At 67.5% G+C, this 54,640-nt stretch carries 55 protein-coding genes and 1 pseudogene (2 of these 56 cut by a window edge); 32 read left to right on the top strand and 24 right to left on the bottom strand.

Going from position 1 to position 54,640, the window contains the following annotated elements:
* The 12 genes in view from AC2YHA_RS10230 to AC2YHA_RS10175 are tightly spaced (at most 2 nt apart) and all read right to left on the bottom strand, a layout consistent with a single transcriptional unit that may run on beyond the window.
* Positions 1 to 119 carry the beginning of a hypothetical protein gene (locus AC2YHA_RS10230; RefSeq protein WP_487401412.1) on the bottom strand. Its footprint begins 436 nt before the window's first position, so only the first 119 of its 555 coding nucleotides appear in the window; it begins with the start codon at positions 117 to 119; its stop codon lies off the left edge, out of view.
* Positions 116 to 568 (bottom strand): hypothetical protein, encoded by a 453-nt coding sequence (locus tag AC2YHA_RS10225; RefSeq protein ID WP_487401411.1) that lies wholly within the window; start codon positions 566 to 568, stop codon positions 116 to 118. The genes AC2YHA_RS10230 and AC2YHA_RS10225 overlap by 4 nt, the downstream gene beginning before the upstream one ends.
* Positions 558 to 1,886, bottom strand: coding sequence for a FliI/YscN family ATPase (locus tag AC2YHA_RS10220; protein ID WP_487401410.1), 1,329 nt, complete (start codon positions 1,884 to 1,886; stop codon positions 558 to 560). Before AC2YHA_RS10220 ends, AC2YHA_RS10225 begins: the two co-directional genes overlap by 11 nt.
* On the bottom strand, positions 1,883 to 2,476 hold the full coding sequence (locus AC2YHA_RS10215) for a FliH/SctL family protein (protein WP_487401409.1): 594 nt from the start codon (positions 2,474 to 2,476) through the stop codon (positions 1,883 to 1,885). Before AC2YHA_RS10215 ends, AC2YHA_RS10220 begins: the two co-directional genes overlap by 4 nt.
* The gene (locus tag AC2YHA_RS10210) at positions 2,473 to 2,949 is read right to left on the bottom strand and encodes a hypothetical protein (protein ID WP_487401408.1); all 477 of its coding nucleotides are present in this window, start codon (positions 2,947 to 2,949) and stop codon (positions 2,473 to 2,475) included. Before AC2YHA_RS10210 ends, AC2YHA_RS10215 begins: the two co-directional genes overlap by 4 nt.
* Positions 2,946 to 3,695: a type III secretion system inner membrane ring lipoprotein SctJ gene (gene sctJ / locus AC2YHA_RS10205; protein ID WP_487401407.1), complete on the bottom strand. Its 750-nt coding sequence runs from the start codon at positions 3,693 to 3,695 to the stop codon at positions 2,946 to 2,948. The genes AC2YHA_RS10210 and sctJ overlap by 4 nt, the downstream gene beginning before the upstream one ends.
* Positions 3,692 to 4,108: a hypothetical protein gene (locus AC2YHA_RS10200; protein ID WP_487401406.1), complete on the bottom strand. Its 417-nt coding sequence runs from the start codon at positions 4,106 to 4,108 to the stop codon at positions 3,692 to 3,694. Before AC2YHA_RS10200 ends, sctJ begins: the two co-directional genes overlap by 4 nt.
* 2 nt (positions 4,109 to 4,110) lie before the next feature.
* Positions 4,111 to 4,422 carry a hypothetical protein gene (locus AC2YHA_RS10195; protein ID WP_487401405.1) on the bottom strand — a complete coding sequence of 104 codons (312 nt, stop codon included), beginning with the start codon at positions 4,420 to 4,422 and terminating at the stop codon, positions 4,111 to 4,113.
* Complete coding sequence (locus AC2YHA_RS10190) at positions 4,419 to 5,639, bottom strand: hypothetical protein (protein WP_487401404.1); 1,221 nt, start codon at positions 5,637 to 5,639, stop codon at positions 4,419 to 4,421. The genes AC2YHA_RS10195 and AC2YHA_RS10190 overlap by 4 nt, the downstream gene beginning before the upstream one ends.
* Positions 5,636 to 7,480 (bottom strand): type III secretion system outer membrane ring subunit SctC, encoded by a 1,845-nt coding sequence (gene sctC, locus AC2YHA_RS10185; protein WP_487401403.1) that lies wholly within the window; start codon positions 7,478 to 7,480, stop codon positions 5,636 to 5,638. Before sctC ends, AC2YHA_RS10190 begins: the two co-directional genes overlap by 4 nt.
* Positions 7,477 to 9,441, bottom strand: a complete 1,965-nt coding sequence (locus AC2YHA_RS10180) for an FHIPEP family type III secretion protein (protein ID WP_487401402.1) — start codon at positions 9,439 to 9,441, stop codon at positions 7,477 to 7,479. The genes sctC and AC2YHA_RS10180 overlap by 4 nt, the downstream gene beginning before the upstream one ends.
* Before the next feature lie 2 nt (positions 9,442 to 9,443).
* Entirely contained in the window at positions 9,444 to 10,292 is an 849-nt protein-coding gene (locus AC2YHA_RS10175) for a lytic transglycosylase domain-containing protein (protein WP_487401401.1), read from the bottom strand.
* 549 nt (positions 10,293 to 10,841) lie between these two features.
* Between AC2YHA_RS10175 and AC2YHA_RS10170 the strand changes: the two genes are divergently transcribed.
* From AC2YHA_RS10170 to AC2YHA_RS10115, 12 genes are all read left to right on the top strand, one after another.
* Positions 10,842 to 12,005 (top strand): EscU/YscU/HrcU family type III secretion system export apparatus switch protein, encoded by a 1,164-nt coding sequence (locus tag AC2YHA_RS10170; protein ID WP_487401400.1) that lies wholly within the window; start codon positions 10,842 to 10,844, stop codon positions 12,003 to 12,005.
* A gap of 38 nt (positions 12,006 to 12,043) precedes the next feature.
* Positions 12,044 to 12,355: a flagellar biosynthetic protein FliO gene (fliO, locus tag AC2YHA_RS10165; protein ID WP_487401399.1), complete on the top strand. Its 312-nt coding sequence runs from the start codon at positions 12,044 to 12,046 to the stop codon at positions 12,353 to 12,355.
* Positions 12,355 to 13,287: a FliM/FliN family flagellar motor switch protein gene (locus tag AC2YHA_RS10160; protein WP_487401398.1), complete on the top strand. Its 933-nt coding sequence runs from the start codon at positions 12,355 to 12,357 to the stop codon at positions 13,285 to 13,287. Before fliO ends, AC2YHA_RS10160 begins: the two co-directional genes overlap by 1 nt.
* Entirely contained in the window at positions 13,284 to 13,982 is a 699-nt protein-coding gene (sctR, locus tag AC2YHA_RS10155) for a type III secretion system export apparatus subunit SctR (RefSeq protein WP_487401397.1), read from the top strand. Before AC2YHA_RS10160 ends, sctR begins: the two co-directional genes overlap by 4 nt.
* A gap of 135 nt (positions 13,983 to 14,117) precedes the next feature.
* Positions 14,118 to 14,384: a type III secretion system export apparatus subunit SctS gene (sctS, locus tag AC2YHA_RS10150; RefSeq protein ID WP_233785517.1), complete on the top strand. Its 267-nt coding sequence runs from the start codon at positions 14,118 to 14,120 to the stop codon at positions 14,382 to 14,384.
* Positions 14,381 to 15,208 carry a type III secretion system export apparatus subunit SctT gene (sctT, locus tag AC2YHA_RS10145; RefSeq protein WP_233785518.1) on the top strand — a complete coding sequence of 276 codons (828 nt, stop codon included), beginning with the start codon at positions 14,381 to 14,383 and terminating at the stop codon, positions 15,206 to 15,208. The genes sctS and sctT overlap by 4 nt, the downstream gene beginning before the upstream one ends.
* Before the next feature lie 53 nt (positions 15,209 to 15,261).
* A complete protein-coding gene (locus AC2YHA_RS10140; protein WP_233785519.1) occupies positions 15,262 to 15,603 on the top strand; it encodes a helix-turn-helix domain-containing protein in 342 nt (113 codons plus the stop codon).
* A 156-nt stretch (positions 15,604 to 15,759) separates the two neighbouring features.
* A complete protein-coding gene (locus tag AC2YHA_RS10135; protein ID WP_233785520.1) occupies positions 15,760 to 16,398 on the top strand; it encodes a hypothetical protein in 639 nt (212 codons plus the stop codon).
* A 105-nt stretch (positions 16,399 to 16,503) separates the two neighbouring features.
* On the top strand, positions 16,504 to 17,385 hold the full coding sequence (locus AC2YHA_RS10130) for a DUF6683 family protein (RefSeq protein ID WP_233785521.1): 882 nt from the start codon (positions 16,504 to 16,506) through the stop codon (positions 17,383 to 17,385).
* Complete coding sequence (locus AC2YHA_RS10125; RefSeq protein WP_487401396.1) at positions 17,386 to 17,604, top strand: hypothetical protein; 219 nt, start codon at positions 17,386 to 17,388, stop codon at positions 17,602 to 17,604. It abuts the gene before it with no gap.
* A gap of 199 nt (positions 17,605 to 17,803) precedes the next feature.
* Positions 17,804 to 19,255, top strand: a complete 1,452-nt coding sequence (locus tag AC2YHA_RS10120; protein ID WP_487401395.1) for a hypothetical protein — start codon at positions 17,804 to 17,806, stop codon at positions 19,253 to 19,255.
* A 92-nt stretch (positions 19,256 to 19,347) separates the two neighbouring features.
* On the top strand, positions 19,348 to 19,749 hold the full coding sequence (locus AC2YHA_RS10115; RefSeq protein WP_487401394.1) for a hypothetical protein: 402 nt from the start codon (positions 19,348 to 19,350) through the stop codon (positions 19,747 to 19,749).
* A 404-nt stretch (positions 19,750 to 20,153) separates the two neighbouring features.
* Here the strand turns inward: AC2YHA_RS10115 and AC2YHA_RS10110 are convergent, their stop codons facing one another.
* Both AC2YHA_RS10110 and groL read right to left on the bottom strand, forming a co-directional pair.
* Complete coding sequence (locus AC2YHA_RS10110) at positions 20,154 to 20,363, bottom strand: hypothetical protein (protein ID WP_233785525.1); 210 nt, start codon at positions 20,361 to 20,363, stop codon at positions 20,154 to 20,156.
* Between the two features lie 35 nt (positions 20,364 to 20,398).
* On the bottom strand, positions 20,399 to 22,024 hold the full coding sequence (groL, locus tag AC2YHA_RS10105; RefSeq protein WP_487401393.1) for a chaperonin GroEL: 1,626 nt from the start codon (positions 22,022 to 22,024) through the stop codon (positions 20,399 to 20,401).
* 343 nt (positions 22,025 to 22,367) lie between these two features.
* Here groL and AC2YHA_RS10100 point away from each other — a divergent pair, with 343 nt between their 5' ends.
* The 3 genes from AC2YHA_RS10100 (at position 22,368) to AC2YHA_RS10090 (ending at position 24,587) form a co-directional block, all read left to right on the top strand.
* Positions 22,368 to 22,751, top strand: coding sequence for a YegP family protein (locus AC2YHA_RS10100; RefSeq protein ID WP_487401392.1), 384 nt, complete (start codon positions 22,368 to 22,370; stop codon positions 22,749 to 22,751).
* 556 nt (positions 22,752 to 23,307) lie between these two features.
* Positions 23,308 to 23,475 (top strand): hypothetical protein, encoded by a 168-nt coding sequence (locus AC2YHA_RS10095; protein ID WP_487401391.1) that lies wholly within the window; start codon positions 23,308 to 23,310, stop codon positions 23,473 to 23,475.
* A gap of 8 nt (positions 23,476 to 23,483) precedes the next feature.
* On the top strand, positions 23,484 to 24,587 hold the full coding sequence (locus AC2YHA_RS10090) for a calcium:cation antiporter (protein WP_487401390.1): 1,104 nt from the start codon (positions 23,484 to 23,486) through the stop codon (positions 24,585 to 24,587).
* Between the two features lie 159 nt (positions 24,588 to 24,746).
* Here the strand turns inward: AC2YHA_RS10090 and AC2YHA_RS10085 are convergent, their stop codons facing one another.
* Positions 24,747 to 25,637, bottom strand: a complete 891-nt coding sequence (locus AC2YHA_RS10085) for a LysR family transcriptional regulator (RefSeq protein ID WP_487401389.1) — start codon at positions 25,635 to 25,637, stop codon at positions 24,747 to 24,749.
* A 185-nt stretch (positions 25,638 to 25,822) separates the two neighbouring features.
* Between AC2YHA_RS10085 and AC2YHA_RS10080 the strand changes: the two genes are divergently transcribed.
* The 4 genes from AC2YHA_RS10080 to AC2YHA_RS10065 all read left to right on the top strand — a co-directional run bounded on the left by AC2YHA_RS10080 (position 25,823) and on the right by AC2YHA_RS10065 (position 29,117).
* Positions 25,823 to 26,557: an SDR family NAD(P)-dependent oxidoreductase gene (locus tag AC2YHA_RS10080; RefSeq protein ID WP_487401388.1), complete on the top strand. Its 735-nt coding sequence runs from the start codon at positions 25,823 to 25,825 to the stop codon at positions 26,555 to 26,557.
* Positions 26,558 to 26,580: 23 nt separating this feature from the next.
* On the top strand, positions 26,581 to 27,024 hold the full coding sequence (locus AC2YHA_RS10075; protein WP_487401387.1) for an NADPH-dependent F420 reductase: 444 nt from the start codon (positions 26,581 to 26,583) through the stop codon (positions 27,022 to 27,024).
* Complete coding sequence (locus AC2YHA_RS10070) at positions 26,984 to 27,181, top strand: hypothetical protein (protein ID WP_487401742.1); 198 nt, start codon at positions 26,984 to 26,986, stop codon at positions 27,179 to 27,181. Before AC2YHA_RS10075 ends, AC2YHA_RS10070 begins: the two co-directional genes overlap by 41 nt.
* Positions 27,182 to 27,521: 340 nt before the next feature.
* On the top strand, positions 27,522 to 29,117 hold the full coding sequence (locus AC2YHA_RS10065) for an ABC-F family ATP-binding cassette domain-containing protein (protein WP_487401386.1): 1,596 nt from the start codon (positions 27,522 to 27,524) through the stop codon (positions 29,115 to 29,117).
* On the opposite strand, the gene AC2YHA_RS10060 is transcribed toward AC2YHA_RS10065, so the two are convergent.
* The 3 genes from AC2YHA_RS10060 to AC2YHA_RS10050 all read right to left on the bottom strand — a co-directional run bounded on the left by AC2YHA_RS10060 (position 29,114) and on the right by AC2YHA_RS10050 (position 33,931).
* Positions 29,114 to 31,855, bottom strand: a complete 2,742-nt coding sequence (locus AC2YHA_RS10060; RefSeq protein ID WP_487401385.1) for an ATP-binding protein — start codon at positions 31,853 to 31,855, stop codon at positions 29,114 to 29,116. The genes AC2YHA_RS10065 and AC2YHA_RS10060 overlap by 4 nt on opposite strands.
* A 92-nt stretch (positions 31,856 to 31,947) precedes the next feature.
* Complete coding sequence (locus tag AC2YHA_RS10055; protein WP_487401384.1) at positions 31,948 to 32,793, bottom strand: oxidoreductase; 846 nt, start codon at positions 32,791 to 32,793, stop codon at positions 31,948 to 31,950.
* Positions 32,794 to 32,821: 28 nt separating this feature from the next.
* Positions 32,822 to 33,931, bottom strand: coding sequence for a redoxin domain-containing protein (locus AC2YHA_RS10050; RefSeq protein WP_487401383.1), 1,110 nt, complete (start codon positions 33,929 to 33,931; stop codon positions 32,822 to 32,824).
* Positions 33,932 to 34,127: 196 nt separating this feature from the next.
* On the opposite strand from AC2YHA_RS10050, the gene AC2YHA_RS10045 reads away from it, so the two are divergent.
* The 3 genes from AC2YHA_RS10045 to AC2YHA_RS10035 are packed head-to-tail and all read left to right on the top strand — an operon-like array spanning position 34,128 to position 36,637.
* On the top strand, positions 34,128 to 35,435 hold the full coding sequence (locus tag AC2YHA_RS10045) for an epoxide hydrolase family protein (protein WP_487401382.1): 1,308 nt from the start codon (positions 34,128 to 34,130) through the stop codon (positions 35,433 to 35,435).
* Positions 35,422 to 35,835, top strand: coding sequence for an organic hydroperoxide resistance protein (locus tag AC2YHA_RS10040; RefSeq protein ID WP_487401381.1), 414 nt, complete (start codon positions 35,422 to 35,424; stop codon positions 35,833 to 35,835). The genes AC2YHA_RS10045 and AC2YHA_RS10040 overlap by 14 nt, the downstream gene beginning before the upstream one ends.
* Positions 35,836 to 35,860: 25 nt before the next feature.
* A complete protein-coding gene (locus tag AC2YHA_RS10035) occupies positions 35,861 to 36,637 on the top strand; it encodes an alpha/beta fold hydrolase (protein WP_487401380.1) in 777 nt (258 codons plus the stop codon).
* Positions 36,638 to 36,691: 54 nt separating this feature from the next.
* Here AC2YHA_RS10035 and AC2YHA_RS10030 read toward each other — a convergent pair whose 3' ends face one another.
* Positions 36,692 to 37,225, bottom strand: a complete 534-nt coding sequence (locus AC2YHA_RS10030) for a cytochrome P460 family protein (protein ID WP_487401379.1) — start codon at positions 37,223 to 37,225, stop codon at positions 36,692 to 36,694.
* A 21-nt stretch (positions 37,226 to 37,246) separates the two neighbouring features.
* Entirely contained in the window at positions 37,247 to 38,284 is a 1,038-nt protein-coding gene (locus AC2YHA_RS10025; protein ID WP_487401378.1) for an alpha/beta fold hydrolase, read from the bottom strand.
* Between the two features lie 181 nt (positions 38,285 to 38,465).
* On the opposite strand from AC2YHA_RS10025, the pseudogene AC2YHA_RS10020 reads away from it, so the two are divergent.
* Positions 38,466 to 38,911 (top strand): annotated as a pseudogene (locus tag AC2YHA_RS10020) (DUF1348 family protein).
* Here AC2YHA_RS10020 and AC2YHA_RS10015 read toward each other — a convergent pair.
* A complete protein-coding gene (locus AC2YHA_RS10015) occupies positions 38,908 to 40,143 on the bottom strand; it encodes an MFS transporter (RefSeq protein ID WP_487401377.1) in 1,236 nt (411 codons plus the stop codon). The pseudogene AC2YHA_RS10020 and the gene AC2YHA_RS10015 overlap by 4 nt on opposite strands.
* Before the next feature lie 79 nt (positions 40,144 to 40,222).
* Between AC2YHA_RS10015 and AC2YHA_RS10010 the strand changes: the two genes are divergently transcribed.
* A complete protein-coding gene (locus AC2YHA_RS10010) occupies positions 40,223 to 40,789 on the top strand; it encodes a TetR/AcrR family transcriptional regulator (RefSeq protein ID WP_233785543.1) in 567 nt (188 codons plus the stop codon).
* Between the two features lie 48 nt (positions 40,790 to 40,837).
* On the top strand, positions 40,838 to 41,806 hold the full coding sequence (locus tag AC2YHA_RS10005; protein ID WP_487401376.1) for a quinone oxidoreductase family protein: 969 nt from the start codon (positions 40,838 to 40,840) through the stop codon (positions 41,804 to 41,806).
* A 213-nt stretch (positions 41,807 to 42,019) separates the two neighbouring features.
* Here AC2YHA_RS10005 and AC2YHA_RS10000 read toward each other — a convergent pair whose 3' ends face one another.
* Together AC2YHA_RS10000 and AC2YHA_RS09995 are read right to left on the bottom strand one after the other, a co-directional pair.
* Positions 42,020 to 43,963 carry a beta-L-arabinofuranosidase domain-containing protein gene (locus AC2YHA_RS10000; protein WP_487401375.1) on the bottom strand — a complete coding sequence of 648 codons (1,944 nt, stop codon included), beginning with the start codon at positions 43,961 to 43,963 and terminating at the stop codon, positions 42,020 to 42,022.
* A 245-nt stretch (positions 43,964 to 44,208) separates the two neighbouring features.
* Positions 44,209 to 45,078, bottom strand: coding sequence for a hypothetical protein (locus AC2YHA_RS09995; RefSeq protein ID WP_487401374.1), 870 nt, complete (start codon positions 45,076 to 45,078; stop codon positions 44,209 to 44,211).
* Positions 45,079 to 45,191: 113 nt separating this feature from the next.
* Between AC2YHA_RS09995 and AC2YHA_RS09990 the strand changes: the two genes are divergently transcribed.
* Both AC2YHA_RS09990 and AC2YHA_RS09985 read left to right on the top strand, forming a co-directional pair.
* Positions 45,192 to 45,542 (top strand): DUF2200 domain-containing protein, encoded by a 351-nt coding sequence (locus AC2YHA_RS09990; protein ID WP_487401373.1) that lies wholly within the window; start codon positions 45,192 to 45,194, stop codon positions 45,540 to 45,542.
* A gap of 458 nt (positions 45,543 to 46,000) precedes the next feature.
* Positions 46,001 to 46,294 (top strand): hypothetical protein, encoded by a 294-nt coding sequence (locus tag AC2YHA_RS09985; protein ID WP_487401372.1) that lies wholly within the window; start codon positions 46,001 to 46,003, stop codon positions 46,292 to 46,294.
* A 292-nt stretch (positions 46,295 to 46,586) separates the two neighbouring features.
* Here AC2YHA_RS09985 and AC2YHA_RS09980 read toward each other — a convergent pair whose 3' ends face one another.
* Positions 46,587 to 47,234, bottom strand: a complete 648-nt coding sequence (locus AC2YHA_RS09980; RefSeq protein ID WP_233785549.1) for a helix-turn-helix domain-containing protein — start codon at positions 47,232 to 47,234, stop codon at positions 46,587 to 46,589.
* A gap of 169 nt (positions 47,235 to 47,403) precedes the next feature.
* Between AC2YHA_RS09980 and AC2YHA_RS09975 the strand changes: the two genes are divergently transcribed.
* The 5 genes from AC2YHA_RS09975 to AC2YHA_RS09955 all read left to right on the top strand — a co-directional run.
* Entirely contained in the window at positions 47,404 to 49,386 is a 1,983-nt protein-coding gene (locus AC2YHA_RS09975) for a serine hydrolase domain-containing protein (RefSeq protein ID WP_487401371.1), read from the top strand.
* Between the two features lie 3 nt (positions 49,387 to 49,389).
* Positions 49,390 to 50,397: a dipeptide epimerase gene (locus tag AC2YHA_RS09970; RefSeq protein ID WP_487401370.1), complete on the top strand. Its 1,008-nt coding sequence runs from the start codon at positions 49,390 to 49,392 to the stop codon at positions 50,395 to 50,397.
* A gap of 174 nt (positions 50,398 to 50,571) precedes the next feature.
* Complete coding sequence (locus AC2YHA_RS09965) at positions 50,572 to 52,761, top strand: TonB-dependent receptor (RefSeq protein ID WP_487401369.1); 2,190 nt, start codon at positions 50,572 to 50,574, stop codon at positions 52,759 to 52,761.
* A gap of 17 nt (positions 52,762 to 52,778) precedes the next feature.
* A complete protein-coding gene (locus AC2YHA_RS09960) occupies positions 52,779 to 53,825 on the top strand; it encodes an N-acetyltransferase DgcN family protein (RefSeq protein WP_487401368.1) in 1,047 nt (348 codons plus the stop codon).
* Positions 53,822 to 54,640 carry the 5' portion of a YkvI family membrane protein gene (locus AC2YHA_RS09955; protein WP_487401367.1) on the top strand. 315 nt of this gene lie beyond the right edge of the window, so the window shows 819 of its 1,134 coding nt (coding positions 1-819); the start codon lies at positions 53,822 to 53,824; the stop codon falls past the right edge of the window. The genes AC2YHA_RS09960 and AC2YHA_RS09955 overlap by 4 nt, the downstream gene beginning before the upstream one ends.

Genomic DNA, 54,640 nt, shown 5'->3' with positions numbered 1-54,640 from the left:
AGCGCGTCGGCGAAGGCGCGCTTCTGGGCCGGCATCGGCTCGGGCGCATCGGATCGCGTGCTCGGCACGGCACGCGGCGTGAAGGCGGCGGGCTTGGGAGCGGAGGGGGCCTGGGTCATCGCATGCTCATCCGGGGCATCATCACGGCATCGGCTTCGGCGCGATCCTCCGCGCGGCGGCGGTCGGCGCGGACCAGTGCCCGGCGATGGGTGGCGATCGCGTCGCTGCGGATCTGATGGCGGCCGACGGCGCGCACCGCTTCGGCGTGGGTCTGGTCGGCGACCGTACGCCGCGCCCGGGCATCTGCGAGCGCCGCGGCGGCGCCGGCAAGCCGCTCGATACAGCGATCGAGCCACAGCCGCGTCTGCCCGCACGCAGGCGTGGCGGCGAAGGCGCGGCGGGCTTCCGCTAGCGTTTCCCCGGCGGCGAGGTGCGCGGCCTGAGCGTCGTTAAGCTTGAGCGCTGCTTCCTCAGCCGCGGCACGCGCCTCAGTGGCGGCGCGGGTGAGGCGGAGCTCACGCACCTGCGCGACCCGCACCAGCTTGGCTCCGCCGGGGTCAGCGGCCATGGTCGATCTCCTCGAAGTTGCGCAGCCGCACCACCGTCTCGCCGAGCGCCGCATGATCGTCGCGGCGCTGGCGGAGGAAGGCGTCGATCGCCTTGCGCTCGGCGAGCGCGCGGTCGGCGAGCCGGTCGCGGCCGGACTCGTACTCACCCATCTGGACGAGTAGCTCGATCTCATCGAGCTTGGCCAGCATCGCGCGCAGCCCCTCGGCCGCGCGCTGCTGGGCGGGCGAAGCGAGCCTGGTGAACAGGCGAGACAGGCTGCCGAGCACATCGATCGCCGGATAATGGCCGCGCGCGGCGAGCTTGCGGGAGAGGACGATGTGGCCGTCGAGCAGCGAGCGCACCTCCTCGCCGATCGGATCGCCGTCCTCGTCCTCGAGCAGCACGGTATAGAGCGCGGTGATCGCCCCCGCTGCGCCGGCGCCAGTGCGCTCGAACAATCGCGGCAGCTCGGCGAACACCGATGGCGGGAAGCCGCGCCGCACCGCCGGTTCGCCCGCCGCGAGGCCGATCTCGCGCAGCGCGCGGGCGAAGCGGGTGACGCTGTCCATGAGGAGCAGCACATGCTTGCCCTCGTCGCGTAGCCCCTCCGCGATCGCGGTGGCGACATGGGCGGCGCGCACGCGCTCCATCGCCGGCCGGTCGGACGTGGCGACGATCACCACCGACCGCGCCAGCCCTTCCTCACCGAGCGTCTCCTCGACGAACTCGCGCACCTCGCGGCCGCGCTCGCCGATCATCGCGATGACGATCGCATCGGCCTTCGCCTGGCGCGCGAGGTTGGCGAGCAGCGTCGACTTGCCGACGCCGGCACTGGCGAAGATGCCGACGCGCTGGCCGATGCCGATGGTCAGCAGCCCGTCGATCGCGCGGATGCCCGTCTCCATCGCCTGGTCGACGGGATGACGTGTCATCGGGTTGGGAGCCGGGGCGCGGATCGGGCGATGGGTCGAGCGCTTGACCGGTCCCAGCGCGTCGAGCGGCTGCAGGCGCGCGTCGAGCACGCGGCCGAACATGTCGGCGCCATGGGGCGTGCGATCGTCGCCGCTGCGCAGGATCACGTCGCTGGCGAGCGACAGGCCGCGCAGGTCTCCGAGCGGCGTCAGGATCGCGTCGCCGTCGGCGAGGCCGATCACCTCGGCCCACAGCGTGAAACCGCTCTCGGGATCGACGATCTCGCAGCTCTCGCCGATCCGCGCGCGCACGCCGGTGACGCGCAACGTGGTGCCGAGCGCGCCGACGATGCGGCCGTGCTGCTCGAACATCGGCGCGGCATCGAGCGCGCGGACGAGCGAGAGCGTATCGGCGCCGGCCTTCATGGCTCGGTCACCCCCCAGCGCTTGGCGAGCGCGTCGAGCTGGACCGACAGGCTGGCGATCACCTGACCGGTGCTGGTCCGCATGTGGCAGTCGGTGGGCCCGAGCGCGGGATCGGCGGCGACGGTGACGTGCTCGAGTTCGGGCAGGCGGGCGGCGAGCGTGTCGGCCATCGTCGGCGCGACGGCGATCGCGACCGGGCCCTCGCCGGGCAGCCGCTCGAGCGTGCGCTCGACCATGCGGGTGACCAGGGTCTCGTCGTCGAGCTCGCCGATCACGGCACGCACGGCGGCATGGGCGGCTTCGGCGACGTCGGCGCGGCGCGCCTCGGTGTGCCGCTCTACCGCCGCGGCGAAGCCGGCGATCTGTTCGGCGAGCTGCTCCTCGACGGCCGCCCTGGCTTCGGCGAGACCCTCGGCATGACCGGTCGCGCGCGCGTGCTCGGCATCGGCGGCGGCGCGGTCGTGGATCGCGGAGGCCGTCTGGAGCAGCGCGACCGCATCGGTGAAGTCGCTCCGCTCCGCCCGCTTGATCACCGCGCAGTCGCTGCCGAGCAGCGCGCGGTCATCGGCATGGACGAGGTGGAAGGTCATGCCAGCGCTGCCACGATCGTGCTCGCGCGCATCGCGAGATTACGGGCCTGCGCGTCGTCGCGCGCGCCGGGGAAGCGGCCGGCGAAGGGGCCCGGCAGACCGGCATGGAGCAGGCCGCGACCTTCCGCGACGAGCTGGTCGGGGGCGGGCAGGGGCGCCTCGTCGAGCGGCGGCGACAGAGGCGTCTCGCAGGCGGCGTCCAGCAGATCCTCGCCCACTGTCGCGGCGAGCATCGCCAGCCGCGGACCCGAAAGCTCGGTATCGATTGCGCGGCGATGGCGCAGCAATGCGGCGAGGCAGGCGATCCGCTCCTGCCGCTCGGGCGGCTCGGTCAGCCAGTCGGGGACCTTGGCGAGGTCGGCGAAGCTCGGTCCCTCCGCGCCCGAGAGACGCCGGGCGAACCGCGCGCCGCGGCTGTCGCTCGCGGCCTCGGCGAGTGCGGCGTAGCGGCGGCGGCGTTCGGCGCCGTTCACGGTCGCACCGTATCCGGCAGCCCGCCCTTGGCCTTGGGCCGCCGCATCCGCCACAGCGCCCGTCCGGCGAAGACCAGCAGCAGCGTCGCCACGATCCCGGCGAGCACGCGGATCAGCGTCGTGACCGAGATCACGTCGTCGTTCTGCGGCACCATCGGCAGCGTCTGCGCCGGCACCATCACCACCGAAACGCGGTCATAGGTCAGCCCGTCGATCGAATTGGTGACGAGCGACTTGATCGCCCCGGTCTGGCTGCGCAGGTCGAAGCCCGTGCGGTACTTGACGAACACCGACGCCGCCGAGGGCTTGGCCTCGCGCGACAGCGGGTCGGCCTCGGGCATGGTCAGGTGGACGCGGGCCTGGACGACACCGTCGATGTCGCTGATCGTACGGCTCAGCTCCTGCGACAGGCCGTAGATCAGCCGGGCGCGCTCCTCGAGCGGGGTCGAGGTGAACCCCTCCTTCTTGAACACGGAGCCCAGCGAATCATACTGCTCGTGCGGCAGGCCATGGGCACGCAGCGTCTCGACCGCGCGGGCGAAGTCAGCCTGGTCGACGGCGACGCTCCAATTGTCCTTCTCGCCATGGACCTTGCTCGCCGCGATGCCCGCCTGGTTCAGCACCGCGATCATCTCGTTGGCCGCCGGCTCGGTCAGCTTGCCATAGACCTCCTGCTTGCTGCACCCGCCGAGCACGGCGAGCCCGAGCAGCAGGGGGGCGGCGGCCAGGCGCAGCGTGCGGCTCATTGCTGCTTGAACAATTGCTGCACGCCGTCCGAGCTGCGGTTGGCGATGTTGGAGGTGAGCTGCGCCTGGAACATGAATTCCTGGCACTTCATGGTGAGCTGGACGATCTCGCCCGGCGTCAGCTGCCCGCCGCTCGCCTCGGCCGCCTGGGCATAATCGGAGACCGAGCGCGCCTGGACGTTCACCTGGTCGAGCGCGGCGAACATCCCCTTGAGCGGTCCCGGAAGCGATCCGACCGGCACCGTGCCCTCGACGCCGCCGAGTTTCTCGATCGCCTGCTGGAACCGCGCCTCGGCCTGCGGGCTGATCGCCGCACCACCGCCGCCCGGCGGCAGCAGCTCCATCGCGCGCTGGCCCTCGGCCCCGCCGCCGGCCAGCGCGGAAGCGGCGGCGGCGATTGCTTCGACGCTCATGATCAGCTCTTCCGCGCCATCGTCTCGAGCGCCTTGGAGACGCTGTCGAGCGAGGTGTGCGAGCTGTTGGCCATGAAGCTCATCCGCATCGATTCGGTGGTGAGCGCGGTGATGTCCGACGGCTTGTCGCCGCCCTGCGAGACGACGTCGGCCTGGTTGGTGATCACGTCGGCCTGGGTATCGAGCGCCTTGCCCCAGGCGTTGGCGAACGCCTCGAACCAGTTGCTCTGGCCGCCCTCGTGGATCTCGTTCGAGTTCATCAGGCCCATCGAGGCCATGGAGCGCATCATCGCGCTGTTGATCGGGTTCGTCATGATTGCGTCCCTCGCTTGGCTGTGCCGCCCGTCTCAGATGCCACTCCCGGGGCGGGCGGCGTCCCGTTCCCCAGGATGAGTTCCTCGACCCGCCCGTCGCGCTCGAAGCTGACGCGGCCGTTGCCGATGGCGATGATCTTGTGCCCGGTCGGCACCTGCGCCCCGGCGAACCAGCGCGTGCCGTCGGCGGTTGTGATGTAGCCGGGCGACCCGTCGACGAAGGTCGCGAGGCCATATTCGGAGCCCGAGAAGAAATATTGCAGGTCGCGGTCGCCGCGCGCGTTGTCGGTGGTGAAGGCGACGCGGGTGACGCCGGGCACGTCGGCCTGGATCAGCTTGGCGAGCTCGGTCTGGCGGTCGCCGGGCAGATACTCGGCGGTGACGAGCAGGCTGTTGCCGCGCATCGGCCTGGCCTCGCCGTCGATGCCCTGCGTGCGGAGCAGGTCGGTGGCGGAGGCGGCGAGCGCCTGCATCGAATCGACGTCGATCGTGGCCGCGCCGATCCGCTCGGCGACCACCATGCGCAGCCGGGCGAGTTCGGCGTCGTCCTTGACGATGCCGGTGATGATCGGGCCGCTCGGGCTGTCGCTGACCTTGAGCGCGCTGAAGCCGGATGCGGCGAGCACCGCGCGGTCGGCATCGGGATTGTGGAACTGGCCGCCGATCCAGCGGATGGTCGGTCCGGCCAATGCCACGAGCAGCAGCAGGGCCGCGGCGACGGCCGCATAGACCGGCCAGCGCCGCTCGATCGAAAGCGCGTCGCGCATCGGGTAGAAGCGGGTCGCGACCCGCTCGGTCAGCGCGGCGCGCTGCGACTCGAGCGGCACGGCTGCCTCGCCCGCCGGCGCGATCGTCGTCGACAGGCGGGCGGTCTCTTCCCACCGCTCCGAGGCAGGATCGCCGATCGCCACGGCGAAGCCACCGAGCGTCATCGGCACATAGGCCGGCAGCGCCGTCTCCTCGCCGGCAGCGACCGGCCGGCCCAACAGGCCGACCTGACCCGCGATCACCCGCACCGTCGCCACCTCGTCGCCGAGGTGCAGCTCCAGCGACAGCCCGCGCGTCGATGGGTCGCGCAGCACGATGTCGTGGTCGAAGCCGTGCCCGACCCGCACGAACTTGCCCGGATGCAGACGGTGCTCGGCGCCTTCGAGGCGCCCGTTCAGCACCCGCAGCACCACCGCGGCGAGCTTCAGCGGGGCGAACGGCGCATTCACCTTTTGGCCCTCCGCTTGCCCTTGCTCAGCGCCTGGAGCTGCTCGAGCGGGATCGGCTGGGTCTCGGCGGTGGGCTGGAAGGCGGCGCCGTTCGCGGCGACCGTCTGGCGCTGCGACAGGATGCGCGGCGTGATCAGGAACAGCCGCTCGATATGCTGCGTGCCCTTGCTGCGCTTGCGGAACGCCTGGCCGACGATCGGGATGTCGCCGACGCCCGGCACCTTCGACTTGTAGTCGTAGTTGGTCTCGACGGTCATGCCGCCGATCAGCAGGCTCTCGCCCTGCTTGACCACCGCGCTGGTGTTGATGCTCGACTGCTTCACCGCGGGGATGCCGTCGACGATCATCCCGCTCGGCGAGCCGTCGAGGATCTCGATCGCCAGCCGCGTGCGCAGCTCGCCGCCGTCGTAGAGGATCGACGGGTTGATCCGCATCACCATGCCGGCGGTCACCGGGAACAGATCGACCTGCCGGTCGCCGGCGACGCGGACGTAATATTGCACCTGGTTGTTGAACACCGCGGGGATGTTGTTGAGCGTCGACAGCCGCGGCCGCGAGACCACGCTCAGCACGCCGGCCTTCTCCAGCGCGGTGATGCGCACCGCGAACAGATCGAGCCCGCCCGTGAGGTAGGTCGCGCCGAAGTTGGGCGCCGAGAAATTGTCGGTGGGGTTCGACTGCTTGCCCCCGAACAACGCCGCGAAACCGCCGGTGCGAAGGCCGAAGTCGAGCCCCAGGTCCTTGAGCCGGTTGGTGTCGAGCTCGAGGATCGTCGCCTCGATCTCGACGCCGCGCGGCTCGACGTCGAGCGCCTTCACGATGTCCTCGTAGACGGTCATCGATTCGGGGCGGTCGCGGACCAGCACGGCGTTGTTGGTCGGATCGACCTCGACGCGGGGGCCGTTGACGTCGCGCGGCTCCGCCTTCTCGATGACGACGGTGTCGAAGCCGGGCGTGCCCTGCTGGTCGAAGCTGCGCTGCGATTCGTCGGGCGGCACCGCGTTGAGCCCGCGCCCGCCGAGCCGCGGCATCGACTGGCGCTGGATGTCGAAGTTGCCGCTGGTCGAGACGGTGTTCGAAGGACGCCCGTCCCCCATCATCCCGCGCAGGATCGAGGCGACGCCGGGAATGACGACGGTGCGGTCGTAGCTCTTCTGGATCGTGTCATCGGCGCGGGCATAGCGCAGGTAGAAGATGCGCACCTCATAGGGCGAACGCGCGGTGGCGGCCGTCAGCACCCGCGAGCGCAGCGGCACCGCGGAGACCGTGCCCATCGGCGCAGGGCCGTTCAGCAGCGGCGACACGATTCCCGCGCTCGGGGCGGTGGCGGACGCGGGGATCATCGCCGGCTTGGCGCCCGATCCCGCCAGTTGCGCGACCCGGTCGAGGAAGGCGGGGACGCCGGTCGCGCTCACCGCGTTGGTGCTCGCCGCGACCGAGTTCGCCCCGTCGACGATCCGCATCCGCTGCGCGTCCTGCACCACTGCCGCCGGATCGGCGGCGGCGAAGCTCTTCGACTGGATCTCACCGCCGGTGTACACGCGGACGACCGCGCCGTCGTAATAGGCGACCAGGTTGAATGCGCGGGACAGCTGCGCCCAGATCGTCCTGGGCGTGCCGACGAACACGCCGTTGATCTTGCCGTTGATCGCCGAGCTGGTCTTCACCCTGAGGCCCGCCTGGCCGAACAGGTCGGCGATGGCGGCATCGACGCGCTGGTTGCGCGCGGTGAGGGTGACGGTCTTCTCGGGGAAGGGAGGCGTGTCGGCCAGCGCCGGCGTCGACGACGCCAGCACGGCCGAGGCCAGAAGCAGCAGGGACCGCCGCGGGATTCGCATCATTCGGCAAACTCTCTTTGCGCCTGGTCGGCCAGGCTCTCTGGTGCGGAATTGAGCTCCCCGACGATGTCGAGCGGCACCGCGGGATTGAGCTCGTTGAAGGAGATGACGGGCACGTCGAACAGGTCCCCGGCGATCAGCAGCCGCAGCGGCCGCCGGAGGTCCTGCGCGGTCAGGATCGCGCGTGCCCCGCTCGCCTCGACCTGCTCGGCGAGCAGGGCGTTGAGCGCCCGCATCTGGTGCGGGTTGATCGCGAGGCGCATCTGCCCGTCGACGGGCGTCAACGTGTGGCGGATGATCTCCTCGAGATTGCTGCCGACGATCAGCACGCGCAGCCGCCCCGCCACGCACAGCGGCGCGATCAGGTGGCGGCGCATCGCGATGCGCACGCGCTCGGCCATCGGGATCGCCTCGCGCTCGTACTGGCCGACCTCGCCGATCGCCTCGACGGCGTCGCGGAAGTTGCGGAGCGGCACCTTCTCCTCGACGAGCAGGCGCAGCACCTCGCCGATGCGCCCGGTCGGCACCGCGCGCACCGCTTCCTTGACCACTTCGGGATGGCTCTCGCCGAGCCGGTTGAGCTGGTCGGTGACTTCCTGGAGGCCGAGGAACAGTCCGAGGTTGCGTTCCAGCAGCCGCTCGACCTGGCCGGCGACGCGCGGCGCGAACTCGTCGTCCTCGACCACGCCGCCGCCGAGCGGCGCGTCGTGCGCGACCAGCGCCCAGCCGCCGGCCGGCATCGCCGGACCGGTGTCGGCGACGATGCGCAGGTCCGGAACGGCGACGCCGCTGCGCTCCTGCAGCGCGGCGATACCGGTGCGGACGCGGTCCGCCAGCGCGGCGAACACTGGCGAATCGGCGGGCGCGCCGATCGTGAGCCGCAGCGGATCGAGTCGCGGCAGCGCCTGTGCCGCAATCATCGTCTCGCCAGTGATCGCCGCGGGCGTGCCGCTCTCCATCCCGAGTCGCGCGCGCACCCAGCGGCCCGAGGTCGGATGCGACAGCGTACCCCCGATCAGCAGCGCGGCGGCGAGCGCGAAGAACACCAGCGTCGGGAAGCCCGGCACGAGCCCGAGCAGGATCGACAGCGCGCCCGCGATCAGCAGCACGTGCGGCTTGCCCGAGATCTGCCGCGCGATGGCGGGGCCGAGGTCGCGGTCGCGATCCTCGTCGGTGGTGCGCGTGACCAGCAGGCCCGCCGCCATCGCCGAGAACAGCGCCGGCACCTGCGCGACCAGCCCGTCGCCGATCGTCAGGATCGAGAAGGTCGCCGCCGCCTCCGACACCGACAGCCCGTGGTAGAGCATCCCGACCGCGAGCCCGCCGAGCAGGTTGACCAGCACGATCACGATCGAGGCGATGGCATCGCCCTTCACGAACTTCATCGCACCGTCGAGGCTGCCGTGGAGCTTGCTCTCCAGCTCGAGCGTGCGCCGCTTCTCGCGCGCCTCGTCCTTGCTGAGGATACCGGACCTGAGGTCGCTGTCGATCGACAGCTGCTTGCCCGGCATCGCGTCGAGGCTGAAGCGCGCCGCCACCTCGGCGACGCGCTCGGCGCCCTTGGAGATGACGATGAACTGGACGACGGTGATGATCAGGAACACCACCAGCCCGACCACGAGGTTGCCGCCCGCCACCATCTCGCCGAAGCGTTGGATGATCGAGCCGCCGTCCATCGTCGTCAGGATCATGCGCGTGGTCGAGATGCTGATCGCCAGCCGGAACAGCGTCGACAGCAGCAGCACGGTCGGGAAGGTCGAGAAATCGAGCGGCTTGGTGATGTAGACCGAGCTCAGCAGCAGCAGGATGCCGACGGTCATGTTGATGGCGATGAAGATGTCGAGCGCCAGCGGCGGCATCGGCAGGATCATCAGCATGACGACCGTCACCAGCGCGCCGACCAGCAGCACGTCGGCGGTGCGAATCGGCAGGCGCAATCGGCGGAAGGGCAGTGCGCTGGCCATCGTCAGCGGTTCGCGACGCCCTGCTCGGAGACGAGCTGGTTGTAGTTGGCCATGACCGCGCGGACGTAGTTCTGCGTCTCGGGATAGGGCGGCACCTGATTGCCGTATTTGCGCACCGCGCCCTCGCCGGCGTTGTAGGCGGCGAGCGTCAGGTTGAAGTCACCGTAGCGCTGGTGGAGCCGCCGCAGCAGCCGCGCGCCGCCGTCGACATTGCTCTCCGCATCGGCGACCGAGCGCACGCCGAGCTCGCGCGCGGTGCCCGGCATGAGCTGCATCAGCCCGCGCGCGCCGACCGGGCTGGTCGCATTGGCGCGGTAACGGGATTCCTGGGCGATCACCGCGTGCAGCAGCAGCGGATCGACGCGGTGGCGCTGCGCGACGCGGCCGATCATCGCGTCATAGGGCGTGGTGTAGCTCGCCGGCCGCATCGACAGGATCGACTCGGCGTCGAGCGGTCCCACATTGACCAGCGGCGCTGCGGCGGCGAGGTCGACCGGCTCCTGCCGTTTCGGCCTGATGTGCGCGACTCGGACGCCGCTCGGCGGAGTCGGCGTTGCCGCGGGTACGACCGCGCGGCGGATCGCCGGCCGGTCGGGCGCGATCTCCAGATTGGCGGGCGGGACATAGTCGGCCGGCGACGCCGGCGCGGTGACGATCTGCTGCGGACCGCACTGGACGAGCGACTGCACCCCGGCGAGCGAGCCGGCATCGGCAATGCGCAGCGTCGCCGTCAGCGGACAGGGCGGCGGAGGCGGGGGCTTATCCCTGGAACTGGCAATCGAAGGAAGAAGACCAGCACCGAAACCCAGAACGAGAATCGTCGCCGATCGTATGTCGAAACCAAGCCTCATCTGCATCGCTCCGCAGTCTCCGACTATGATCGGAGAAGCCACAACGATGCCCCACTGCCGCCGGTGCTCGGTTTCGACGGCAGTAACTAGTCTGCGGGGGAATTTTTTCAGTTTCAAGTCATCGCGTGCAAATTTGATCATTCTCAATGAGATACGACGAATCGAGGCAGATGCACGACGAAATGCGTGAGTCGTGTGGAACCTTTTTGCGACGATCGAGCGTTCCGCAGCCGAAATGAAGGGCGGTATACTATAAGAATCGCGCGGATTCCTGCGGGATTCTGTCCATTGTCATAAGAGTTACATGAGTATACGCCAGGTCGGTCCTACAAACGTGATTGACTTGGTGGAGTTTATTGCTGAATCGTTTCATCATGTGAGTCGCTGTTCCGCCCCACGAACGGCGTTTCACCGACATCGACAGTAACGCGCCGTGTATTGGTGCGCGATGTCTCGGCCTTGCTCGGGCTGATGAAGTTGAGGAGTCGATGAGATCGGCGGTGCGAAGCACCGATCGATCGATGGCGGCTGCTGGAGACAAAAGAGCGCATGGCCCAGAAGAACGACGGCGCCGACAAGAATGAGATGCCGACGCCCAAGAGGCTTCGGGACGCGCGCAAGAAAGGCGACGTCGCCAAGTCGAAGGACCTGAGCGCCGGCCTGCTGACGCTGGCGTGGCTGGTGCTGTTCGTGCTCGCCTCGGGCTATGTCGCGGGCGAGCTGGCGCGGCTCGCCACCGATACGCTCGCCGTCGCCACCACCGTGCCGTTCGACCAGGCCGCGACGATCGTCGGACGCGACGCGCTGGCCACCTTGGTCCGCGTGTCGCTGATCACGCTGGCGCCGGTCGCCTTCTTCGCGACGGTCGCCGAGTTCCTTCAGGTCGGCCCGATCATGACCACCGACAAGATGAAGTTCGGCCTGGAGAAGCTGAATCCGATGGAGGGCCTGAAGCGGATGTTCGGCAAGGACGGGCTGTTCGAGCTCGTCAAGACGCTGGTCAAGGTCGGCCTGATCTGCGCGATCTTCTACCTGGTGTTCCGCAGCGCCCTGGCGGGATCGGGGCAGCTCATCCGCCTGGCGAGCGCGTCGCCCGTCGATGCGACGGGGCCGGCCGCGGCGATGGCGGTGCTGGGCCAGAGCTACAGCCTCACCGTCCAGATGTTCGCGATGGTGGTGGCGGTGTTCCTGTTCGTCGCGGTCGGCGACCGAATCTACGCCAAGGCCAAGTTCATCAAGCAGATGAAGATGAGCCGCCGCGACATCAAGCAGGAGCACAAGGAGGACGAGGGCGATCCGCAGGTCAAGTCGATGCGCCGCGAGATGCACCAGGAATGGGCGAACCAGAATGCGATCGGCGCGACGCGCGGATCGGCGGCGCTGCTGGTCAACCCGACCCACATCGCGATCGCGCTCGACTATGACGTGGAGAGCTGCCCGGTGCCGGTGATCGCCGCCAAGGGCGCGGGTGCGCTCGCCGCGGCAATGCGCACCGAGGCGGAGTCCGCAGGCGTCCCCATCATCCGCAACGTCGCCACCGCCCGTCAGCTCTGGGCGCGCGGCGAGATCGGCGAGATCGTGCCGCAGGACATGTTCGACGCGATCGCCGCGATCATCCTGTGGGCCGGCAAGGCGAGAAGCGGCGAGGCGCCGATGTGGCAGGACATGGATTCCGCCCAGCCGCGCCGCCCGGCGCTCGTCCCCGCGGCCTGACACGCCATTCCCCTGAACGAAAGGATCAGCATAGCGACATGGGTATCGGAGCCGTGGTCTCGTCGATCCTGGCGATCGTCATCGCGCTGGCGGTGGTGCTCGGCATGGCCTGGGGCGTCATCTGGCTGCTCAAGAAGCTGCAGGACCGCCAGCTCGGCGTCACCAATGGTGGCGAGGGCGAGCCGCCGATCCGCTTCCTGCGCTCGATGCCGCTCGGCCAGCGTGAGCGGGTGGTGTTGATCGAGGCGCGCGGCGAGACGATGCTGGTCGGCGTCACCACGGGATCGATCACGGTGCTGGCACGCTGGCCCGAGGCCGGCCTGCCGCCGCGGGTGCGGGCGGAGCCGTGATGGCGAGCGCCGCGCTCGATGCGCTGACGGAGCTTCCGGCGGTCGATCCCGATGCGGCCGCGCTCGGCCAGGCGCTCTGCACGCTGATCGGAAGCGTGGGGCTCGATGCGGCTGTCGTCCACCAGCCGCAGGCGGCGCCATGGTTCGTCACGGCGGACGGGCTTCGCTTCACGCTGCTGCGGCACGACGGGCGCCACGTGCTCCTCGACGAGGGGCGCGTCGGCGATGCGGTCGCACTGCTCGACCAGGCCGAGCCGGTGCTGATGGCGCTCGAGGCCGCGCTGGAACTCCCGCTCGAACCCGAGGCGCTCGTGTCCGATCAGCCGGAGCCCGCCGTACTGATCTCGTTCGCGCAAGACCGGACGACCGGGCTCGTCGCCGTGCCGCTCGATCACCCGGGGCGGGCAGGCTGGGACGAAAGGGCGCGCGCGATCGCCCTGCCGCCGGAAGCCGTGCCGGTGGTGCTGCGGTGCCTGATCGACGGTCCACGGCTGTCGGTCGCCGAGGCGGGCGATCTCGCCGGCGGCGACATGGTGCTGGTGGACGCCCGCCCTCGCGGGCGGATCGAACCCGGCGACGCGCGCGCGATCGCCGGCCAGCTCGATCTCGCCTCGGGCCAGTTCGCGGTTCAAGTCCAGGGAGGATCGATGTCCGAATCCGATTCGCCGGCGGCCGATTTCGCGGTGCCGCTCAGCGTCCGGCTGCCCGATCGCATGACCAGCGCCGCGGCGCTCGCGGCGCTGAGGCCCGGCACGACCTTGCCGCTGGGGCCGTTCACCGACGGCCTCACGGTCGAGCTGCTCGTGGCCGATCGCCTGCTCGCCAGGGGCGAGCTGGTCCGGCTCGGCGACCGCTTCGCCGTGCTGATCGAGGAGCGGGCCGATCTGGCCGACGTCGAGCCCGCCGCGCCGGAGACGGAGGCCGACGCGTGAACCTCGCCGCCTTCACGCCGGGTTCGGCGCTCGTCACCGTCGTCCTGATCGCGCTGGCGCCGTTCTTCGCGGTGATGGTGACCAGCTTCACCAAGATCGCCGTAGTGCTGAGCCTGGTCCGCAACGCGCTCGGCCTGCAGCAGGTGCCGCCCAACATCGTGCTCAACGGGCTGGCGCTGATCCTGTCCGTGTTCGTCATGTATCCGACGCTCGACAGGATGTACGCGGCCGCCAACGTCGAGAGCCCCGCCTCTGCGCCGACCATGCCCGGCGAGCCGAGCGCGCAGGAGAATCCGCTCCAGAGCACCAACGACATCTTCGCCACCGCCGATCGCGCCAAGGAGCCGCTGCGCGAGTTTCTGATGAAGCACAGCGATCCGCGCGAGCGCGTCTTCTTCCTGCGCACCCAGCAGCGGATCGGCGACCCGGCCCAGGCGCAGGCGCTCAAGGAAAGCGACTTCGTGATCGTGATCCCGGCGTTCGTGGTCAAGGAGCTGAAGCTCGCCTTCCAGATCGGCTTCCTGATCTTCCTGCCGTTCCTGGTGATCGACATGGTGATCTCCAACATCCTGCTCGCGATGGGCATGATGATGCTGTCGCCGGTCACCATCTCGCTGCCGTTCAAGATTCTGCTGTTCGTGCTGGTCGACGGCTGGGTGAAGCTCAGCCACGGTTTGGTGCTGTCCTATGCGTAGGGTCGGATTCGGCCAGTTTGTATCTGTTCCCCGGCGAAGGCCGGGGTCCAGTATCGAACGGCTCGCAACTGGGCCCCGGCCTTCGCCGGGGAACAGCTGCTTCGAGCCAGATGGATCGAACTCTAGGCGCGCCCCGTGAGCGACGATCTCGTCCGTCTGACCACCGAGGCGCTATGGCTGGTGCTGCTGCTGTCGGCGCCGCCGATCATCGCAGCGTCGGTGGTTGGCCTGCTCGTCGCGATCGTCCAGGCGGCGACGCAGCTCCAGGAGCAGACGCTGCAGTACACGCTCAAGTTCTTCGCGATCGTGATCAGCATCCTGGTGACGGCCGGCCTGATGGCGGGGACGCTCTACGGCTATGCCGATGCGATCTTCTCCGGCCTGGCGGGGGTAGGGCGATGATCGAGGCCGTCCCGCCCGGCGTCGGCGTGCCGCTGCTCAAGTCGATCCCGTGGCTCGACCAGTTGCTGACGGTCGGCGTCGCCTCGACCCGCTTCGCCTTCGCCTTCGTGCTGGTTCCGGTGTTCTCGCGTGAGGTGATGCCGGCGACCGTCCGCAACAGCATCATCGTCACCTTCGGCCTGGTCGCGCTCGCGCTCCGGCCGGATTTCGCGCCGGCGAACCTCAGCGCCATGGGATGGGCGACGATGCTGCTCAAGGAGGCGGCGGCGGGCGGCATCATCGGCCTGTTCTTCGGCACGGTGATGTGGGCGATGGCCGCGGCCGGCGAGATCATCGACACCAAGGTCGGCGCCACCATCGGCCAGCTCGTCGATCCGCTGAGCGGCAACACCACCTCGCTCACCGGCATCCTGCTCAGCCGCTTCGCCGAGGTCGTGTTCGTGAGCGCGGGCGGCCTCATGCTGCTGGTCGGTACGGTGATGGGCAGCTACCTGATCTGGCCGCTCGGCCCCGGCGGCATCACGCTCGACCTGCGCGCCGTCGAGTATTTCGAGGGCGAGTTCGGCCGCCTCTTCACGCTCGCCTTCCTGTTCGCCGCGCCGACGCTCACCGTGCTGTACGTGATCGATGCGGGGCTGGGTTTCCTCAATCGCTTCGCACAGTCGTTCAACGTCTTCTCGCTGTCGCTGCCGATCAAGGCGGTGGCGGCGTGCTTCGTGGTGATCCTGACGCTGCCGCTGCTGGCCGAGGCGATCTACGCCGATCTCTCCAGCCGTCCGGAGATCGCCGCCGGCGTGCTCCAACGCGTGGGGGCGGGGCGGTGAACCCGAGCCATGCACCGCGTCCCACACCCGGCCCGGCCATGCTCGGCGAAGGCGTGACCGACACCGCCGAGCTCGAACGCCTCGTCAGTCTGCTGCGCGAGTCCGAGGCGCGGCGTGAGGCCCATGCCCGCGAGATCCAGATCGGCGAGTTCACCGTTTCCGGCGCGCGCGTCCCCGTCCACCACGTCGCCGCCCTCCAGACGCTGACCCGCAACGAGGCGGCAGTGCTGCGCTTCCTCGGCTGGGGCCGCGCCAACGGCGATATCGCGACCCTGCTCAACATGACCGAGAACACGGTGCGCACCCACATGAACAACGCGATCCGCAAGCTCGAGCTCGACGGCGTCCGCGAGCTCAACAGCCTGGCGGGCCTGCTCTTCCTGCCGCTCGAATGAGCCGGAAACTAAACGAATCGATTAGGCGATCTAAACGATCTGCTGAGCGCGAACGCCCGCCAAATCGGCCATCTTCCACACCGTAGCGGCGATTAGTCGCGACCGGCCAGCTCCCCCGCACGGAGCGCGAATTTCGGGAAGGGAAAGGAAACGGTCATGGCAGGCATCGGCGGACTCTTCGGTTCAGCGTTCAATCCGGTCAACATCATGCAGCTTGCCGCCGGACCGGTTGGCTGGGCGTCGCTGGCGGCTCGGGTTATCATGCAGGCGGTGGGTCAGCAGGTCATCCAGAGCCTCGGCCAAAAGCTCGGGCTGCCCCAAGGCGTCATCGACATGGCGAAGACCGCATTCGGCGCGGCATCCGGCGGTTCGCCGCTCAGCATTGGCGATGCGGCGACCCAGATCGGTGGCAGCTTCGGCCTGTCGGCGGCAGAACAGGGTGCTTTCGCCCGTGACCTTGGCCAGCAGGCAGAGGACATTGCCCAGAAGCTCTTCACCGCCTCGCGTGAAGGTAGCGATCGTGCCAAGACCGAGGGCTCGCGTAACGGTAAGGTCGGCAGCGGCAATTGGCTGCGTGCGATTGCCGAGGCGATGGCGGCGTCAATGGATAGCAAGATCGAGGAAATGCAGTCGCTGGCGAAGACCTATGACGGTCAGTCGAAGGACAACAAATCGACCAAGACGATGACCGATCTTCAGGTGGCGACGCAGGAATTCAGCTATATCATGCAGTCGACCACCAACATGATCAAGACGATCGGCGAAGGTCTGTCGACCATGGCGCGCAAGGGCTAGGGAAGTCGGCGGTTCATCGCAATTGGCCGGGCGAAGCATCGACTTCGCCCGGCGTTTTGCTTATCGAGCTCCCCGGGGGGAAGGAGACGTGCAATGTCGTTTAGGATGATCGCGCCCATCTGCTTTGCCTCGCTCGTCGTCCCCGGTGCTGCTCATGCCCAAATGATCAGCCCTATGCTTTACGAAGGCCCGCGGATCAGCCTTCAGAATCATGCCGATCGAGCCCGTTCGACGTCGCCGTCCCGCAACATGTCGCGACCCGGACCTTCCGCGCTTCGGCCTCCCGTCGCAGTGCAGCCTGCCAGCTTCCGCTACAAGCCATCGCGGGAACGTCGCACGGCCAACTATGCGCGCTTTGTCGCCAAGAGCCGTGCCAATGATCCCCAAGGCGCGGACAATCTCGCCAGGCTGTTTGCGTCAACCGACGTGGTTGAGGGGATGAGCCGCCCGCTATCCTCTCTCGGCTTGCGGATCGACGACGTCGCCGATGCCTATGCGGTGTGGTGGATCAATGCTTGGCAGGCGGGTCGTCACATCGATATCGACGTGAACCGTCGCATGGCGGCCGCGGTCAGCGCCCAGGCGGCCGCCGGGTTCGCGTCGTCCGGGATGCTGAGCACCGCGAGCGATGCCACCAAACAGGAGATGGCCGAATCGTTGCTGGTTCAGGCTGCCCTGATTTCCGACGCCATGAAGCAGAGCGAGCGTAATCCCGACCTTGCGCGCAAGGTGGCCGTAGCCGTGTCCCAGGGCGCGCGCAGGATGAACGTCGACCTGGCTGCGATGACGCTGACCGATGACGGCTTCGTGCCCGCGAACGAAACCGGCGAAGTCACGTCCAAGCCTGGAACCCGGCCGACCGAGCTTGCCCGGACCGCGCCGGTCGAAAGCGGTGGCAAGCCGTCCTATGCGCTGATCGCCGCTGCGGGCGGAGCAGGACTCGGCGGCATGATCCTGTTCGGGCGTAGGATGAGCCGCAAGGGATAGTTGGCGCTGCGGCCAGCGACCGGCTGGCCAGCAGCAGTCCGGCTCCTTCTCGCGAGCGCACGCGATCGCGACCGCGTATTCGACATCGGCATGGCGCGTAACGCCGCTGGTCGGATCGTTCCACAGCATGCGTTCAGCCGGCAGGCGGCGATCGAGATAGCCGGTACGCAAGCGCATCTCGATATCGCCTGGCATTCGATCGCCAGGTCCTTCGGGTGAGGCTGATCACGCAGTGAGCCCTTTGCCACCGCGCCCTTCTGCATGTCGCAAGGGACACAGATGTAGCGAAGGTTTCCGCAGCACGCGCTCAACGATTCGATGAGATTCGCTAATCGAATCGCGGAGCGAAACCGACCGTAAACCATGCTCTTGAGACCCGTCGCCGGATCACTCCGGCCCGCTGCCAGGAGAAGATCGCATGGTTACGCCAGTTCAGCAGGGTGCCGTCGATTACATCAAGGGAAAGCTCGACGATTCCGGCTGGTTCAATACCGTCACGCATGACGAGATGAACGACGTCAAGGCGAAGCTGCAGAGCCTCTCGGCGACCGATGCCGACGCGGTGATCGACGAGCTGGGGCGGCAGGGGCAGCTCGACAAGCTGGCGGATCAGGCGGTGGACGGCAGCTGGTTCGGCAACGGCGGCTATTCGGCCGACGAGCGGCGCGACCTGTTCAATGATCTTGCCGGCAAGCTCGACGGGCAAAGCCTTGCCGCGGTGAGCAACGCCTTCGCCAAGACCGATGACGGTGCCGACGGCTTTCATCGCGTGACCGAGTTGGCCGATGCGGTGGCGACGCACGCGTCCAACTACCAGAAGACGCAATATGTCGAGGCGATGAAGAGCCGGGTCGCCGAGGGGAAGAACTGGACCGAGAGTCATGTTCTCAGCACCTCGAGCCACGAGAGCGATCCCGAAGCCGTCGCGGTGGGCAAGGTCCTCTCCAGCCTCAAGGGCAGCGCCTATGCCGCGGACGCCTTCAAGGCGCTCAATCCCGAGCAGCTGCGCGCGGTAATGAAGTCGTCGATCGATGAGACGATGACGGGAGGAATAGGTGCCCCCAGCGTCGAATGGCACCCGGAGGGTTTCGGCAAGCTGATGGACGCGGCTGCCTCCATCCCCGATGCCGACCTCAAGGCGCGAATCTTCGACGCCGGTGCCGACACGCTGCGCGACGTGCGCAACACCAGCGGCTTTGCCGGACGACCGGTGATCGTCGGCAAGGACGACACGATCAAGGCGATGGCCGACGGCCTTACCAAGATCATCGACAGCGACACCACCGGCGTGATGCGGGAGCTCACCTATAATGAGGAGACGGCGGACGGTTCCGACATGGCGACCTATTCCCGCGCGCTCATGGAGGGCAAGCAGGAGAAGAAGCTGGGCGAGATCATGGCCAAGCTGCAGTTCGGCAACGGCCTCAACGAGAATCCGGCCGCGCGGCTCGACCAGGTGACGCAGGTGCCGGTCGCCGCCGGATCGTCGCAGGAACGGCGCGAGAATGCGGGCGCGCTCGGCTATTTCGTGGGCGCGGCCTATGCCGGCGCGCAATCCTGGTCGACCGACGTCAAGAAGCAGCAGGAGATGATGACATCGGTGCTCGATTCGGCGCTCACCCTGGTCGACAAGGCGAAGGTCGGCGGCCCCGCCGCGAATGCGGTCGGCACCACCGCCAGCGTCGCCAAGGAATGGACGCACTATGCCGTGCGCTGGGCGGTCGAGGACAAGGGTCTCGCGCCGGCGCAGCGGCTCGAGAGGGCGGCGCTACCGATCAATCCGCAGACGCGGGAGCTCGGCGTCGGCGACAACATCATGGACGCTTTCAACACCGCGCTCACCAGGGTACAGCGCAACGCGCAACCATGAGGCGACTGCAACGCTTGGCCACCGGAATCCGGAGCGCCGCTATGGTCCTTGTCATGGCGGCGCCTGCCGCTTGTGGAGATGGCCGATCGGAGATGCAGGTTCCCGATCCGCCGCCGATGCTCACGCGTCCCGACGAATATGCCTTCGGTGACAAGATCGCTGTCGCCGACGAGGTCGCGGTCCGCCATGTCGACGAGCTGCTTCGCCAACGCTACGGCCGGCCCGAGGTGAAGCGCTACACCGCGCCCGGCAATGCGGATTTCGACGCGCTCAAGGCCTACTACGACACCAGGGCCGGTGCAGCCGGGTGGAAGCCGATCCCGGGCCTTGGCCGCAGCCTGTTCCCCGGTGAATACGCCCTTGGCTACGAACGGGGCGGCTCCGCCTTCGCGGTGGTCTGGCTCACGCCCCGCCCAGGATCGCCGCTCGTTCCCGTCAACGTGATCCGCTTCGGTGTGGTCGACAAGGCGGAGCGCGAGGAGATCGGCCAGTAGGCTGTTCCTTTGACCAATCGAGCAGGGAGGCGCATGATGCGGCTATCGGTGTCCTCCGTACGAGCACGACGCCGCCCGACAGCGATTAAGAGAGCTGCCGCTCAAGAACGGGAGCCCCGCTGTGATCATGAGGTACAATCGCTCATATTTCGAACGTCGCCGCGATGAGTGTCTGGCGTGTGCCGAAGCCGCCAGAGGTGGTCATGTCGCTCGCATTCATCGCGCTTTCGCCGACCGTTACGCTGAAATTCTGAGGGAATGCGACGAAGTGCTTGCACTGAGACCCGCATGATCGCTGGTAAAATTGTCGTGGCGATCGGGAATTCGGCACACCGCGCGGCGCACGCCGCCACTAGTTACCGCAGCTTACCGCGGCGGTGACCGGATGGAGCGGGACAGCCTCGCTATTTGGTGGCGATCTCGTTCGCTTCCGCGCGATATTCCTCGCGCACAAACGCCTTCGCCGCCGTCTGTGTCCTGAACGCGTCGCCCAGCACCTCGCTCGACACGAGCGGATAGCCCTGCGAGTTGAACCGCGTGGTGCGCACGGTCACCCGGTACACGCCTTCGTCGTCCTTGGTGATGAGATAGGGGCGGACGGGCACTCTCGACATCGCGATACTCCTGAGATGGAACGGGTAAGCGTGGATCAGAAGCCGCCGCTCGGAGCCATCGTCGGCGAGGCCGGCGAGCTTTCCGAGACATCGACGATGGCGGCTTCGGTGGTGAGGAGCAGGCCCGCGACCGACGCGGCGTCCTGCAGCGCCGAGCGGACCACCAGCGTCGGATCGATCACGCCGGCTTCGACGAGGTTCTCATAGCGTTCGGTCTGGGCGTTGAAGCCGACGTCACGGTCGTTGCCGGCGATCAGCCGGGCAGCGACGACGCCGCCGTCGTGGCCGGCATTCTCCGCGATCTGGCGGAGCGGTGCGGACAGTGACTTGCGGACGATGTCGATGCCGCGCGTCTGGTCGTCGTTCGCACCTTTCCTGCCGTCGAGCGCGCGCGATGCATAGAGCAGCGCCGTCCCGCCGCCGGGGACGATGCCTTCCTCGACCGCCGCGCGCGTCGCGTGCAGCGCGTCGTCGAGGCGATCCTTGCGCTCGCGCATCTCGACCTCGGTCGACGCGCCGACCCGGATGATCGCGACCCCGCCCGCGAGCCTGGCCAGCCGATCCTGGAGCTTCTCCCGATCATATTCGCTCGTGCTGAGCTCGATCTGCTGCTTGAGCATCGCGACCCGGCCGGCGACCGCGGCGCGATCGCCCGCGCCGTCGATGATCGTCGTATCGTCCCGACCGATCGTCACGCGCCGGGCGCGGCCGAGCATGTCGAGCGTGACACCTTCCAGCCGGATGCCGAGATCGGGCGAGACCAGCACGCTGTCGGTGAGGATCGCGATATCCTCGAGCATCGCCCGGCGGCGATCGCCGAACCCGGGCGCCTTGACCGCGGCGACCTGGAGGCTGCCGCGCAGCTTGTTGACCACGAGCGTCGCGAGCGCCTCGCCCTCGACCTCCTCGGCGATGATCAGCAGCGGCCGGCCCGACTGCGCCACCGCTTCCAGCACCGGCAGCAGCGCGCGCAGGTCCGAGAGCTTCTTCTCGTGAACGAGGATGTGAGGGTCCCGCAGGTCGACCGTCATCTTTCCGGCATCGGTGACGAAATAGGGGCTGAGATAGCCGCGGTCGAACTCCATGCCCTCGACGATCTCGAGCTCGAACGCCGTGCCTCGCGCATCCTCGATCGAGATCACGCCTTCCTTGCCGACCTTGTCCATCGCCGCGGCGATCATCCGGCCGATCTCCTCGTCGCCGTTGGCCGAGATGATGCCGACCTGGGCGATCTCGTCGTTGTTCGACACTGCGCGCGACCGTGCCTTCAATTCCTCGATGACCTGGGTGACGGCGATATCGATGCCGCGCTTGAGCTCCATCGGGCCGACGCCGGCCGCAACCGACTTCATCCCCTCGCGGACGATCGCCTGGGCGAGCACGGTGGCGGTGGTGGTGCCGTCGCCGGCGTGATCCTGCGTCTTCGAGGCGACGGCGCGGAGCATTTGGGCGCCGAGGTTCTCGAACCGGTTCCTGAGCTCGATCTCCTTGGCGACGGTGACGCCGTCCTTGGTGATGTGCGGCGCGCCATAGCCCTTGTCGAGCACCACGTTGCGCCCCTTCGGCCCCAGCGTGACCCGCACCGTATCGGCGAGCATATCGACGCCGCGCGCGATGCTGTCGCGCGCATCGTGCGAAAATTTGATGTCCTTGGCTGCCATGGATGTCGGCCGTTCCGGTTGCTGGGCCGCGACGAACGTGTCGCTCTCACAACCGGAAGCCAGCGCCGCCAATATGCGAACTGGCGCGCAGGGATCGCGCGCCGATAGCTGGCATGTGGGCGTCCCAGCTGCTCCTGGCAAGTGGCTATCGCTTGCCTTTAGCTAGAGAGTGCGGGATCGTCCTGATCGTTCGCCGATGTGGCCGCCACTCCGATGCCGTGGAGCATGGAATGGCCAAACGCCCCGCATGCACCTATATCCGTCACATCGTCGCTGATCCTTCCGCGAGCGCGCGACGGCTGAGAGAAACGGATTGCTCCCGCTTGCCGACGGGAGAAGTCATGTGCCCATCCGCCCCGCATTCAGCGAATTCGAACAACCACGCCCCGACGTCAGAGACCTACCCCCGACTATTACCGACGCCCTTCCGCGGCTCGCGCTCCCTCACGTCACGTCGCCCGCCGACCCGGCCGAAAAGCCGCCCGCCTCCGCGCCGGATCAGGAACCCTATTTCGAGATCTATCGTGCCGAACGCGTAAGCCTCACCTCCATCCTGTTCTCGGGTGGCGATTGGCGCTGGCGCTTCTGCGCGCCATCCGGAGCGCCGATTGCCGCAGGCAAAGGCTATGCCAGCGAGAGCCACTGCGCAGCGGCGGTCACAGCGCTCCGGAGCGGCGCCGGCGGCGCCACGGTGCGGACCGGGGCGGCGTACAAACCAGGCGATTGAGGCTGGTCGCGGACCGGATCGACGCGTAAGGCTGAACCGCTGCTCCAATCCGGGTCAGAGCGTTGGCCGATTGGCTCGAACGCGAAGGAGGAGCAATCCGATGGCCAAGGGTCAGCGCAGGGGTAACCGGGAAGTCCGCAAGCCAAAGAAAGCGGAACCGCCCAAGCAGAATGCATCGAATCCTTCTTTGAAGGGAAGTCCGGTGCCTGTCCCAACGAAGCGGGTCTGAGGCGACGAAGGTTACGGCGCGCCACTGCCGTTGCCTCACCGCTGCGTGTGAAAGCGGCTATCGTCGCTGCGGCGGACATCGAGGCTTGTGAACACGCCTAGCTGATCGCCGTGGCGCGGAACATTTCGCGGATTCCTCCGCTGGAGGGATTACGCCGGCGTCTCGGAGATCTGTTGGAAATGACGGTGCAGGTGACCGTCACCTACGGCGGCTGGCTCGCGGCTGGATGGTCTGGAAGTGAACACGCAGCTTGAGGCGTGCATGGCCTTCCTTTCCTGCAACCGTGCAGCAACCGCGGGCGGTGGGAGATACGAAATGGAGCCCAGATTGATCGTAGCCTATATGCTGATGCTGCTCATGGCGGTGCTGTTCGCCGCGTTCGTCGGCTATCGCATCTACCACTCGCATGCGCGCAGCTACGCGCGGCGACTTCGGCGCGAAGCCCGCGCCGCCGAGCAGGCGACATTGAAAAGGAGCGAGGCGCCGCGGGTCTGAGGGGACCGATGAAGCGCTCGACCGCCCGGTTGACGGTCGCTTGGGCGACGGTCGCGGTCATGCTGATCGCCGCTCCGGTTCGGCTGGTCGGCGCGCATTGGGTGATCACCGCCCTACTGTTCGCCTGGCTGCTCGGCGTCATCCTCTGGGCGGCATTCGGCGTGGTGCACGAGGCGGAAGAGGTGGCGGAGCGCCTGGGCGAGCCGCTCGGCACGCTCGTCCTCACCTTGTCGATCGTCATCATCGAGGTCGCGCTGATCGGCGCGGTGATGCTGAGCGCCAAGCAGGTACCGACGCTTGGCCGCGATACAATGTTCGCGGTGCTGATGATCGTTCTCAACGGCGTCGTCGGCCTGTGCCTCCTGGTCGGCGGGCTTCGCTTCCATCAGCAGAGCTACAACCTGCAGGGGGCAAACGCCTATCTGGCGGTCATCATCCCGCTCAGCGTCATCGCGCTGGTGCTGCCGAACTTCACGACCTCGAGCGCAACCGGGATGCTCTCGCTGCCGCAGGCGCTGTTCTTCTCCATTTTCACGATCGCGCTGTACGGGAGCTTCCTCTGGCTCCAGGCCGGCAGGCATCGCGGCTTCTTCGTGCCTGTCGGCCAACAGGTCATCGATGAAGCCGCGACGCCGCTACCCCATGCCCGGCGCGCACCCGGTTCGACCACAATCCGGGTGGGAGTTCTGCTGGCCAACATCCTGCCGATCATCATCCTTTCCAAGGACCTGGCGAAGCTGCTCGACCATGGCATCGCGGTGCTCGGCGCCCCAACCGCGCTTGGCGGCATCCTCATCGCGCTCATCGTGTTCACGCCGGAGGGCATCTCCGCGCTGCGTGCCGTTGCGGCCAACCAGCTCACCCGCGCGATCAATCTCTGCCTTGGCGCGGCGACCTCCACGCTGGGCCTGACGGTACCCGCCGTGCTGTTCATCGGACTGGCGACCGGGCAGCCGGTGGTCCTCGGCGTATCGGCGGCGAACATGGTGCTGCTCGCCGTGACGCTGATGCTGAACAGCCTGACCTTCACCGGCACGCGGACAACCATGCTGGAAGGGGCCGTGCACCTGTCGCTGTTCTTCGTTTTCCTGGTGCTCGTATTCAGTCCATGATGATTGATCTGACAAGCGACAGGTTCGACCAGACTTACCCCGAAAAGTCACCGTTCGTTCAGCGATAATGTAACGGTTGCCACTGGAGACTCTCGTCTGACCGCTTTGCACCCAAGCCGCGGTCAGAAGCGGACAATCATCGCGAGTCTGCGCTGCATCTCAAGACGCGGACATGCCCGCGAGAAGGGCCAGGTAATCAGCCAGCCTGCGGGACATGAATTCCGTGAATAGCCGCACGCGCTTCGTCTTGCGCGTCTCTCTCTGCGTGAGAAGCCAGATGGTCCCGTATTGATGCAGCGCCGTGCCAGGCAGTCTCACAAGTTGCGGATCGGCATCCCCGATGAAGCACGGCAGGGTCGTGATCCCCAACCCCTGCCGGACTGCGGCAAGCTGCCCCTCCCCATCGGTGACCCTAAACAAAACCTCGGCAGTTCGAATGTCACCTGCGCTGGCCCAGCTCGGGATGCCGTGCATGCTGATCACGATCCACCGAAGGGGATCAGGTGCGCCTTCGCGCCATGCGGTTAGACGATCGCGGGAAATGTAGACGCCGCCGAAAATATCCGGCCCCTTGAGGCCGTGGAGATTGGGCGGAAGCGTCTGGCGATCGTAGACGACGCGGATCGCGACATCGGCCTCCCGGTTGGTGAGATTGGCCAGTTCGCCGGACGACAGGATCTCCATCTCGATATCCGGATGCCGACGCGCGAATGCGGCGAAGTCCGGCATGAGCAGATGTGCGGCGAGGTTCGGAGCCAGAGCGACCCTCAGGCGTCCGCGCACCGTTTGGTCACGCCCGAACACCCGCGTCTCCAACAGATGGGATGATGCTTCCATCTGGTTGGCCAGGTCGAGGACTTCTTCGCCGGCAGCCGTAAGCCGGTAGCCTGAGGGCAGCTTATCGAACATCCGCGCCTCAAGCTGCCCCTCGAGCTGGGCAACGCGTCGCAACACGGTCGAATGATTCACGCCAAGCCGCGCCGCGGCGGCACGCACCGAGCCGCCGCGCGCGACAGCAAGAAAATAACGGACGTCGTCCCAATCGATCATGGTGCATTCTTGCGCCATGCATAGCGCCTTTCCAACGACGATCTTCGTCTCCCGCGCTTACGCGGTGGATCGATTTCGCACCAGGGATATGCGGGTTTTCACACTCAACCACCGGCGCTTGCGGACCCATCTCGGGTTCTCGGGGCCTGCCCCGCACGATCGAATATCGGATTTGAGGAACAGTCATGGGAAAGCTCGATGGTAAGGTTGCAGTCATTACGGGCGGTGCGACCGGTATCGGCCTCGCCGCGGCGAAGCGGTTCGTCGCGGAAGGAGCCTTCGTCTATCTCTTCGGCCGGCGGCAGGACGCGCTCGATACCGCCCTTGCCAGCCTCGGCGCCAACGCTCGCGCAATAAAGGGTTCGGTCTCCGACGAGGCTGATCTCGACCGGCTCTACGCCGCGGTGAAGGCCGAGCGCGGAACTCTCGACATCGTCTTCGCCAATGCCGGGGCTGGAAGTCCGCTTCCGCTTGGCGCGATCACCGCCGAGCATATCGACGAAACTTTCGACACCAATGTGAAGGGCACGATCTTCACGGTGCAGAAGGCGCTGCCGCTCATGGGTTCGGGCGGCTCGATCATCCTCACCGGTTCGAGCGCCGGCACAACCGGGGCGCCCGGTTTCACTGCCTACAGCGCGAGCAAGGCGGCGGTGCGCAATCTCGCCCGGACCTGGGCCGAGGACCTGAAGGGAACCGGCATCCGGGTGAACGTGCTCTCGCCCGGGGCGACGGCGACCGAGCTCGCGAAGGAAGCACTGGGAGAGGAAGGTCAGGCGGTTTTCGCGTCGATGACCCCGCTCCAGCGCATGGCCGACCCGGCCGAGATCGGTGCCGTGGCCGCCTTCCTCGCATCCTCGGACAGCAGCTTCATGACGGCGAGCGAAGTCGCGGTCGACGGCGGCCTGGCGCAACTCTGATATCAACTCGAAGGAGAGCAGACATGACCTACGCGATCATCGGTTTCGGCGAAGTGGGCCACGCGCTGGCCCAGGCGTTTGCCCGCAAGGGCATCGAAGTAGCCGTCGCCACCACGCGCGATCCGGAAAGCTTTGCGGCCGATGCGATGGCAATCGGCCCCGGAGTCATTCCCACGACGCTCGCCGAGGCGGCCAAGGCGGACGTCATCTTCCTGGCGGTGCGATACCAGTCGCACCCGGATGTCGCGAAGGCGCTGCCCAGCTGGGAGGGCAAGATCATCGTCGATGTGACCAACGCCTATGGCGTGGCTGACGAGGAGCTCGGCGGGCAGCCTTCCGCCAAGGTCGTCGCCGATGCCTTCGCGGGCGCGAAGCTGGTCAAGGGCTTCAACCATCTGGTCGCCCCTGTCCTGGCAGGACCCGGCCGTGCATGGCGGCCGGCGAGTCATATTCCTGTCAAGCGATAACGACGGCGCGGCTGCCGAGATCGCCGGGCTGGCGGACAAGCTTGGCTTCGCACCCATCAAACTCGGCGGGCTTTCCGAAGGCGGACTGCTTGTGCAGGGCCATGGGAATGCCTGGGGTCGGCTTATCTTCAAGGATCTGGTCAAGTTCGACAGCTGATTTTGAATCGAAGGCAAATGGAGTGCGAGCGCCATTCGCCTAAATGTCAGGAGTTGGGTTGGAAGCGGGCAGGCGACTTCGCGCCCCAGGTCGTTCGGCCCGCTCCTGGGCGTCCCTCAAAGCGGCTATGCGTTGAGGAAGGTCAGGCTTCCGCTACTGGCGGTTGGCTGCCGTTGCCCCCAACCGTTAGCGGATCTGTATAGTAAGGAATTCGGCTTCGCGCTTGTTGGACAGGCTCTCGCCACCTATCTTTCGCCCGCAGCCAAGGGAGTGCGCAGCGACATGGATTTCGCCCTGATAGCAGAATCTTCAAATACCGCCGTCAGGAAAGCCACGATCCATGTCCTCCATTACCCTCGCCGACATTTCGTGGTCCGCGCCTGACGGGCAACCCGTCCTTTCGGACGTTTTGCTCACCTTCCAGCAGGAACGCACCGGAATCGTCGGCCGGAACGGAGTCGGCAAGAGCACGCTCCTCAAGCTCGTTTCGGGCGATCTGACCGCGAGCCGCGGCCGCGTCGTGGTGGACGGCACGGTCGGCATGCTGCGGCAGATGGTGCAGATATCGCCGAACGAGACTGTCGCCGATCTCATGGGCGCGTCCGCTGGTCTCGCGCTGTTGCGCAAGGCGGAAGCCGGGACGGCCTCGATCGACGAGTTCGCCGAGGCCGACTGGATGCTGGAGGCGCGCGCGGCCGAAGCGCTGGCCAAGGTCGGGTTGGACGCGGAACTCGACGCGCGTCTCGTCAGCCTTTCCGGCGGGCAGAGAACACGCGCGGCGCTCGCCGGCATATTGTTTCGGGAGCCCGATTTTCTCCTGCTCGACGAGCCCACCAATGATCTCGATCGCAATGGTCGCAGGGCGGTTCGCGAGCTACTCGAGGGCTGGCGCGCGGGCGCGCTGGTGGTGAGCCATGATCGCGAGCTGCTCGAGTGTCTCGACGCGATCGTCGAGCTGACCTCGCTCGGCGCGACGCGCTATGGCGGGAACTGGAGCGCTTATCAGGCGCGCAAGGCCGTCGAGCAGGAAGCCGTCGAACGCGATCTCGCCTCGACCGAGCGTCGCGCCGCCGAGGTCGCGCGCAAGGCCCAGCAGGCAGTCGAGCGGCAGCAGCGGCGCGATGCCGCCGGCAATCGCCGGGCCGCACGCGGCGACCTGCCGCGCATCTCGATCGGGGGGCGCCGCGATCGCGCCGAGAAGAGCGGCGGGGAAGGGGCGCGCCTCGCGGATCGGATGCGCGCCGACGCCGACCAGTCGCTCGCCGCGGCACGCGCTCGCGTCGAGCGGACGACCACTATGCGGTTGGAGCTCGCCTCGAGCAACCTAGCGGCAGGGACGCGCGTCCTCGACATGGAGCATGTCTGCTTCGGTTTTGCACCGGATCGCCCCTTGCTCAACGACGCGTCGCTGCATCTGGCGGGGCCTGAGCGCGTGGCGATCTGCGGGCCCAACGGATCGGGCAAATCCACACTGCTCAGAGTGATCACGGGCGATCTGGCACCGTGGGAGGGACAGGCGACGATGCACGTGCCGTTCGCTTATTTCGACCAGCGGGTCAGCATCCTCCGGCCCGAGGCTACGATCGCGGAGAATTTCCGCCGTCTCAATCCTGGCTTGACCGAGAACGACTGCAGGGCCGCGCTGGCGCGGTTCCAGTTCAGGGCGGATGCCGCGGACCGCCGCGTCGAGACGCTCAGCGGCGGACAGGTGCTGCGCGCCGGGCTTGCCTGCGTGCTGGGCGGCGCGACGCCGCCACCGCTGCTCCTGCTCGACGAGCCCACCAATCACCTCGACATGGAATCGATCGCAGCCGTCGAGGCCGGGCTGAAGGCCTTCGACGGCGCCCTCCTGGTCGTCAGCCATGACGAGGCGTTCCTCGAGGCGATCGAGATTTCGCGTCGCATCGAGATCAACGCGCTCGGCGGCGGAGGCTAGCGCAATGCGGCGAGATCCGCGGCCGCCTTCAGCTCCCACGCGCGGGCACCTTGTTCCCGGCTGAGGGTGAGCGCCTGGTCGAGCAGGGTGCTCGCATCTTCTGCCGACGGGGTGAATCGCACGATCCGGGCCTTGAGGCGAAGCAGCTCGGGTACCGCGAACCTCTCGCCGTTTGCGTCGCAGCGCGCGAGCGTGGCGTCGACCAGATCCAGCGCCTCATCGGTGCGCGAATCCGCGACGAGGCCGCGGGCGAGCGCGATCGAGAAAGGCGTGGTCAGCAATTCGTAGCGCGCCGCGCGCAGCCGGGAGAGGCTTTCCTCGACCGCGCCGAGCGTATCGCCTGTCTGCCCGCGCTGGATCGCCAGTTCGCCGCGAAAGCCCGCGGCCGCGGCGATATACGGGCCGAGCGCGTTGACCTCGGCGCATTCGGTGAACGCGGCGAGATCCTGCTCGGCGGCGGCGTAATCCTCCATCCACAGATAGACCGACAACGACCAGATCAGCGCGATGCAATGGGTGACGGCGTGATCGAGCTGGGCGGCCTCGCGGACGATCTGCCGTGCGAGCCGTCCGGCCTCGTCGGCATGGCCGGCGAGCCATAAGGTCCGTGCAAGCGCGATGCCCGAGCGGTTCCGGTGATCGAAGCCGTAGTGGATCGTCCGGCTGCGCGCGGAAGGCGGACTCTTCCGCAGTGAGAGCTCCAGCTCGCGCCGCGCCCGCTTCTGGTCTCCGGCGAGATGGTGCGAGATGCCCGAAAACGAATAGGCGATCCCCATCGCCTCGGGCGCGCCGATAGCCTCGGCAACCTGTACTGCGCGCTCGGCATGACCCATCGCGGCGGCATATTCGCCGATGCGTTCGTGAAAGATGTGGAGGCAGCCGAGCAGGCGCAGCTGGTTCCAGCGATCATCGAGCAAGGTCGCGATCTCGAGCGCGCGGGCCAGCGCATTCCCCGCTGCCTCGCTGTTGCCGCGGGTGAACATCAGCGAGATGCCGAGCGCTGCCTGGAGCTCCAGCTCGATCGCGGTGCCGCGCTGGACCTCCTCGATCTCGGCGAGCGCACGGGCGCACCAGGTGCGGCACTCGATCAGATGCGAGAGGTTGAGGAAGACCGGCGCGCTGGCGGCGGCCAGGCGCACCGCGATCCTGAGGTCGCCGTCGCGGCCGAAACTCCAGTCGAGTGCGCTGCGGATGTTGCCGAGCTGCTGGCGCAGCGGTCTGGTATCCTGCAGCACGTCCTCGTCCTGCTCGGCCACCGCCTCGAGCTCGGCGAGGAAGAAGGCGGCGTGGCGACGGGCGACAGCACCGCTCTCGCCCTCCCGGCGGGCAAGCAGCTTCTCCCTGGCATAGGCGCGCGTCATCTCCAGGAGGCGGTAGGTGCCGGTACGGCGCGATCGATCGGGCGCGACGAGCGACTTGAACGCGAGCTCGTCCAGCGCAGCCGCCACGTCATCCGATCCAATCTCCGCATCCGCCACCACCTCCAGTGCGGCGTCGATCGAGAAGGGGCCGACGAGGACCGACAGGCGCTCGAGCACGATCCGCTCCTTTTCGGTGAGGAGGTCGTAGCTCCAGTCGAGCGTCGCCTGCAGCGTCTGCTGGCGGGGGCGGGCGGTTCGCCTGCCGGACCAGCCGAGGCTGAACCGCTCGCCGAGCTGGCGCGCCGTCGCGGCGATGCCGTGCGTCGCCGCGCGCACCGCGGCGAGCTCAATCGGCAGCGCCATCCCGCCGAGCCGCCGGCACATGTCGGCGATGAGGCGGGCAGCGTCCTCGTCGACGACGAGCGAACTGTCGGCCGCCATGGCACGCTCGCAGAAGAGCTGCACTGCCGAATAGGTGAGCAGCTGCTCGGGCGTCAGCGCGGCCGGCTCCTCGGGATAGTCCAGGGCGTCGAGCCGCAGCACGTGCTCCGCCCGCACGCGCAGCGGCTCGCGCGAGGTCGCCAGCACGCGCGCGCCTGGCGCCTCCTCGATGATGCGCTCGACAATGCCGGCAACGGGCTCGACGACATGTTCGCAATTGTCGAGCAGCAGCAGGAATGGCCGGTCTCGGATATGCCCTAGAATGACGGCGAGCGGGTCCTCGCTCTGCACCGCGATCCCCATCGCGCCGGCGATCATGGAGGGCACCACCGCCGGATTCTCCAGCATGCTGAAGTCGACGAAGGCGACCCGGCCCTCGAACGTGCCGGCAAGCCTGTGACCGGCCTCGATCGCCAGCGAGGTCTTCCCGACGCCGCCTGCACCCACGATCGTGAAGAGCGGCGTGTCGGCGACACGCTCCACGAGGAACGCTACGTCGCGTTCGCGTCCGATGAGATGGGGCAGCCTCGCCGGAACGTTGATGCTGCTCGCGCCGGGTCTCGCTTCGTCATCCGGCGCCGGCCGTATCGCGGCGCCGTGCCGCTCGACCGGCGCGACGAAGGCGTAGCCGACACCGACCTGCGTGGCGATGTAGCGGGCACCGTCGGTGCCATCGCCCAGCAGCTTGCGCAGGCCCGCCATATGGAAGCGCAGGCTGCCGTCCTCGACCACCACGTCCGACCAGACGCGCTTGAGCAGCTCGCGCTTCGAGAGGACCCTGCCGGGCTGCTCGGTCAGCACCACGAGCAGGTCGAAGGAGCGCCCGCCGATCTCCACCGGCTCGCCGTTCCTCGTCAGCAGCCGCTCGCTCGGGGACAGGCAGAAGGGCCCGAAGAACATGCGTTCGCCGTGGAGTTGCTGCTGTAGGTCCGCCACGATCCCGTCGTTCCCCGTGCATGGTCGGTACGATCCATGCCGCGAGCGACGGCGTGCCTCAATCCCACCGAAGCACAATGATGCGATTCATTTCAGCCGCCGGGCCGTTCCGGGAAGTCGGTCGACCGGCTGAGCGTGCGCCAGCGTTCCAGCTCGTCGAGGCGTGCCTTGTCGCTGCGCTCGATCGCGGCGAGCGCATCGCTGCCGAGCGGGAGTCGCAGGGGTGGCGCCTCCGAGGCGACGACCTGGAGGATCGCCTGTGCGCCGCGGCGCGGGTCCCCAGGCTGCTTGCCGTCATAGGCCGCCTGCACGCGCGCGGCATTGCCGACCACCGCGTCATATTCGGGGCGGCCGGCGTCGAGCGTCGTCGATGCCCCGGCGAAGTCGGTCCGGAAGCCGCCCGGCTCGATGATCGTCACGCGAACGCCGACGAGCTTCATCTCCTGCGCCAGCACTTCGGAAAAGCCCTCGACGCCCCATTTGGCCGCCGAATAGGGCGCGCGCCCCGGCGCGCCGATCCGGCCGCCGACCGACGAGAACTGGATGATGTGGCCGCTGCGGCGCTCGCGCATGTGCGGGATCACCGCCTTGGTCATGATGATCGTGCCGAACAGATTGGTCTCGATCTGGCGGCGGAAGGCGTCGATCGGCGTATCCTCGACCGAGCCCACGTCGCCGTACCCGGCATTGTTGACGAGGATGTCGAGCGCGCCGAACCGATCGATAGCGGCCCCCACTGCCGCGGCGGCATCCTCCTCGCTCGTCACGTCGAGCCGGGCGACGGCGAGACGCCCTGGGCGACCCTCGCCGAGACCGGAAAGCTGGTCGGGGTCGCGCGCGGTCGCGAGCAGATTGTCGCCCGCGTCGAGGATCGCCTCGCAGAGGGCGCGCCCGAAGCCCCGCGAGCTGCCGGTCACCAGCCATGTCCGTGCCATCATCCATACTCCATTTGAAGGGGGCCGCGCGTCAGTCGAAGGTGAAGACATAGGCGCGCACGCCCGGACGGGAGAACTCGACCGTGACGGTCCGGTTGGCGATCTCGCCCGGCTGCCGGACGAGCTGGTAGAGCCGGTCCTCCTTCACCTCGCCCCAGCCCGCCGCGTCGACGTCGACGCCGTGACTCTCGCCCGGCGCGCTCCCGTCGATCGTCACCCGGAAGCGGATCGGGCGGCCGTCCGGCGCCCCGCCGAGCACGAGATGCGCGTCTCGGGCGTGGAAGCGGAACCGGATCGTGCCGGCGTCGCCCTCGAGCGTCGCGAACTCGCGGCCGACGTTCCAGCTGCCCGCCAGGTCCCATTGGTTGAGCGAGAGGTCCGCTGCCGAGGCGTAGCTGAACGGCGCATCCTCGCGGATCCCGCCGGGCGAGGCGAAGTCGACCGCCTTCTCATAGCCGACATAGGCCTCGGGCGAGCGCAGGTCGCCCCAGTCGGCCGCCGCTTCGATGCCCTTGCCTTCGATCGGTGCGAGCGGAATGCCGGAGAGGTCGTGGCCCGCTTCCGCCAGCAGCTTGCGGATCAGCTGCTCCGCCTGGTCGTAATTGCCTTCGCCCAGCCGATAGCCGCGCACCCGTCCCCTGGCGTCGATGAAATAGAAGCCGGGCCAGCCCTGGTTGGCGAAGTCGCGCCACGCCGCATAATCGTTGTCCTGCAGGTTCGGGTAGCGGACCTGCAGCTGGCTGGTCGCGAGGCGGACCTTGGCCGGGTCCTTCTCGAAGCCGAACTCCGGTGCGTGGACGCCGACCACCTCCAGTCCCTTGTCCCCGTAGTGCTCGCTCCAGGCACGCAGATAGGGGAGGGCGCGCAGCGAGTTGATGCACGAATAGGTCCAGAAGTTGACCACCACGACCTTGCCGCGGAGCGATCTTGGGCCGTTCGGAACGGCCGTGAGCCAGGGGCTTGCGTCCTGCAGCACCTCCAGCGGCCGTGTGGTGGCACCAAAGGGGGCGGAGATCACGGCGTCCGTATCCTTCGCTGAGGACCGGACCAGGCCCAGCGCGTCGCCGAAGCAGATCGCGGTGGTGGCGACGGCTGCCACGAATGCGGCGGCGGCGAAGCCGAGCGAGCGTCTCTGGGTCATGGTGCTGCCTCATCCTGATGGTCAGCCGACATGTAGATCGCCCGTGCGGCACGTCCCGTTAGCCATCGCCGGAACCCCGTTAGTTTCTGAAAGCCGGGGCCGGCGGGCGAACGCTAACGCCGCATCACTCCACTTAACGGGCGCCGCGCCGTCGCTTCTCTAAATCCGGCCGTGACCAGATCAGGAGGAGAAGCCAATGTTCGGAAATCATCCCTCGCGCCGCCAATTCGTTGTCGGTGCGGGCGTGGCGGGGGCGCTCAGCGCCATGCCCTCCGTGGTGCGCGCCCAGGGCGGCGGCAGCGCCATCCGCCCGTTCAAGGTCGCCATTCCCGCGGCCGAAATCCAGGCGATGCAGCACCGCATCGCCGAGACCCGCTGGGCCGACGCGCAGCCGGCGTCCGATGACGGCCAGGGCGTGCGCCGGCAGACGCTCGAACCGCTGATGCGCTACTGGGCGCGCGGCTATGACTGGCGCAAGGTCGAGGCCAGGCTCAACGCGCTGCCGATGTTCATGACCGAGATCGACGGTCTTGACGTCCATTTCATCCATGTCCGCTCCCGGCACGACAATGCGATGCCGATGATCCTGACCCATGGCTGGCCGGGCTCGGTCCTCGAGTTCCTGGGAGTCATCGATCCGCTCACCAATCCGACCGCGCATGGCGGGAAGGCGGAGGACGCGTTCCACCTGGTGATCCCGTCGATCCCGGGCTTCGGCTTCTCTACCAAGCCGACGGTGCTCGGCTGGGGCTCGGATCATATCGGCCGCGCCTGGGCGATGCTGATGCAGCGGCTGGGCTATGACCGCTATGTCAGCCAGGGCGGCGATTGCGGCTCGGTGATCTCGCAGCGCATGGCGCTCCAGCACGTGCCTGGCCTCATCGGCATCCACCTCAACATGCCGGCGGTCGTTCCCGCCGATATCGCGAAGATTCTCGCCGCCGGCGATCCCGCTCCGGCCAGCCTGTCGGCCAAGGAACGCGGCGCGTTCGATCAACTGGAAGCCTTCTACCGCGACAACTCGGCCTATGCCGCGATGATGAACACGCGGCCGCAGACCATCGGCTACTCGCTCGTCGACTCGCCGGTGGGGATGGCGGCCTGGATGTACGAGAAGATCGCGCAGTGGACCTACAGCGGCGGCCAGCCCGAACGCGTTCTCGGCCGCGACGCGATCCTCGACGATATCTCACTCTATTGGCTGACTGCGACGGGTGCCTCCGCCGCCCGGATCTATTGGGAGGATCACTCCAACAATTTCAACGCGCGCGGCATCATCGACCTACCGGTCGCGGTGAGCGTCTTCCCCGGCGAGATCTTCCGCGCGCCGAGGAGCTGGGCCGAACGCTGCTACAAGAAACTCTTCTACTTCCATGAAGCCGGCAACGGCGGCCATTTCGCCGCGTGGGAACAGCCCGCGCTGTTCGCCGAGGAAGTGCGTGCCGCCTTCCGCCCGCTGCGCTGGCCACCCTTTTCCAAGGAGAAGAACGATGACCGATCCTAAGACTCTCTATACCGCTCATGTCCATGTCACCGGCGGCCGCGAAGGCGCCGCGCGCAGCTCGGACGGCCGCCTTGACATCAGGCTGGCCACGCCCGGCGGTCCGGGCGCGGGCACCAACCCCGAGCAGCTGTTCGCCGCCGGCTGGTCGGCCTGCTTCGAGGGCGCGATGGCGATCGCCGCCAAGTCCAGGGGCATCACCCTGCCGGCCGATCTCGCGATCGATGCCGAGGTCGAGCTGCGTCACGGCGAGGACGGCTATTCGCTGGCGGCCCGGCTGAACGTCAGCATCCCCGGCGTCGACCCGGCGGTCGCCCGGCAGATCATCGAGACCGCGCACCGGACCTGCCCGTATTCGAAGGCGATCAAGGGCAATATCGATGCGGTCGTCGCGCTCGTCTGACCATTCTCTCGAAAGGAGACCGAACATGAAGAAGCTGATAGCCGGCGGGCTGCTGTTCGCCGCCGTACTCGCCCCTGTTGCGGCGCAGGCGCAGGCCGCCAAGCCGACGGTGGTGCTCGTCCATGGGGCGTTCGCGGATTCGTCGAGCTGGAACGGCGTGATCGCCATCCTCGAGCGCGACGGCTATCCCGTCGTCGCGGCGCCCAATCCGCTGCGCGGCGTGCGCGCCGATGCCGATGTGGTCGGCGATCTCGTCAAGAGCATCCAGGAGCCGGTCGTGCTCGTCGGCCATAGCTATGGCGGCTCGGTGATCAGCGAGGCGGCCGAAGGCGTGCCGAACGTGAAGGCGCTGGTCTATGTCGCCGCCTTCGCGCCCGAGGCAGGCGAGACAGCGCTGGGCCTGACCGGCAAGTTCCCGGGCAGCACGCTCGCGCCGGCGCTGGCGCCGCCGGTCAAGCTCACCACCGGCGGCAACGACCTCTACATCCTCCAGGCACGCTTCCACGATCAGTTCGCGGCGGACGTGCCGGAGGCCGAGGCGCGGCTGATGGCGGCCGGCCAGCGTCCGGTCGCCGACGCGGCCCTGTCGGAGGCATCCACCGCGCCCGCGTGGAAGCACGTCCCGTCCTGGTTCATCTATGGCGACAAGGACCGGAACATCCCGCCGGCCGCCCAGGCGTTCATGGCCGAGCGGGCGCAGTCCCGGCAAACGGTGGTGGTGAAGGGCGCTTCGCACGTGGTGATGGTGTCGAACGCGCCGGTGGTGGCCGGCCTGATCGAAAAGGCTGCGACCGCCCGATGAGTCGAAGCGCCCGCGGCAGCCTCTGCCGCGGGCGTTCGACCATCGGTTCGCCGCCTATCGCGAATAGGCCGTGAAGACGAGGTCCGCGCCCTTCTCCAGCGCGTTGAGCTTCGAATGGCAGGCGAAGCAGGACTGGGTGAGCGCGACGTCCCGGTTGGCCACCCCGTTCTCGAACTGGCCATAGCCCCAGCCGCCGCTCGCGGCATAGCGTTTCGAGTCCTTCACGCTCACCTGCACGTTGGTCGGCGAGCCGGCGACGAAGGACTGGGGGGCGGGAAAGACGCTGTCGTTGCGCGGCGACGATTCATAGCGCCAGGCCAGCCGCACGATCACCGCGCCATCCGGGAAGGGCCGCTTGCCGTCGCGAAAGGCCTTCACCGCGATGTCGTTGCCCAGGATGGCGCGGATGTCGTTGTTCTTGCCCGCCTCGTGCGCGACGCTGATCAGCCTCCAGTCCCGATATCCTTGGGGAAGTTTCACGCCGTAGATCGGCGAACCCTCGTCCTTGGGCCGCTGCGCGGTGACCACGGCGGAAACCCCGAACGACAGGCTCGCGAGCGCGAGGGCGTAGGTGGAAAGATGCTTCATGCGAACGCTCCTCACGCGCCTTCAGCCGGCCAGCCTGGCCGCATCGAGCACCGCCTTGGCGAAGGCGGCGGGTGCTTCCTGCGGCAGATTATGGCCGATCCCGCCGGTGATCAGCCGGTGCTCATAGGGACCGGTGAACTTGACGCGATATTGCGAGGGATCTGGATGCGGCGCGCCGTTGGCGTCGCCTTCCATGGTGATCGCTGGGATCGTCACCGGCGGCGCGGCGGCCAGCTTCGCTTCGACGGCGTCATATTGGCCCTCGCCCTCGGCAAGCCCGAGCCGCCAGCGATAATTGTGGATCACGATCGCGACGTGATCGGGATTGGCGAATACCGCGGCCGAACGATCGAAGGTCGCGGCGTCGAACTTCCATTTCGGCGAGGCCAGCTCCCAGATCAGCTGGTTGAACGACTTGGTGTTGGCGGCATAGCCGGCCCTGCCGCGCTCGGTCGCGAAATAGAACTGGTACCACCATTGCAGCTCCGCCTGCGGCGGGAGCGGCTTGGCGTTTCCGGCCTGGCTGCCGATCAGATAGCCGCTGACCGAGACCAGCGCCTTGCAGCGCTCGGGCCAGAGCACCGCCATGATGTCCGCGGTGCGCGCGCCCCAGTCGAAGCCGGCGACGATCGCCCGATCGATGCGGAGCGCGTCCATCAGCGCGAGCCCGTCGGCCGCGAGCGCGGCCTGCTGGGCATTGCGTGGTGTCTCGGCCGAGCGGAAGACCGTGCTGCCATGGCCGCGCAGGTGCGGCACGATCACGCGATAGCCTCGCGCGGCGAGCAGCGGCGCCACCTCTGCAAAGGCATCGATGGCATAGGGCCAGCCATGGAAGAGCAGGACCGCCGGACCCGAAGCCGGCCCCATCTCGACATAGCCGATGCTGAGCACGCCGGCATCGACTTGCCGGACCGGTCCGAGAGGAGACGGGGTCGAAGGCGCCCGCGGCGCCGCTGCCAGCGCCGGAGCGCCGCCTCCAGTCAGCGCCGCGGCGATCGCGGTGGCGCCGTAGACGAAGCCGCGGCGATCGGTGAGGGTTTCGGGCAAAAGCGTCGACATGGCTGGGGTCCTTTCGGTGGCAGGGAACGGTTTCAGATAGCCTCGTCCGAACGGGCGCGCCCGTTAATCGCTATGATCTGCTGTGAGCGGGCCGCACGTTTCTGGGAAACTAACAGCGCCTAACTGGCTCTTGCCGACCCCGCGGCATAATCGGGAGATACCCTGGTGAGATTGGAAACCGATGCCCCGATTCAGTCCGACGATGGAGCGGCACGTTCGCGCCGCCGAGGACGCCTGGAACAGCCGCGATCTGGAGGCGATCCTGCTCGCCAGCACGATCGACTGCCAGTGGCGCAACCGCGTCGATTTCCTGTGGGGGCGCGACAGATCCGCACCTTCCTCGAACGCCAGCTACGCCGCGAGATCGAGCTCCGCATCGTCATCGAGCTTTGGGCGGAAGGCGATCGCCGGCTCAGCACGCATCACGCCGCCGAGTTCCGCAACGACAGCGGCACCTGGTTTCGGGTCTATGGCAGCGAGGAGATCGAGTTCGATGATGCCGGGCTGGTCCGGCGCCGCCTCACCGCCGCGAACGAGCATCCGATCCAAGTGCATGGGCGCGCCTTGCGCTGGCCCGAAGGACCGCGTCCCCCCGACCAGCCGAGCCTCACCGAGTTCGGCTTCTAGGCGCGCTTCAACGCGGGCATGAACTCCATGCCTTTGGTCTCGCGCAGCAGTGCTGCGGCGAGCAGCACCAGCAGATAGGCCAGCGACACGTAGAGACCGATCGAACGGGAGATGCCGAAGGCGGCGATGCTGCCGCCTACGGCGAGCGGGGCGAGGCCGGCCACGCCCCGCCCAACATTGTAGCAGAAGCCGAGACCCGAACCGCGCAGCCGCGTCGGATAGAGCTCGCTCAGCACCGGCCCGATCACGCTATAGAGCCCCATCGCGAAGAGCCCGAGCGGCGCGCCGAGCGCGAGCAGCGTGGCGTCGGAAACCGCGCCTTCGGTGGCGATAAGCACCGTGACGATCCCACCCAGCGCGAACAGGGCGAGCGCCGCCCGGCATCCGAGACGGTCGGCGAGCGTCGCGCCGAGAAAATAGCCGGCGAGCGATCCGCCGACGAGCACTGCCATGTGCGTCGCGGTCTGCGCTGTGGTCATGCCGCGCTCGAGCCGCAGCATCGTCGGCCACCAGGTGGCGAGCGCCCAATAGCCGCCGTGCGTGCCGATCGCGAGCAGGCTGCCCCGCGCGGTATTGCCGCGCATCCGCAGCGAGAAGATCCGGTGCCACGTCTCGGTCTCCGGCGCGGCGAGGAAGGTCGCGGACTCGATGAGCCGCCGGCGCGCGGCGAAGATCGCCAGCGCTGGGAGCAGGCTGACGAAAAAGACGGCCCGCCAGCCCGGTTCCGGTGGCAGCAGCGTGATGGCGATCGTGGACGTCGCGGCGGCCAGACCCCAGCCGATTGCCCATGCGCTCTGCGCGGTCCCCACCAGCCGGCCGCGCGTCGCTGCGGCGGCGATCTCGCCCATGAATACCGCGCCGACCGCCCATCCGGCGCCGAAGCCGAACCCTTGGAGCGTCCGCGCGACGAGTAATTGCTCGAAGTTCTGGGCCAACCCGCAGCACAGGGCGGCGAGCGCCATCCAGACGATGATCAGCTGCAGCACGCGCACACGCCCGAATCGGTCCGAAGCCGCGCCCGCCAGCCATCCGCCGGCCGCAGAGGCGACGAGCATCACCGTCGCAAGCAATCCGCCTGCCGAAGGGGACAGTTGCCAGAGCGTCAGCAGCAGCGGCAGCACGAACGAATAGAGCTGGACGTTCATCGCATCGATGCTGAACCCGGCATAGGTGTTGCGGAACGCTCGACGGCCGTTCGGATCGAGGTCGCAGTACCAGCGCGGTGCGATCATCGTAGGGCAGGTGCCAGAGAATCCATCGCGGCTTTCAAACACATCTTGAACGATCGTTCCAGTACATTATCTTCTCAGCATGGCCCGGCCCAAGGAATTCGACGTCGATGCCGCCGTGGAGGCTGCGATAGCGGTGTTCCGCGAGCATGGCTTCGAGGGCACTTCGGCGCAGATGCTCGTAGATGCGATGGGGATCGGTCGTCAGAGCCTGTACGACACGTTCGGCGACAAATGGGGCATCTACCGCGCGGCGGTGAGGCGTTATTCGCAGGACGAAGTGCGGACGCATGCCGAGATGCTGGCGAGCCGCGAGCGAGCGATCGAGGGGATTCGCGCGATGTTCGATCGCGTCGCGGCCGAAGCGAGGCAAGCCTGCCTAGGCCTTAGCGCCACCGTCGAGTTCGGCTGCACCCGGCCCGAGCTGGTGAAGCTCCGCGAAGCTTCGAGCGCCACGCTGACCCGCACCGTGAAGGAGGCCCTGGCCCAAGCGCAGACGCAGGGCGACGTCGCGGCCGATCTTGACCTCGACCATCTCGCGACCTTTCTGATCACGACGATCTCCAGCCTCCGCCTCGCCGCGCGCGCGGGCGCCGGGCCGGCGCAGCTCTCCACGCTTGTCGACCTCACCCTACGCGCGCTGCGCTGATCTTTTTTTGTTCAATTCTGGAATGATCATTCAATAAGGAGTTTCAAGATGAAGACCATTGCGATGACTGCGATCGGTGGCCCCGAAGTGCTCGAACTGCTGGACCTGCCGGAGCCCGTTCCAGGCTCCGGCGAGGTGCTGATCGAGGTCGCCGCGAGCGGCGTGAACTTCATGGACGTGGGCGTGCGCCAGGGAATGGCATGGCACGAGATGCCGCTGCCGCGCGCGCTCGGCGTCGAGGGCACCGGCCGCATCATCGCGCTGGGCGAGGGCGTGACCGATCTCGCGGTCGGGCAGCGCGTCGCCTGGGTCTATGCCCCCGGCAGCTATGCCGAGCGGGTCGCCATCCCCGCCGCCGCGCTCGTGCCGGTGCCTGACGATATCGACGATCGCACTGCAGCCTCGTTGATGATGCAGGGGCTCACCGCCAGCCATTTCGCGACGGACTTCTATCCGGTCCAGCCGGGCGATGTCGCGCTGGTGCATGCGGCCGCAGGCGGGCTGGGACAACTGCTCACCCAGATCATCAAGCTACGCGGCGGCACGGTCATCGGGCGGGTTTCCAGCGCGGCCAAGGTCGCGGCCGCCAAGGCCGCCGGCGCGGACCATGTGATCGTCGACACCGAGGGCGATTTCGCCTCCGAGGTGTTCCGTCTGACCGGTGACGAGGGCGTGCACGTCGTCTATGACGGCTCCGGTCCCGCGACCTTTGACGGATCGCTGGCCGCGCTACGCCGCTCCGGAACCTTCTGCTGGTATGGCCCGGTGCTGGGTGGCCCCGGGCGGATCGACATCATGAGCCTGCCTCGCAGCATCAAGCTCGGCTATGCGGTATTTTCCGACCATATCCACACCCCCGAATTGCTGCGCGCCCGCACGGCGCGCCTGTTCGATTGGGTGCGCCAAGGCAAGCTCCACGTCGCGGCTGCCCGGGACTACGCGCTGGCCGATGCTGCCGAGGCGCACGCGGCGATGGAGAGTCGGGCCACCACGGGCAAGCTCCTGCTGATTCCGTAAGGGCCGTATGTGATTTGAATTGTCGGAAAGCGACCATCGGGCAAGTTTTTGGGAGCACGGCAGCTATCGCGAACCGTCTCCCTTAAGCGGACAGTCCACTGGGCCGGCCTTTTAGTGGCGGACGGGGCCCAGTGCCTCGGCCGCCGTATTTCCGTGAGGCGCGTATGAGTGTGTGTGAGCGCGTACTCCCTCGCTTTCACGGGGGACAACCGGCTAAACCTTCTTCGCCATCGGAAAACTCGTGATCCTCAGCTTCGGCGCCGCATAGGGCATCAGCACCAGCTTTTCCGGCTTGCCCTTCGCTACCGCCGTCGCGGGCGGTGGGGCGGCGGCGTTGTCCTGTTCGTCCCAGTCGGTCGCCGTCAGGCGATAGCCGTGCGTCACCAGCACCACCGGAGGACTGCGGCGCGAGAAGGGCACCGGGCCGATCGCACGCTCGACCCGCTCGATCGGCGCATCATCGGCCAGCGCATAGCGCCACTCGCCCGCGGGCAGCACCGCCCAGTCGGCGGTCAGCCCGCGGTCTCGCAGCTTATGCCACTTTTCGGTGATCGGCAGCGAGAACACCAAAGGTCCCTGCTCGACGAAACTGCCATGGGGGGAGGCGACGCGCCGCGCCTCGGCGGTGAAGCGCAGTTCGACTTTGTCGCCGGCCGTCCATTCGCGATCGATCCTGGCGAATTTTCCCGCGGTGGCGCCCGCGACCGCCTCGCCATTGACGCGTATGCTCGCCGTCTTCGCCCAGCCGGGAACGCGCAGCGCCATCGGGAAGCGCGTCGGGCGGACCGGATCGACATGGATCGTCACCTGATCCCGGAACGGATAGTCGGTCTCCTCGCGCAGCTTCACCGGCACGCCGCCAACGCTGGCCGCGACCTCGCACGGGCCGTAGATCGTCTTGGCCAGCCCACCCTCGGCCGATGCCATCCACAGGCTCGCGACCAGCTTGGGCCAACCCTGATGGAAATTGGCGGTGCAGCAGCCGAAATTAGGCTCCAGCCCGAACAGGTTCGCCTCGGGTCCGTTGGTCGTCCACGGGCCTTCTTCCCTGGCGCAGCGGATCTGGTTGGGCTGCTGATCGTATTGATGCGCCCACATGTCGTCGGTGAAGGTCGCTTGCAGCGCGTTATACGCAATGCGCTCGACCCGATCGCCCAGCGCGGCATCGCCGGTGATGGCGAGGCCGAGCTCGAGCGAATACATCGCCTCGACGATCGCGCACAGCTCGACGCCCTGACTGGGGCTGCGTCCGGCAAGATGCTCGTCTGCCGAATAGATGCCGATCGGCAGGCCGTGATAGCGGTCGAGGATCGCCAGCTGGTTGTGGATCGCTTTGCGATCCTCGTCGCTGCCCGACACCACCGACCACACCGGGGACGCTTTCAGCGCCTGCGCGTTGTTCACGCCGTGCAGCGTCTGCGCGTGGTCGGCCAGCCCGTTGGCGGTGCCCTCCGCGCCGGTCTTGTCGAGGCCGATCTTCGCCTTCACCGTCTTGGTGCGATAGGGATAGTTCGGTCCGAACAGCCCTTGCCAGTCATGGCCCTGCTGCTTGAGCAGCTTGGCCAGTTCGAGCAGCTTGGTATCGCCGGTGCGGTTGTAGAGCCAGACCACCGATACGACCTCGTCCTGCCAGCGCGACCGGCCCCAATCGCGCAGCGGGCGCCTGGGCATCTCCGCCAGCTGGTGATGGAAGTAGTTGGTCATCACCGGAATGACGCGCGGATCCTGGGTCAACTCATGATATTGCGTGAGCACTTTCAGCATCACCATGCGCGGCCACCAGTCATCGTTGCTGCGCGGGCCGATCATCCCGTTGGGGGCAGGGTTGTCGAGTGTCCAGTCGATGAACTTCATGGCCTTGGCCTTGAGCGGCGCGGAATCGAGCATCCATGCCAGCGGTACCAGCCCGTCGAGGAAATAGGGGCCGCGCTCCCAGCTTTCGCCTTTGCCGCCCAGCCAGCCGCTGTCGGGGCCCAGATCGGGCCAGGTCTCGTCGATCCGCCCACCCATGCCATCGGCCTGGATCTGCAACTGCTTCCGCAGCCATCCGCCCGGTCGGATCGCGCCCGTTGGCAGCAGATAGAAGGGCTGGGGTGCGAGCGGCGCGCGGTTCGGCGGCGACGACCCCGCGGTCGTGGGGGCGGAACGCTGCGCCACGATCGGCGCGCTGGTTGCAGTGACCGCAACGGCAGCTGTGCAGCCCAGGAACTGACGGCGATCGGTGTGATGGCTGCACAAAGCGTCGCTCTCCTAGGATTGTCTGACTAATATGACACAAGCACGAATGGCTTTTTGCTCGCCGGCGTTCAAGTACTGCCGACGCTCGGTACCCGCCCCGACCCGGTTCCGCCACGCTTCGTCAGCGTGACAAATGTCATGGGTAGTGGGTGCCGGCCGGTCTATTAATCGTCGGAACTCGCGCTCGATATCCATGCGCGACCGTGCGCCAGATCCATGGTGAGGATCCAATTTCTGAGGATCGGCACTCCGATATTGCCGTCGATTATAAGGGGCATGGAACGCGCGTCAGCCGCCGCCAGTGGCACCCCGCCAGCCAGTTCGCCTTGAAACCGCTGAGGCGACGGGTCGTCAGCCTTCATCGAGAAGAGTTCGGCATTGTGCCTGCCGATAACGATCGATCCGTCGCTGCCGGTATCCAGTTCCATCCAGAGCTTGCCCTTGGGTGTCGTCACAGCGACAAACGGGGTTATCGCGTGCCCGGATACCTCTCGGCCGAGGCGGAACTCGACCTCCCTGGCCCCGGCGATGCGTCGCTTCATGCTTGCGGGTGTCTCGAGGACAATCTGACGATGGGCGAGGTCAATGGTCACGACCTTTCCGGCGAAGCTGTCGAGGGCGATCGAGCCGGCGACCGGCGGAGCATCCTTGGGCAGCAGCTTGGAGAAGTCGAGAACCCCAGCTGTCGGAGCGACAAGAGTAGCACCACCGCTGCGCAGCGTCACATTCTCGCAGCGCTTCAGGTCGATCCGGTCTCCACGCATGCGAAAACCGCTGAGTTGTCCCCAGGGAGCGCAGCCTATTCCTGCCGCGGTCTCCGGCGTGATCGCGGTGATCCCGCCAGCAGTATCGAACAAGAACGTCTGCCGCTTGCCTGCAACTTCGGCCTCAAACGACCAGATTACACCCATATATGGTGAAAGTGGGATCGTCGTTGGTCTTGGCTGTGCGTCGATCGGAACAGCGGCCATCACCAATATTCCGATGCAGATCACGCGTAATCTCGACGCCGGTCCAATACGGGGCGCGATCATCACCACTCCTGTCCATCGCCAAGCCCGTCACGCTATCGTTGCCGGACCGGGCCGGCAATGCGCATCGCTTCCCCGATTGAGCGGGATGATCTGCACAACGCTTCGGAGGTCGCATGAACAAGCACCGCATTTACTCGATCAGCGTTGCAAGCGTGTACCCCCATTATATCGCCAAGGCGGAAAGGAAAGGACGCGTGAAGGCCGAGGTCGACGAGATCATCCGTTGGCTGACCGGGTACAGCCAGGAGCTGCTCGACGAGCATCTGGCCAAGGGGACGCCCTTCGAAGATTTCTTCGCACAGGCCCCGCAGATGAATCCGTCGCGCTCGCTGATTACCGGTGTGATCTGCGGTGTCCGCGTCGAGGAAATCGAGGAGCCGCTCATGCGGGAGCTCCGATACCTCGACAAGCTGGTCGACGAACTTGCGAGGGGCAAGCCAATGGAGAAGATCCTGCGCAAGTAGCCGCGGTTCGTCATCGACGTGCTATCGGCGCGAGGTCCGCGACCACCATAGACTGCTCAACGATGACACACCCGAATCGCGCGAGGAGGTCAGTCCTCGTCTCCGCGCTCTCATCGACTCATCCTGGCCGCTCAACGAAAATGATGAGCTTACGACAGGTCAGCCGCTTGGCGACCCAGGGGTATTGGCGCTGGAGCGAGTGAAGGGATTCGGTCACGGTCACGGTCAGAAGTGGCCGGGAATCCGCGTCTGAGAGCGCTGAGCGCACCATCTTAGCTGCATGAACCAGAGGCTTCTCGTGCTGGAGCGCGGTTGCGTCCAAAGGCTTCGGATAGGTGACCACTGCGGCCGCGTTACGGTCAAATTAAGATCTATTTCCCCGCCATGTCCGCTCCCCCGGCTGTCAATGGTGCGCATGGGACTTCAACGTCCAGTCGAGCGGCGAACCCGCGGCGCTGATGCGTGCCAGAGATGGCGGGTGGACGAACAACTCGGCCGGCAACCCGGTCGGCGGCGGCGACAAGGTGAAGGCCAACAATACGTTCGACCTGCACGTTCAATATGAGTTCCAGGGCGACAACTTCGCCCGGGGCTGGCAGGTCTATGTCGACGCCCAGAACATCTTCGACAAGGACCCGCCATTCTACAACGGCAACACCGCGGGCATCCTGGGCGGCGCCTGGGGCTATAACGGCTTCGTGTCGAACCCGATCGGCCGGCTTGTTTCCGTGGGCCTGCGCATCCGGATGTAATCCCCTCCCCGGAAGCGCCGCTCGGGCCGTGGGACTCCAGAGCATGGCTCCTCCGGAGTATTGCCTGGTTCACCCACCCTACCTCCTTGCGGAACAGCGTATCGGCCATGCTGTGCCTGTGGCTCGAGATCGCTATCGACGCCCTGTCGCACATCGTCACGGGGCGACCGCGCTCGACTATCTCGGGCCGTCGGCGGTGGTCTTCTTCGTCGCCGTGATCCAAGGCTCCTCCTTCAGGAACGCGATTCGGCCTCACTCAGGCAGGCTTCAATCCGGACGAGCGGCGGGCGGGTCAGGCCTGCGTTACCTCCCGGTCCGCTTCCTCGGTGTGCAGGTTGATCAGCGAATCCATCAGCCCGTCCTCAGCGCTCGAGCACACGCCGAGGATCACCGCCTCGTCGCAGCCGTCGCCGGTCACATAGGCATGGCCCATGTTCGAATCGATGTAGATCGATTCGCCCTCCTCCAGCGGCACCGGATCGTAGAACTCGGTATGGACGACGATGCGGCCGCTGACGACGAAGATGAACTCCTCGCCGCTGTGGTGGACGAGGTCGCCGAACTCCTCGGCCGACTTGGCGCGCACGCGGGTCAGCACCGGGATCATGCGCTTCCGGCGCAGCTCGGTGCAGAGATAGTAGTAATCGTAGTTGCGCGTGTTGACGCGCACCGCGCGATCGAGATCGCCGATGCTGCGGCGCGCGGTCACCGCCACCTCCGGCGTCGCCGCATTCTCGGCGAACAGCTCGGACATGCGGATGTTGAGCCGCTGGCTGAGCTGCAGCAGCTTGTCGTAGGTGAGGGTGAGCCGGTCGTGCTCGACCTTGGACAGCGTCGACACCGGAATGCCGCTGCGCTCGCTCATTTCCTTGAGCGTCCAGTCGTTGCGCGCACGCAGACCCTTGAGCAGCGTGCCGAGCGTAGGGTGCGCCTGCTTCATATCGCCCGACCCCGCGCCTGTTCGCGACCGTTTGACAATTTTCTAAATAGGATCATGATGTCCCAATCAGGACGAGGATGTTTCATGTCAGGCGCCAGACTAGTCGCTCCCGCCTGACGACGCAATCGACCGCAGGCCGCACGGCCAAAGCGAAGGGGGTTCGCGATCCATGTGGAAGCACGCGCTCAAACTCGGACTGGCGGGGCTGCTCGGCCTCGCTGCCGCCGTTCCGGCGTTCACGCAGCAGTCGCCGTCATTGGTTCCGGAGCCTGCGCCCACGGCGGCTGCAGCCCCGGTGTTGCCGCCGGCTCCCGCGGGGGCCGGGACGCTGACCAAGGCCGATGTCGATGCCTGGCTCGACGGCTACATGCCCTATGCGCTCGCCCGCGGTGACGTCGCCGGCGCGGTGGTCGTGGTCGTCAAGGACGGGCAGGTGCTCACCCAGCGCGGCTTCGGCTATGCCGATGTCGCGGCGCGGAAGCCCGTCGATCCGGAGCGGACGCTGTTCCGGCCCGGCTCGACCTCGAAGCTGTTCACCTGGACCGCGGTGATGCAGCAGGTCGAGGCCGGCAAGCTCGACCTCGACGCCGACGTGAACCGTTATCTCGATTTCAGGATCCCGCCCTATCGCGGCAAGCCGCTGACGCTGCGCGAGATCATGACCCATACCTCGGGGTTCGAGGAGATCATCAAGGGGCTGCTCGCCTTCGACAAGCCGGTCAAGCCGCTGGGCGACGTGCTCAAGGAGCGTATACCGGAACGGATCTTCGCGCCCGGGTCGACGCCGGCCTATTCCAACTATGCCACCGCGCTGGCCGGCTATATCGTCGAGCGCGTCTCCGGGACGAAGTTCGACGACTATGTCGAGCGCAACATCTTCCAGCGGCTCGGCATGGCGCACACCAGCTTCCGCCAGCCGCTGCCGGCCAAGCTGAGGCCGCTGATGTCGCAGGGCTATGAGCTGGGCTCGGGCAAGGCGCAGCGCTACGAGCTGATCGGCCTCGCCCCCGCCGGCGCCGCCGCATCGAGCGGGGCGGACATGGCGAAGTTCATGATCGCGCACCTCAACGACGGCGGCCCGCTGCTGAAGCCCGAGACGGCGCGGCTGATGCACACAGCGCAGAACAAGAGCGTGCCGGGCAACAACCAGATGGCGCTCGGCTTCTACGAGCAGTGGATCGACGGCCACCGCGCGATCGGCCACGGCGGCGACACCGTCTATTTTCATACCGACCTGATGATCTTCCCGGCGGAGAAGGTCGGCGTGTTCATCTCGATGAACAGCGCGGGCAAGGACGGCGCCCCCAACGGGATTCGCGGCGCGCTGATGGACGAGTTCGTCGACCGGTACCTCGCCTCCGGCCCTCGCAAGCCGCCGGTCGAACTGGCGACCGCCAAGGAACACGCCAGGATGCTGGCGGGCAACTGGACCGTCAGCCGGCGGATCGAATCGAGCTTCGCCTCGATCGTCAGCCTGCTCGGCGAGATGAAGGTGGGCCTCGACGACGACGGGCGGCCGCTGATCGCCGGCGTTCCCGCGCTCGGTGGGGCGCCGCGCAAGTGGATCGAGGTCGCGCCTTTCATCTGGGAGGACGCCTATGGCCATGAGCGGCTCGCCGCCCAGGTCAGGGACGGCAAGGTGGTGCGCTGGACCTTCGCGATGGTCTCGCCGTTCATGGTGTGGGACCGCACGCCCTGGTACGCGAGCGGCAGCTGGCTGATCCCGGCGCTGATCTTTGCGCTGGCGGTGATCCTGGTGACCGCGGTCTCCTGGCCCGCCGGCTGGATCGCGCGGCGGCGCTATGGTGCGGCGCTGGCGCTGGAGGGTAACGCGCGCAAGGCCTATCGCCTCACGCGCGGCGTCTCGTGGCTGGTGCTGCTGGTGCTGGCCGGCTGGGCGGTCGTCATTTCGGGGATCGAGAATTTCGATACCCACGGCAAGACCGACTGGCTGATCCTGCTGCTCCAGGTCGTCGGCACGATCGGCTTCCTCGGCCTGTTCGGCCTCGCCGCGTGGAACCTGTGGCTCGCCTTCAAGGGCAAGCGCGGGTGGTTTGCGAAGCTGTGGGCGGTATTGCTGCTGCTCGGCGCCTTCTTCGTCCTGTGGACGGCGCTGGTGTTCAAGCTGATCAGCTTCGGCACAGCCTTCTGAGCCATGGCGCAGCGGCGCTCGGTCGACGTGCGGGTGGAGCGGTTCGCCTATGCCAAGCCGTTCCGCATCGCCGGCCATGTCTTCACCGAATCCTCAGTGGTGGTGGTCGAGGTCTCCGACGGCGTCCATGCCGGCCGCGGGGAGGGCGGGGGCGTCTTCTATCTGGGGGATGACGTCGCCGCGATGATCGCCGCGATCGAGAGCGTGCGCGCGCCGCTCACGCGGGGGATGACGCGGGAGGAGCTGCAGGCCGCGCTGCCGCCGTGCGGGGGGCGCAACGCGATCGACTGCGCGCTGTGGGAGCTGGAGGCGAAGGCGAGCGGCACGCCGGTCTGGGCGCTGGCCGGACTGCCGGAGCCCGAACCGTTGCTCACCACCTTCACACTGGGCGCCGACGAGCCGGCGGTGATGGCCGAGGCGGCGGTGCGGGATTTCCCGGAGGCGCGCGCGCTCAAGCTCAAGCTGACCGGGGAGCTTGATCTCGATCTCGCCCGCGTGAGGGCAGTGCGCGCGGTGCGGCCGGAATGCTGGATCGGTGTCGACGCCAACCAGGGCTATGCGGTCGCCGACCTCGCGCGGCTGGTGGAGGGACTGGCCGATCTCGACGTCCGGCTGGTCGAGCAGCCGCTGGCGCGCGGGCGCGAGGCGGATCTCGACGGGTTCGACTCGCCCATTCCGATCGCGGCCGACGAGAGCGTGCTGGGCCTCGCCGACGTCGAGGCCATGGCCGGGCGGTTCGACACGATCAACATCAAGCTCGACAAGTGCGGCGGCCTGACCGAGGCGCTGGCGATGGCGCGGCGAGCGCAGGAACTCGGGCTCGGCGTGATGGTCGGCAACATGATGGGGACGAGCCTGGCGATGGCGCCGTCGTTCCTGGTCGGCCAGCTCTGCGACGTGGTCGACCTCGACGGCCCGACCTTCCTTGCTCGCGATCGCGTGCCGGGGATCGCCTACCGCGCCGGCCATATCCATTGCGACGACAGCGTCTGGGGACAGCTCGCCGCGTGAGCTGGATGCGGCGAGAAATAGATTTGCAAAATAGGTTGACATTTTTCTGATTAGGATAAAACATCCTGATCAGATAACATGATCAGGGAGGCGGCAATGGCGTCATTGCCCCGGTTCCCGCGTCGCCGGTCATTCGGCGGCGTGGCTGCGGTCGCCGATGTCAGGGGGAGACGGATGGTGAATCAGCATGTCGCAATTCGTGCGATGTTCGCGCTTTCGGCGGCGGTCGGCGCGCTTGCGCTGCCCGGCGTCGCCGCCGCGCAGGATGCGCAGGCCGCCGACGCTACCGTCCGCGATCCCAACGACATCGTCGTCACCGCCCAGAAGCGCGACGAGCGGCTGCAGGACGTCCCGATCTCGATCAGCGTCGTCGGCGGCGAGCAGATGCAGCGCAGCGGCGGTTCGCAACTGACCGATTATGCGGCCTATGTGCCGGGGCTGCAGGTCGACAATGCCGGGTCGCCCGGCCGCTCCACGCTGTCGCTGCGCGGCGTCGCGCCGATCGGGCCGAGCGCGACGGTCGGCATGTACCTCGACGACGCGCCGATCGGATCGAGCGGCATCTACAATCGCGCGCAGACCTTCTCGCTCGACCTGCTGCCCTACGACATCGAGCGGCTGGAGGTGCTGCGGGGGCCGCAGGGCACGCTCTATGGCGCCAGCTCGATCGGCGGCCTGCTCAAATATGTGACCGTCCAGCCCGATCTCCAGAACCTGTCGGTCCGCGCCAGCGGCGAGGCCTTCACCATCGCGCATGGCGAGGATCTCGGCTGGGCGGCGAGCGCGATGGTGAACGTGCCGATCATCGCGGACCAGCTGGCGATCAGCGGCAGCTACTCGCGGCGCGACACGCCCGGCTACGTCGACAACATCCAGACCGGCGAGAAGGACGTGAACGACGCCGTCCAGAAGGGCGGCCGCGTGGCGCTGCTGTGGCGGCCCGATCCCGCGCTGACGATCAAGCTCAGCGGATTGTGGCAGTCGGTCGATTCGGACAATTTCAGCATTCTCTACGAAGGCATGGGCAACCAGCCGCTGGCGCCCGGCGCGCGTTTCCTCAGCACCAATGCGCAGCTGCCCGAGCCCTTCACCAGCGACTTCCAATTCTATTCGGGCACGGTCGGCTATGACTTCGGCTTCGCGGAGCTGAGCTCGACCACCTCGTACAGCGAGCTCAAGATCCTCGAGACCAGCGACGCCTCTCGCGTCTACGGCGTGATCTGGGGCGGGCTGGCGATCTACCCGGCACGGCTGCACCAGAAGAAATGGACCGAGGAGGTGCGGCTCACCTCGGCGTCGAGCGACAAGCTCGAATGGATGCTCGGCTTCTTCTACACCGACGAGGACAATACGCACGACCAGGTCGTCCGCGCGCTCGACGCTTCGGGCGAGGTGCTGCCGGCGTTTGATCCGTTTGCGATCGTCGCGCTGCCCAACACCTACCAGGAATATGCGGTCTTCGGGAACGCGACGTGGAAGATCAGCGAGAAGTTCCACATCAGCGGCGGCCTCCGGTGGGCGCGCAACGAGCAGACCTTCACTCAGGTGACGCAGATTCCGCTGCTCGGGCTGGATTCGGGCGGGTCGGGCACCTCGGAGGAGGAGATCGTCACCTACAGCGTCAGCCCGCAGTTCAACGTCAATCCCGACACGATGATCTACGCCCGCGTCGCCAGCGGCTATCGTCCAGGCGGGCCGAACATCGCGCTGCCGGGCTTTCCCTCCACCGTCGATTCCGAGAAGGTGACGAGCTACGAGGCGGGCATCAAGGCGCGTTTCCTCGATCGCGCCGTCGCCTTCGACGCCGCGGTGTTCCTGCTCGACTGGAACGACCTGCAGACCTCCGCCCCCTTCGCCGAGGGCATCAACGGCCTGGTCAACGCCGGCACCGCGCGGAGCAAGGGCGTCGAGGCGTCGCTGCTGATCCAGCCGATCGCCGGCCTCAGCGTGGGTGCGAACTTCGCCTACACCGACGCCAAGTGCACCGAGACGACCAGCAACTGTACCGACGGCGACCAGCTGCCCAACGTGCCCAAGATCGCGGCGGCGATGACGGCGGACTATGGCTTCGCGCTCGGCGGCTCGGCGCGGGCGCGGATCGGCGGCGCTCTGCGTATCGTCGGCGACCGTATCTCCGCGGTCGAGAGCTCGCCGCTGGCGGTGCCGGTCGACGGCTATGCGACGCTCGACCTCAATGCCGCGGTCACCTTCGACGGGAAATGGACGCTGCGCGCCTACGCCCGCAACCTCACCGACGAGGAGGGGCGGATCACCACCAACGTGGCGACCACCAATCCCGGCTTCCTGTCGACCGTCCCGGTGCAGCCGCGCACGCTGGGGCTTGCGGTCGACCTGGCCTTTTGAGGGTGGACGCGCTCGAAATGAACGCACCTGTCGCCTTGCGTACCGGAGGCCTCGCGCTGCCGCAGCCCTATCTCCTGTTCCTCGGCGACGTCGAGCACGCGGGCTTCGCCAAGACGGCGTTCGGCCTCAGGGACTGGGCGCCGGAGAAGTGCGTGGGGGAGCTCCGGCTGCCCGGCGCCACCGTGACCACCGGCCTGGAGGCGTTGACGCCCGCCGAAGCCCATGCACGGGGCGCGCGGGCGCTGGTGATCGGCGTGGCCAATCCGGGTGGGATCATCCCGGCGAGCTGGCGCGCCTCGCTGGTCGAGGCGCTGGAGGCGGGGCTCGACCTGGTCGCGGGCATGCACGTACGCCTCGCCGAGATTCCCGAACTGGCCGAGACGGCCCATCTGCTCGGGCGCCGGCTGATCGACGTGCGGGTGCCGCCGCCTCAAATCCCGGTGGCGACCGGGCGGAAGCGGAGCGGCAAGCGGCTGCTCACCGTCGGCACCGACTGCGCGCTGGGCAAGAAATACACCGCGCTGGCGCTGTGGCGCGCCTTCGCCGGGCGCGGTGTGGAGGCGGATTTCCGCGCGACCGGCCAGACCGGCATCATGATCGCCGGCGGCGGGATGCCGATGGACGCCGTCGTCTCCGACTTCGAGGCGGGCGCGGCGGAACTGCTCTCGCCCGACGCGCCGGCCGATCATTGGGACGTGATCGAGGGGCAGGGGGCGCTCACCCATCCGGCCTATGCGGCGGTGTCGCTCGGCCTGCTCCACGGCAGCCAGCCCGACGTGTTCGTGGTCTGCCACGAGCCGGGCCGCACGGAGATGCTGGGCACGGCCGGCTACAAGCTCACCGGCATCGAGGAGGTCGTCGAGCTGACGACATTGCTCGGCCGGCGGACCAACCCGGCGATCCGCTGCGCCGGCTTCTCGTTCAACACGTCTGCGCTGGGGGAGGGGGAGGCGGCCGAGCTGATGGCGCGTGAGGGCCGTCGGCTCGGCCTGCCCGTCGCCGATCCGATCCGCGGCGGACCCGCGTTCGAGGCGCTGGTCGACTCCTGCCTGGCCGCCGCATGACCGCGCCGGCGGCAGGATCGAGCTGGTTCCAGCGCTTCCTGCTGCCGGGCTTCGCGCTCAAGGCGGTGATCATCGGCGGCGGCTACGCGACCGGGCGCGAGCTCGCCGAATATTTCCTGTCGAGCGGCCCGTGGGGCGGGCTCGCCGGCATGATGCTGGCGATGCTGCTGTGGAGCGCGATCGCCACCGTCACCTTCGCCTATGCCCGGATGGTAGAGGCGCTCGACTATCGCGCCTTCTTCCGCTCGCTGCTGGGGCCGGGATGGATCGCGTTCGAGGCGGCGTACATCGTGTTCGTGGTGCTGATCCTCGCCGTGTTCGGAGCGAGTGCGGGGGCGATCGGCACGGCGATGTTCGGCTGGCCGGGCTATGCCGGGGCGCTGCTGCTGGCCGTCGGGATCGTCGTCACGACGGCGCTCGGCAGCGGCTCGGTCGAGCGCGTGTTCAAATATGTCTCGATCCTGCTCTACGGCGTCTACGCGCTGTTCCTGCTGCTCGGCCTGTGGAGCTTCGGCGAGCGCATCCCGCAGGGGTTCGCCGCGCAGGGTTCGGCCGAGGGATGGGCGCTCGGCGGCGTCACCTATGCGAGCTACAACATCGTCGGCGCGGTCGTGATCCTGCCGGTGCTGCGCCACCTGACCAGCCGGCGCGATGCAGTGGTGGCGGGCCTGCTGGCGGGACCGCTGACGATGCTGCCGGCGATCCTGTTCTTCGTCTGCATGGCCGCCTTCTATCCGGCGATCGCATCGCAGACGCTGCCGTCGGACTTCCTGCTGCGCCAGATGCATGTCCCGGCCTTCCACTGGCTGTTCCAG

Source organism: Sphingomonas sp. SRI_018 (assembly GCF_057586275.1).
The sequence above is the reverse complement of the archived record's forward strand: the minus strand, read 5'-3'. Positions and strand labels throughout refer to the sequence as shown.

Excerpts from the sequence above, each read along its gene's own strand:
- AC2YHA_RS09980 (WP_233785549.1), bottom strand. The coding sequence starts at position 47,234 with ATGAAGCAGGCGCACCCTACGCTCGGCACGCTGCTCAAGGGTCTGCGT.
- AC2YHA_RS10175 (WP_487401401.1), bottom strand. The coding sequence starts at position 10,292 with ATGAGGCTTGGTTTCGACATACGATCGGCGACGATTCTCGTTCTGGGT.
- AC2YHA_RS10130 (WP_233785521.1), top strand. The coding sequence starts at position 16,504 with ATGATCGCGCCCATCTGCTTTGCCTCGCTCGTCGTCCCCGGTGCTGCT.
- AC2YHA_RS10080 (WP_487401388.1), top strand. The coding sequence starts at position 25,823 with ATGGGAAAGCTCGATGGTAAGGTTGCAGTCATTACGGGCGGTGCGACC.
- AC2YHA_RS10045 (WP_487401382.1), top strand. The coding sequence starts at position 34,128 with ATGTTCGGAAATCATCCCTCGCGCCGCCAATTCGTTGTCGGTGCGGGC.
- AC2YHA_RS10010 (WP_233785543.1), top strand. The coding sequence starts at position 40,223 with ATGGCCCGGCCCAAGGAATTCGACGTCGATGCCGCCGTGGAGGCTGCG.
- AC2YHA_RS10015 (WP_487401377.1), bottom strand. The coding sequence starts at position 40,143 with ATGATCGCACCGCGCTGGTACTGCGACCTCGATCCGAACGGCCGTCGA.
- AC2YHA_RS09990 (WP_487401373.1), top strand. The coding sequence starts at position 45,192 with ATGAACAAGCACCGCATTTACTCGATCAGCGTTGCAAGCGTGTACCCC.
- AC2YHA_RS09975 (WP_487401371.1), top strand. The coding sequence starts at position 47,404 with ATGTGGAAGCACGCGCTCAAACTCGGACTGGCGGGGCTGCTCGGCCTC.
- AC2YHA_RS10135 (WP_233785520.1), top strand. The coding sequence starts at position 15,760 with ATGGCAGGCATCGGCGGACTCTTCGGTTCAGCGTTCAATCCGGTCAAC.
- AC2YHA_RS10065 (WP_487401386.1), top strand. The coding sequence starts at position 27,522 with ATGTCCTCCATTACCCTCGCCGACATTTCGTGGTCCGCGCCTGACGGG.
- AC2YHA_RS09960 (WP_487401368.1), top strand. The coding sequence starts at position 52,779 with ATGAACGCACCTGTCGCCTTGCGTACCGGAGGCCTCGCGCTGCCGCAG.
- AC2YHA_RS10225 (WP_487401411.1), bottom strand. The coding sequence starts at position 568 with ATGGCCGCTGACCCCGGCGGAGCCAAGCTGGTGCGGGTCGCGCAGGTG.
- AC2YHA_RS10180 (WP_487401402.1), bottom strand. The coding sequence starts at position 9,441 with ATGGCCAGCGCACTGCCCTTCCGCCGATTGCGCCTGCCGATTCGCACC.
- AC2YHA_RS10040 (WP_487401381.1), top strand. The coding sequence starts at position 35,422 with ATGACCGATCCTAAGACTCTCTATACCGCTCATGTCCATGTCACCGGC.
- AC2YHA_RS10030 (WP_487401379.1), bottom strand. The coding sequence starts at position 37,225 with ATGAAGCATCTTTCCACCTACGCCCTCGCGCTCGCGAGCCTGTCGTTC.
- AC2YHA_RS09995 (WP_487401374.1), bottom strand. The coding sequence starts at position 45,078 with ATGATCGCGCCCCGTATTGGACCGGCGTCGAGATTACGCGTGATCTGC.
- groL (WP_487401393.1), bottom strand. The coding sequence starts at position 22,024 with ATGGCAGCCAAGGACATCAAATTTTCGCACGATGCGCGCGACAGCATC.
- AC2YHA_RS10090 (WP_487401390.1), top strand. The coding sequence starts at position 23,484 with ATGAAGCGCTCGACCGCCCGGTTGACGGTCGCTTGGGCGACGGTCGCG.
- AC2YHA_RS10120 (WP_487401395.1), top strand. The coding sequence starts at position 17,804 with ATGGTTACGCCAGTTCAGCAGGGTGCCGTCGATTACATCAAGGGAAAG.
- AC2YHA_RS10200 (WP_487401406.1), bottom strand. The coding sequence starts at position 4,108 with ATGAGCGTCGAAGCAATCGCCGCCGCCGCTTCCGCGCTGGCCGGCGGC.
- AC2YHA_RS10025 (WP_487401378.1), bottom strand. The coding sequence starts at position 38,284 with ATGTCGACGCTTTTGCCCGAAACCCTCACCGATCGCCGCGGCTTCGTC.
- AC2YHA_RS10170 (WP_487401400.1), top strand. The coding sequence starts at position 10,842 with ATGGCCCAGAAGAACGACGGCGCCGACAAGAATGAGATGCCGACGCCC.
- AC2YHA_RS10215 (WP_487401409.1), bottom strand. The coding sequence starts at position 2,476 with ATGACCTTCCACCTCGTCCATGCCGATGACCGCGCGCTGCTCGGCAGC.
- sctC (WP_487401403.1), bottom strand. The coding sequence starts at position 7,480 with ATGATGCGAATCCCGCGGCGGTCCCTGCTGCTTCTGGCCTCGGCCGTG.
- AC2YHA_RS09970 (WP_487401370.1), top strand. The coding sequence starts at position 49,390 with ATGGCGCAGCGGCGCTCGGTCGACGTGCGGGTGGAGCGGTTCGCCTAT.
- AC2YHA_RS10075 (WP_487401387.1), top strand. The coding sequence starts at position 26,581 with ATGACCTACGCGATCATCGGTTTCGGCGAAGTGGGCCACGCGCTGGCC.
- AC2YHA_RS10035 (WP_487401380.1), top strand. The coding sequence starts at position 35,861 with ATGAAGAAGCTGATAGCCGGCGGGCTGCTGTTCGCCGCCGTACTCGCC.
- sctJ (WP_487401407.1), bottom strand. The coding sequence starts at position 3,695 with ATGAGCCGCACGCTGCGCCTGGCCGCCGCCCCCCTGCTGCTCGGGCTC.
- AC2YHA_RS10160 (WP_487401398.1), top strand. The coding sequence starts at position 12,355 with ATGGCGAGCGCCGCGCTCGATGCGCTGACGGAGCTTCCGGCGGTCGAT.
- sctT (WP_233785518.1), top strand. The coding sequence starts at position 14,381 with ATGATCGAGGCCGTCCCGCCCGGCGTCGGCGTGCCGCTGCTCAAGTCG.
- AC2YHA_RS10050 (WP_487401383.1), bottom strand. The coding sequence starts at position 33,931 with ATGACCCAGAGACGCTCGCTCGGCTTCGCCGCCGCCGCATTCGTGGCA.
- AC2YHA_RS10005 (WP_487401376.1), top strand. The coding sequence starts at position 40,838 with ATGAAGACCATTGCGATGACTGCGATCGGTGGCCCCGAAGTGCTCGAA.
- fliO (WP_487401399.1), top strand. The coding sequence starts at position 12,044 with ATGGGTATCGGAGCCGTGGTCTCGTCGATCCTGGCGATCGTCATCGCG.
- AC2YHA_RS10195 (WP_487401405.1), bottom strand. The coding sequence starts at position 4,422 with ATGACGAACCCGATCAACAGCGCGATGATGCGCTCCATGGCCTCGATG.
- AC2YHA_RS10085 (WP_487401389.1), bottom strand. The coding sequence starts at position 25,637 with ATGATCGATTGGGACGACGTCCGTTATTTTCTTGCTGTCGCGCGCGGC.
- AC2YHA_RS09965 (WP_487401369.1), top strand. The coding sequence starts at position 50,572 with ATGGTGAATCAGCATGTCGCAATTCGTGCGATGTTCGCGCTTTCGGCG.
- AC2YHA_RS09985 (WP_487401372.1), top strand. The coding sequence starts at position 46,001 with ATGCGTGCCAGAGATGGCGGGTGGACGAACAACTCGGCCGGCAACCCG.
- AC2YHA_RS10055 (WP_487401384.1), bottom strand. The coding sequence starts at position 32,793 with ATGATGGCACGGACATGGCTGGTGACCGGCAGCTCGCGGGGCTTCGGG.
- AC2YHA_RS10110 (WP_233785525.1), bottom strand. The coding sequence starts at position 20,363 with ATGTCGAGAGTGCCCGTCCGCCCCTATCTCATCACCAAGGACGACGAA.
- AC2YHA_RS10220 (WP_487401410.1), bottom strand. The coding sequence starts at position 1,886 with ATGAAGGCCGGCGCCGATACGCTCTCGCTCGTCCGCGCGCTCGATGCC.
- AC2YHA_RS10115 (WP_487401394.1), top strand. The coding sequence starts at position 19,348 with ATGCAGGTTCCCGATCCGCCGCCGATGCTCACGCGTCCCGACGAATAT.